Origin of the sequence: Dorea sp. AGR2135 (assembly GCF_000420885.1) — a bacterium.
Taxonomy (GTDB): Bacteria; Bacillota; Clostridia; order Lachnospirales; family Lachnospiraceae; genus Dorea; species Dorea formicigenerans.
Genome location: NZ_ATVU01000017.1, coordinates 1 through 55,201 on the forward strand (window position 1 = coordinate 1; position 55,201 = coordinate 55,201).

The following is a 55,201-nucleotide window of genomic DNA, read 5'->3' on the forward strand; positions in this document are numbered from 1 at the left end:
TTTCTGTGCAGATAGTAATTCTGTATAGACACTTCTCCACCGGTCTGATCTCCGGCTTTTCCTCCGGTGGTGGTGCCCTTCTCATTAATACGTGCACTTCCAATTCTTACTGCCATAATATCACTCCTATCAATAAGAGGACGATTACTCGCCCTCTACTTACACTGCTGTTTATACAACTGATTTACTCCGGTCGCTGCCAATCCACTCGCCATTCCGACCGCAATTGCATTAATCACATCTCCGGCCGGAAAATCCGGCATTGTGTAGAGTCCGGCAATGCCCAGAGCTCCGCCACATATAGCCATGATGACCGGAATCCATTTGTCCGGAATTTTCTCATAAGCCTTACAGCCAAGTCCAATCACGTAGCAGATTGCTACGATTCCTACTACTGTTCCTAATGTTGTGATATCCATACCTAATCCTCCTGATCATGCGCTTGCTTATTTATATGCTTCTCAATCTTGTCTATTGCCTCAGTTACTGGACCATTACACCCCTGCTCCTTAAGTCCTTTCAAGCAAGCGAGAATTCCATAAGTCAGCAAGCATTGTTCTGACTTTACTCTTTCAATTTCTACGTCCTGCTGATTCTGCTTTAAGTACCACTTGTACACCGCAAAAATAGCAGAAAAAATAACCACTACGGCTGTCAAAAGACTTCCGGCCATAATGATTGTGTTTACGTCTACATACACTCTATGTACCTCGATTCTTAAATTTTGCGTAAAATAAAAAGACCTCTAGGGTCTTGCTCTAATTTCCATGTGTTCACCTACTTTTTAGGCTCTGCTTTTCTTGTGCACGATACAGGAAAGTCATAAGGATAGTCGTAAGGATAATCTATTATCTCATTAATATCCACGGAAATAACATATTTTTCTCCAGTATTCACCGTGTTCTTGCTTAACTTCACATTTGTAATTTCAAGCATCAGATTACCTCCACTTCTATCCTTGCCTTTCTCGTCGAATCACCAACCACGTATGTGATTTCCAGCACATAGCACGCCTTGTTCTGTGGCGAGATTTTCACGTCAAGATAATGACCATCTATCTCACACTCTCCGCTCGCTTCCGCTTCCCCGTACCTGAGAAGACTGTAATGGGCGCTTAATATCGTGAATGGTTCATCGTTGGGACTTCTGATCAGAAGTTTTACGTGCTTATCTTCTCATAGAATGAATTTTACCTTATTCACAGCAACACCCCCTTCCATGATGACACGGATACACTGCCTCTACTTGAAAATCATCATTTTGCATGATGGCATCATATTCTTCCGGAACGACTTCGGCAAAATAATCAAACGCGACAAGCTGCGCGCATAGCGTAGTTGGCTCCACAATCAACAGTATCTTTGTACAAAACGCTACGTTTTCCGCATCGTCATAAGCTGTGACTTCAACCACATACATTCCATCTAAATCAAGAGGGACTGTGGTATTCCACAAGTCCCCCTCTGCACGCTCAAAGACAACTTCTTTTCCATCGACCTTACCGATTACTTTCGTAACCATACGGTACCTCCTTAGTCTACCACCTTAACAGAGATAACGAATGTCTTACCGCAATCAACTGGGTTAGGAGTAAGAGTAACTTTCTCAAATACCGGTGCGCCAGTATCAAGAGTAACCTTACGTGTTACAGTTGTAGTCTTGCCAGCCTTATCCGTTGCAACAACAGTAATTGTATTAGAACCATTAACAAGAGTGATTTCCTTGCTGAATGAACCATCAGAATTAACTGCAACGGATGCACCGTTTACTGTAACTGTGACAGGTTTAGATGTAACATCGTCTGTTTTACCAGATACAACCAGAGCTGCATCATTTGTGATAAGTTCATCTGCTGGATTTGTAAGAGTAAGTGTCGGTGGAATTGTATCAATTGTAAATGTGACTGTCTTAGCTGTTGCAGCGTTTCCATCAAAATCAGATGCTTCAATTGAAATAGTATGCGCGCCATCTGCCAATGCTGTTCCTGGAGTGTAGGAACACTCGTAACCACCGGTGACTGCTGTTTTTGTAAATGCAGTTGTAACTTTTGCGCCATCAACTTTGATAACGATTGTATCTGGATTAACCCCAGAGTCATCATCTGTCACCTTAAACCTAATAGCTGGAGTTGCGTTTGTAATATACGCGCCAGCGGTCGGGTATGTGAAAGCAAGTGTTGGTGCGACTTTTTCAAGGACGCGAAGTAACAGATTTGCTCCGAAAGTAGCATCACTTTGATTTATTGTAGTTGAGTTTCCGGCATCATCTGTAGCTATTACAGAGCCCCCATATTTATGACCATCTTGTGAGTAACTGGATTTGCTAGGCACCGGGACTGTTGCTTTATACTCTCCTGTAGATGCATCAAACGTCAGATCATATGTCTGACCATTAAATATATATTGTACTGTTTTTACTGCCATCTACGTTGCCCTCCTACTCTGTCGCTTCTGTAACAAGTTCACCCATTCCAGAATCTTCCAGAATCTCTTTTACCTTATCCTTTAAAAGTCTCGGTACCTGCTTATAAGTTTTCTTTCCTAACATAATCTGCTGTGCCCATAACATTGCCATCATTTCTTTACCTCCATTGTTTTGTAATAATATGAATAAGTTTGTTAATAGAGTTACCATTATTGATATACCAACTCTGACATTTCAAGAATGCATTCCTGGAACATATCAACAGTCTTTTTCAGTCCAGCATTCTCTGATGCTAAAGCCTCCATTTTTTCTGCTGGTGTCTCGCCAACTTTGTAGAGAATCACACCGGTAATTCCAGCCGTATACTTCACGATAGCGTCCATATTGGTGTAATTCTCATACTCCCCCAATGTGGACTCCCGTTCTGTCACGGTCATCTTCTTGGTTTTTGTCTGATCCTGGAACATGTTTTTCAAATTCGCTTCTGTATCAGAAATCGTTTTGATTAGTAGTCCTCCGTCTCCGCGAATTGTTGCAGACTGGACAACCAGTTCCGTTGCGTCATTGAAAATAATCTTCAATTGTTACTCCTTTCCAGGAGGAATACTTAATAAAATAGCAATAGCATAATTGAATCTGGTCATAATGATAATGGATATTATCGCAAATACGCTGATGGCACACTTGAAATGTGGGGAAGTAAACGTTTTGAGGATATAAATATGCAAACTCCAGATAATTGGAATTATTATTCTGGTGGAAAAGTTAATGTTCCCCTCCCAATGGAATCCAAAACCTGGGTTTCAGTTATAGCAACAGCAGCCGGATCATGTGCTCCTTGGATTTCAATTCCATTAAATGGGTTTGGAACAAAGTTATTTCAAGCATGGATATATTCTTCAAGCAAATCTGCAAGCGAAATAATAACGATTTTTTGGCGTTGCTTTGGAACATGGAAATAGTTTGCCTATCGCTGCTTCTGACTAAAATGCTTATGGATATATGTAAACCATTCTGTAATTAATACGAACACTACAGCTTAGCTTTTGTGAAAAATACTGATATAAGTGCCCTTGCCAATTTTCTACCCCTAAAAAGCGTGTATTCGTAGCTTCGTTATCACCGTTATATGTATTTATGCTGAGTCGGGTTAAATAATATGAATTACCAAAAATTTCTCTTAGCTTATCTTTGTCAAATAAGCGTGTATAATCTGTGCCTTGAACTTCTTTGATAATACTGCCAGATACAATTTTTATTTTCCCGTCACACAGGCTACATATCTGATATTCATTATCATTTTCTATGATGTGTATTGTTTTGCTATTTTATTAAGTACTCCTCCTTTCTTGCATTAATAAAGTTACATATATAAAAGCGCATAACAAAAGCACCCGACCATTGCCGAGTGTGAAGTGAGTGTGAATTGTGGTAAAAAAGCTATGCGCTTAAATATTTCTTGTGGTGATATTTCACGCTCTCCTGATCAACGCTGCAGTAGAGCATTGTCGTCTCAGTTTTAGCGTGTCCTGCCATGATAGAAGCTTCCTGTAACGGCATGCCTCTGTTAATGGCATTAGTAATGGACGTACCTCGAAATCTGTGTGGATGAGCCTTTTCGACTCTTGCACGTTCTCCGGTACGTCTTATCATATCTTCTATTCCAGCCTTCGATAGCCGATTGTGTGGACTCTTAAGTCCTACAAATAATGCCGGATTATTATCGGTTCTGCTCTGCAGGTATTCCTGCAGATACATGTTCGTGCGTTCATTTAGGTACACCGTCCTTTCTTTTCCGCCTTTTCCGTATACAATTAAATCCTTGGTGCTCCACCGGATATCATCAATATCAAGACTGGCAAGCTCCGACACTCTGACTGCTGTCGAATACAGAAATTCCATCATAGCCTTGTCCCGGATAGTTGCACAGCTTCTAAGCAACTGCTCACGTTCCGTATCTGTGAATGGACGCTTGACGCGTTTCTCCACCTTGATTGATTCCACCAGTACCATCGGATTTCGCCTTACCCGATCTCTGTCTCTGAGCCACACGAAAAAGCTACTGTATACTGCACGTACTCCCTTTAGCGTACTATTTTTCACTGCCCTGATATTCTTGTAGGCTCTCAAGTAACTTGATATATCCCCGTCTGTTATGTCTGCCACTGCCTTATTGATGTATGATAACAATCTTGTCAGCTCATATCGATACCGATTAACCGTATCAGTACTCTTTCCCTCCAATGCCTTAGACATTAAGTAATCTTCCAGGTCAATCCTCCAGGAATCATCCACACATTGTACCTCTGTCTTTTGTGCGACGTCGCACCCAGCGAATACCATGTGCAGCACATTCTTAAGCTCCCAGAGTTCCTCGTCCTCCAAGACTGGTTGCATTCTCCTTAACACTTCCATGATTCGTTGTTCCATATCAATCTCCTTTTTGCTTATCGTAGCATGCAGGGAATTAATATGGCGCAACAATTCGTTGCTTAATAAAATAGCAAAAGTCCAAAGGTTTTTAAATCCTCTGATAGTGACTTTATATCATTCGTAGCTCCGTTTGACTGTATTGCAATCGTTTCTTTTTCGTGCGCAGGTTGGGGCATGAATGGAGAATTCCTTGAGTTTAAAATCAAAAACGATCAAAGCATATTACAAGAAATGTTCGTTCATACTGGCGCATGCTCTGGAAACAACAATGTATACATCCCATTAAATGCAAAGAGCGGTTTTTCTGGGTTAAAAAAAGGTAGCTCATACAGTTTTTCAAGGCAAAACTTATATAGTTCCTTTGGCATGAGCTGGAACCGTCAGTGGTCTGCGGTGTGCCTGCCGATTTGATTTACTCGTAAATAGCTAACAAAGTGACGGTCGTAGTGCCTCCAAGTCCGTCATAGTAATTCTGATTGACTCTAGCATAGACATATGTCCAATCCGAAGTGGCTTGAATAGCGGTTTTTCCGTAGACCAAGGCATTATTAGAATTAGCTGTTGCTCCACAGATGCAGTCTACAATTTTATTACCTTTTGTCATCAAAGCAGCGATTTCATTTGAGAAATCAACGAGGATATTCGTCTCTGATGGTACGGTTTTACGAAAGCACTTTACTTTCATATTGCTATTTAATTCAGCAATTTCTTTCTTCATAGCATCAATACTTGGGGCGACTTCAAACACTTTTTTGACTTCTGTAATATTAAGTCCATCAATAATAACTTGGTACATTGGCATGTCTGCCACATAATCACCAGCCTGAATATCTCCCTCTGTATATTCGGGAACTACCGGGTTTGATTCCGCCGGTGTTCCCTGGATAACTTTCAAGTCAAGACCTTCTGTTCTATTGTCTTGGTTCTTTTCGTATCTAGCAACAATCAAGTCAATACGCTTCATTCCCTGACTACCATTGATGATAGTAAGAGAGTCATATGTATTTTTCTTGATTGATGCTGTGCACCCTTGATGCATCAACACACCGTCTCTGATTTTAATTTCATTGTTGGAAGATACCTCTGCTGCCAACTGCATTCCAGTCTGCAGTACATAAGATCCTTCTCCCACAACTCCAATATTTACATCTCTATCCTGTTCTGATGTTACATGGGGCTTTCCTGTATATCCTGTAATTATTTCCATTATGTCTCTCCTTCCAGTTTATACACTACTTTTTCTTTCCCGGAGGATATTGTCCATATCTTTCGACCAATCGGTTTCTTCATGCTAATTCCGGTCAGATAATCTTTTCCTCCAACAATATCTCCTAGATCGATATTTCCTTCCAACTTAGTCATGGTCATGTTGTAAGACATACTTGACTTCTTGCTTTCCAGTTCCTTAATTCCATTCTTAATCAGGTCATCTCTTTCTGATCCGCTGCTATCATATATAGCCGCAATTTCCTCTGCTCCCTTAAAATATTGCTGAGTCTGCGAAATTGTACCGTTCTGATCAGCGTATAGATGTATAACCAACCTGTCCTTTAAATCCCCTTTTCCAAGACAAATCAGATGGTTGATTCCGCGCCGGTTATCGTCAGTTATGAAATTCATGTTATTATCATTGGTCAGCTCATACTCTGATGACAGATCGTTGATTGGAACAGCACTCACTTTCACATATCCGGCCATACCAACATCACCTTCTTGGTATCTGATATCCAGTCGATATCCTACTGATTTCAACATCTTAACCAGTCCAGCATGCAAGGTACAATACCGGTCAAATTGATAATTGTTCACTGTAACACCCGTATCTGCAGTAACGCCATAAAAGAGTCCAGGGTACTCAGCTTCAATCTTGGATTTTATGATTGAATTAAGTTCCCCAGATGCTGTTGCGTAATCTTGGCCACTTAATGGCTGTATAATCTTTTTGGTCATCATTCCACGCCAGGTATCTCCTTTTGCACGGATTACATTGGTGCTTGTATCGGTGCTGATTTCTCGGACAATTCCGCCATACTCAGTATCCGGTGAAAATACTCTAGTTCCATATCTAATAGACCCATCCCAATTCCAACGCTTAAGCTCAATCTCAAAATCATTAATACTGTCGGCTTCATCAGCTCCGACTTCGAAATCTATATTTGCACCCTGGACATAGCCGATCTGCCTTCCGTATTGATCTGTTTTGATGAGATCCATTCCGGTACACTCCTTTCTTTGTACACCACAATGTCAAAACCGAATTCTCCGCTCCAACTTATTAAGATATCTCCTGCCGGAATTTCTGCAAATATAGAATTACCGGTTGCTTTCTTGTAGAAAATGTTCTGCTCTGTACCATTAGCAAGTCTTTTTATGATTGTTTTTTTACGCGAATCAATAACAATATACTCATGTGCTTCAAGCGTATCGTATACTTGATAGACCCGCCCGGCAATGGTAATTCTTGGATTCGCACACGGGCCATAGATAGTCATCTGAAAATTGCTACTTCTGTAATGATCTACATACCAATGCTCTGTTCCGGATAATGGTTTTGAATAGTCGTATTGATAATCATATGGATAATCTAAAAAGTTATAAATTCCCCCCTTGTCCGCGCTATCCGGATAGAAGCTCTTAGATTCTTCCTCTGCCCACATAGGATATGGACAGTAGATACCGAGTTCCATGTCTGTCCAGCAGTTCCGGGTAGATGACACTTTGCTGGACATATCCTTAATATAGCAATCAATATAATAGTTTCCAAACCATATGCGCCCTGGAGTAAGATTTACAACGTCATACTCAAAGCAGTTTGTCAACTCGTCCATCTTGGCTTTGCGTTCTTCCAGTGGTCCACGGAATGTTAATGTGATTTGATATGTTTTTGGTTCTTTTTCAAACCCGTATACATCTGCTCCAATTTCCTGATCTGTAGTCATTGGTTTCCATTCATAATCGTGGAAGTAACCGGACGTTGGTCTCATCCGGTCACCCACAAGATTGTATTCTTTTCCATTAGAACATACATATTTGATTTCTATCATTCGAATACAACCCCCATATCTCTTAATGCTCGAATCAGCTCTCGTTCGCTTACATCTCCACTTGGTTTTCCATCTATAATCGCAATAATTGCTCTTAATAATGCAATTAAAGTATCAAGTCGACTTGTTGTCTCGTTTCCTAATGTTCTGGAGCTGTTTGCTGTTCCCTGTAAATCATAATTCAGATTTGTATTTGTAAATGGGCTTGTAGCAATGTCCTGTAATTTAGAAACCGCAGAAGAAATAGAAGGAAGCTCTCCTATAATTCCTTTTGCGAAACCAGTGTCAATCATCTCTCCGACATATATGCCCCAACGAGAAGGAGAATGGATTCCGAAGAACGACAGTACATTATCCTTAAAGCTTCCAAGCACTCCCTTGACAGCTTCCCACAACATATGTCCTGCATTTCTAAGTCCATTCGCAATTCCCTGGATAATATTGTGACCAATAGTCCCCCAATCAACATTTGAAAACGCGCTTCGAATTCCAGAAATAATTTGAGGAATCTGAGCTATAAGGCTCGGGATTGCTCGAATTAATCCAGCCGCCAACTTTCCAATAATCTCAATACCAGACTGCAGAACCTGCGGTAGATTCTGTCCGATTGTTGCCGTCATTTTTGCCACTGCTTGAGCTGCAGCTGTTGCAATCTGTGGAAGATTATTAATAATTCCATTAACTAGATTGAGGATTAGTTTTCCTCCTGCTGCTAATACAAGTGGTAATGCCGACCATATCGCATTTTCAAAATTAGCCATCAGTGTTGCTGCCATCGAAATTAATTGAGGAATATTCTGCAATATTCCATTTACAATATTAGTTACGATTTCAACACCTTGTTGTAATAGCCCTGGAAGATTTGCTTGGATTGCAGTTGTAATCTGTAGCAGCATTCCGTTTGCCATTTCGTATAGCTGTGGCAATGTGGTTTGGACTTGTGTTGCAATCTCTGGCACAAATTGCATTAATGCAGTTGCCAACTGTGGTGTAGCAGTCTGTATAAATGTTACTAACGCCCCCGGAAGTGCAGAAATTACATTCCATACTGCAGGAAGTAAATTCCCAACAAGAAAAGTTGTCATCGTCTCTGCCAGTGCTGACAAAGCTGGTTTTATGTCCATTCCAAGAGCAATTTGACCCATAACATTTTGCGCTGTGGCCTTCATGGAGGCGAAAGAACCGGATATGGTTGTTGCCGCTTCCTTAGCTGTTGTTCCGGTAATATCCAACTGCCCTTGAATTACATGAATAGCCGAATATACATCCGACAAATTGTTGATGTCGTACTTTACACCCGTAATTTTTTGAGCATCAGCAAGCAGGCGCTCCATCTCTGTCTTAGTACCACCATAGCCTAATTTCAAGTTGTCCAACATGGTATAATTTTGTTTTGCAAAACCTTGATAGGCATTCTTGATATCTTCCATGTTGGTTCCCATTTTATTGGCATTATCAGACATGTCAGTCATTGCCATATCGGCTACGTCAGCCGCTTTAGATGTATCATTACTAAGGCTGGACAGGAGGCTTGCTGAGAAGCTTGTGGTTAATTCCATGTAATCATTAGCACTCATTCCAGCTGTTCTGTAAGCATTTGCAGCATTTGCCTTAACCTTATCAGCACTATCCTTAAATAGTGTCTCAATTCCACCAAGGCTTTGCTCAAGATTTGCTCCCTCACTGATTGCTGTTCCTAGCGCTTTTCCAATTGCTGCAGTAGCAATAATTCCTTTTAACTTTCCGACTAATTTACTTCCAAATGAAGCCCCCGCCGGTTCTGCCTCTGGGTCTATTGCCTGTTGAATTTTTCCACTGATTCCCTGTGCAGACGGAATAATCTGCACATATGCTTTTGCAAGTTCTGTAGCCACTACTTCTCACCTCCTGTCAGTCGTCTCCACTCATCGTCGAAATCTTGTCCTGTATCAAACGTTTCGATTACGCTTTCTGTAGTTTTCTTTTCTCCTATCAGCGCCTCTACCAATGATTTTGGACGATTAATCCCTTTTGCACCGTCTGAGCTATTTAACCAGGCGATTGCCCGCGTATTATCAGCAACCAGTGCTAACAATGTTTGATCTGTTGTAAGTTTTGAATCAGATATTCTCATTCCGATTCTTGAATCCGGCCTCAACCCACACGCAAAAATCCCCACCGTTCGTAGCGGTAGGGACTTATAGTCATAAATGCGATATGTTTCTGCAAAATCACAAATCAACGCCTCTTCATCTACGTTGATCATGTGGGCGAGGGCTAAGAGTTTTTTACTTGAGATCCTTTGAATATTTGGATAATTTCTTCAATCATTTTTGAAGCTGGAACTCTTCCATTTTCCTTTCTTACGTGGTCCTTAAGTGCTTCTATTTGTGCATCTCCAAGGAGTTGTCTGGCAGTCCCTGTAATCTTAGAGACATCTCCATTATCAATGTCGCACAGGTTTTCCAATAATTCATAATCATCTAGAGCATCTGGCGGTAAAGTGTACCGAAACCCGCTTTCTGTTGTTCCTGTAATTGCTGCCACTTCATTTTTTTCTGTATTCATCTTACTTCCCTTTCTTTACGATATACTCATAGTGAGTCTGTCCGCTTGAATCTGGTGTAGCCTTGAGTGTTGTCTCATATCCAATAGCTTCGCTGTCTTTATAGACAATATCTGCTACCTCTGTAACTGCTGCCGATGGAATCACAATTCGTTTTAGCGCTTTCTTCAAAATCATGTCAATTACCCAGGCGCACGCTTCCGCCTCGCTATTATTAGCTTTTACTGTGATCCCTTCTTCTAATGTTCCAGTTACATTTTCGTCTCCATATACAGCCTTTAAAACTTCGATATTTGTGATTTCGAGCAACTTATATTTAAAACTGTCTTCTTTGCTTGTTTGCAAATCTAGAACGGTGTCGCCGCCCCACGCCTTCACGTTATCCGTCTCAGGGCTATTAGAATTCGTGATTCCATCTTCTGAACAGTACCCCAGTTCCTTAAACGCTGCATTCAGTTCCGTTTTTGCATCGGTTGGAAGTTCGGTTCCTAATGGTGCTCGATAGATTGCTCCACCAATTTTGGGCTTTCCTGCACTTACATATTCTGTGTTCATCTTATCCCTCCTAATAATGGACGATATCATATACTGCCTGATACCGATATTTTTTTCTGGCAGTATCGGTATAGTTGTAATCTGTATTAAGCTCACATCTGCTGATATCGTCCAATTCGATTATTTTTCCCATTGCTGCTTTTACCCGCTCGTTGAGCGATGCCGCCCCGTACAGGGACGTAGAATAAGACTGGATAGCCAGAGTTGCCCGTTTGATATGGTCTTCTCCTCCAGATCCAGTCTTTTCAATCAATACATATTCATTTCCGAGATTATCCTCTTCTTCCAATCTAACCGGTATCCCTAGACTGGACTGCAGATAATCCTTAACGATTTTTTCCACCATGTTTTCCAACCGCCTTCAATACTCCGTTATTACCATCATCTCCACATACCTTTACAACTGCTCTTGTCTGTGCTACATATGCTTCTGTATCTGATGCACTGGCTATCTTATTCGCATGTTCCACAAGGATTGCCTGCATTTCCGGTGACTGCATTAACTCTCTAACACCAGCACGGTTCAAAACAATCTTCGTCTTACCCATATAATGCCACCTGCCATTTTTGATTCCATTCTAACGGGATATTCTCTTCAATGCCTTGTTGTGGGAACCCAATCACTTGCCAAGACATTCCGAAGAAATCCACCCGGCAATCCTGCCAAGTGTGATTGTCTCCTTTCGGAATTGCAATATTGTATACCGCTTTCTTTCCGGTCAGATTTAATGTATCCAGAATCTCCGTGGTCGATGCCGGAGCTACAAGCACATTCTCAATTGTCACTGGTATCTCTCGGTATAACGGGTGCTCAAATTCATCTTTTCCAATTACTGTCTTCTCATACAGTATTACTGGAATTCCCTTGATCATCGATGCCATAAATATCCATCACCCCAACTCTCTGTCTTCTAAGACCTAGTCTGGATAACTCGGATTTCTTAATGAATAAACCTCCTCCAGGAATCAGATATGTTCCTGTCACTGAATAGCCCAGCGCTGATTGAGACATCTGTGTCATTGGCTCTGTGTCTGTCGATGTCATAAGTGTACGCGCTACCACGTCAACAGTCACAGATTTCGCAACATTCCGCAACGCCTCATTCTGTTCAACCATATTATCCAAATCTTTTCCAACCTTGTTGGCTTCATATCTTAGAGAATCCGAGACAACTGTCAGAAGCTTCTCCGCCTTGCTGTACTCGGATTCCTTAAGTTCACGCCACAGGATAGATATATCTTCTAGTGTAGCGAATGGATCCATTATTCTGTGCCCTCTTGTGCATCGTCTTCGGAATCGCCTTCCGCTTTGTTAGCCTTCTGCTTTTTGGATGGCGTTCTTTTCTCCTCGGATTCTTTGCCGGTAAAAGGTTTCCAGTTTTCGCCGGAAACCTTTGTACTTGTCTCAATAATTGCGCCCGTTTTTGTATTTTTATACTTCATACTATGCCTCCTTAATTCTTGCAAACCATTCTGGCACCAAGATTCCCCATCCCAGATATACTTCTGCACGTATATAGATCTGACCATATCCTTTTAAGTCTTTTCCTGAGTTGTCCGGATCACCATACTGAATAATTTCCATAGGAATTTCCTTTGAATATCCCCATTTAACCGCTCCCTGAAAGTCTCCAATAATACCGTGGTCTTTCGTTGTTCCGCTAGATACAGTTTTGTTGACGCTTGTCGGGGTTCCATTAAATGTTGCAGGTGATGCTCCAAATGCAAATTCCGGATACTGCTTGATTCCATTCGCTTTGACTTTTGCCATCGCTGATCCGAACGTCTTCGAAAGCGCGAGTCCTGTTACATCTCCTTCAGAACCATCTACTACCGCAATCGCATCTTCCAGATTTGCATCCGGTGTTGCTGACGCATAATCTACAGTTTGCGTAACTTTCGCATCAAAATGATTGTCTCCAATTACAGCAGATGCTGTTCCCGTTCTTGGGTTAATACCATGCATAGCTGCAAGGTCAAGTCCTTTCGCTACTTTCTTCGCAAATCCATCATTAAACGCTGTTAAAATATCCAACTGCTCTTCTTCTGTAGCAATCATAAATTCATCAGAGATTCTTGCACCATATTCAAACTTAACCGGTACAATTTTAACTGGTGCGATAGCAATACCGCCTTCGGTTTTCTTTCCATTCTCTGCGACAATATCAATTTCATTGTCCATAGAAAAAGTCATTTCTTTCAATCCATTGAATGGGATCGGTGTCTGACCACATAATGCAGCCAGTGCTGACTTTCCTTTTACTTTTGTAATAAGATCTTTGACCAGCGTAGGGTCAAACATTGTTCCTTTTGATGTTGCCATATTTTTTTATTCTCCTTTCAAACTAGCCAGCATGCCTTTCATTGCTGTCTTTTTGTCATCAATTTTTTGTGGATCTCCTCCTGCAAGTGGAGGAACATCTTTTTTTCTCAAGAATTTTGCCATTGTCTCAGCATCTTTCTTGATTTCCTCTTCATCAGATCCACTTAATCTACCTGCAAGTTCATATGGGATTCCATTTTCATGCGCAATTCTCATCTTGAGAGAACTGGTCTCGTATCCCTTGATCTTGCCCTGTGCCTCTTCAAGCTGTTTCTTGTATCCGAGGTTCTTTTCTCCATCACCGTTGATTTCCTTGTTCAACGCTGCAATCTGCTGTTCAAAACCATCAGATTTTGCTTTTAGAGCATCATAATCTTCTGCTTTTTTCTTGTAACCATCAAAGCCTTCATATTTTGCTTTCACTCCCGCAATGCGCTCTCCGATTACTTTATCAAGCTGCTCCTGTGTTGTAATTGGTGTAAATTCTGCCATTTTGTTACTCCTTTCTCCATTAACCGCTGGGTTGCGTAATATGTAAAAAGGCACCCTAAGGTGTCTCTTAACAACTAACTCTTTGTTTTCTTTTCTTCGTTTTCGTTTCACTGCACGCCCAGTATGCAAGTATGATACTGTCAAGCAACGCAATCTCCATCTCTTCTTTCATTGCCTTGTAGCCAAATCCACCATTAGTTCCTATTGTTCTTTTTTCACAGTTGCTTACTACCTGTACTAATGATGGCTGCCCGGAATGGATAATATTTTTTTGATATAGCCCTTGTTCAAACGAGGCATTCGCGGCAATGATTTCCTTCACTGTCGGAAGGTGTGAATTTTTTAAACCACAATCTTTCATTTCATTTTCCATTAACTGCTGTCCTGATGCTCCATCTATAATCACCTTTCTCGCTTTCCAGTTTTTCAAATATGCTAGTATCCATGTATCACCTGCACGTACTTCACGACAATCGATGCACTCTAAAAATATCTTTCCATCTTTCGTTTTAGACGCAACTCCCATTGCCGCATTCCCATCTTTGCTGTATTTGATTCCTACAAAAAGATCTCCTGTAAGCTCCGGCGGGATATCAGTTTTTAATTCATTCCATTCTGTTGCGCTGATAGCTGATTTCTGATTATAGCGAATCCATAATCCTAATCGCTGGATATTGAAATCGATCGGATCTGAACCAATCTCATCAGTTACAGATCTTTCCGTGAATACTGTTCCAAGAGATGGATTTGTCTCATACCAGGCGTCTATATCTCTTATATCTGTCTGCTCCGGCACGGACCATTCTGCCCACCCAGAGTTAACCGTTTGTCCTTCCAAGGTTGCCTTACGGAATTTTGTAAAAACCGTTCCGGAGCTTACAGGAGTTGGTGGTGTTCCGCAAAATATTGTCTGAGGATTCTTACTATCTGTAACGACATATTTTAACGCGCTCTCCTGATCATCTTGGTACTCTTGTGCCTCATCAATAATCAGTAAATCAAATCCCTCTCCCAGACCACCTTTTGATGTTCTGGTTCGAAATTCGATAATTCCACCTCCAGCAACTTCCAAATGTTCTTTTCCAAATGCCTTATATGAAGAAACGACCTCGATATTTGCTTTCTTTAGCAAATTCGAAAGTCGTTCCCATGCGCTATGTGTAGTTGTTGTTCTATGTGCTGTATGTAGGATTCTTTCGCCTTTCTTTAGCCCATACATCTCCCTTATTGCAACAATTTCATTCTTTCCATTACGCCTTGGGACTGAATACCCGAATTTGGTATGTACCCATAACCCCTCTTCGTTTACGGCCAAAATGTCTGACAGTAGAAGCTCCTGCCACTCCTGTGCAGTTCTTCCTGTCGAATTGTAAATGTCTATTGCTTCAGCTCCATATGTTGAAGAATAAGGCAGCACGACAGATTGCGTCGGGGTCTGCCGCCCCTTCCTTACTTCTCCCATGTAGCCTCCTCAAAAATATAAGCCGTCAGAACAATCTGGCAGCTTATTTAATCTCTATTATATCTTTTATTTCATCTAGCGGAATTCCATAAAATACTTTCCCGGCATCTAGTTCTATTTCTTCTCTTCCAGACGATGTGTCGTATTCTGACACTGTATTGGTGAATATCCCTTTTATACGATTTCCGTCTATATCTGTCACAATAATTTTTTTGTGCAAAAATCTTTTTACTTCATCATATGTCATGTTTTTCACCTCTTTTTGCTCGGGTAATCATATTTCATTTTCAATTTCTTTTATCATTTCATTGAACATCTCTTCAAGTGTATAATCATCGAGATAATATGATTGTCCATCATCAGCCATGTGTGTTTTGGCTTTTTCCTCATTATCTGCGAATTCAATTACGAGACGTTTTTTTTCTATAATATCAATATGTATGGCTACTTGATTCGGTAAAATAAACCAATCTTCATTATTGATTTTACGTTCTTCATATATTTTTCTCAATCTGTTTTCAATATATTCAACGCTTTCTCTCGTCTTAGTCATTTATCTCATCTCCATTCAGATTATAGCGCTTTGTCCCTGTTCTTCCACTTGATGTTTTATAATAGGCTTCTCCATGATGGCTATTGGTTTCAGGATGATATTGTAAATATCCGTCCCCATCATAAGAGACTCGAAATCCACCGCCTTCTTCAAATGGTATGCCTTTTAAGCTCCCTCTTCCTAATGGTTTAACTTCATATCCGGCTTTCTCCAATGCTTTTTTCAATCCTTCCGGTGTATATGCCTGAAACATCTTTGGGTGTTCAGCTATCCTGATTGCTAATTCATTTTTTTCTCTTGCTTTTCTTTTCTCTATTTTATCAGATTCTTTTTCGTATTTCCATTCTTTTGTCCATACATTTTGCTTTTTACCGTCTCCCGGATAATACTCAACAATGCAATCACAATTATCATGTCTCCGAAACACATCTTTAGGAACATCTGGATATACATATGTTCCAGCTACCTGATTACACCATTCGCAACAATGTCCGGAGGATCTCCGTATGATCCTTGGTCTCAATCCAGCTTTTGCATGAAAATCTGCATTTTTTTGAACAGTATCGTCCATTGCTTTCTGAACCAAATTCCGTACAGGTGCATCGAGAATCCATTTCACATCATCAAAATATTCCTCACTTGAAATCCGATTTACAATACCATTTATATTATCCTGTTGGATTTGTGCTCTTATTGTTTTAATTCCAATGCCTGCTGCTTCGTTCATGATCTGCTGTACAATAGCTGCATTATCTGCCGCCATCTCATAAGCTTCCCTCAACGTCGGATCCAATACTCTGGAAGCAATGTTATAATACATCTTTCCATCTGGCAATATATCAGATGATAAGTTGTCCGAATATGATTGCGCTAAGATTTTCCCAATCTCTTGTGCCACCTCGTTTGCTTGGCTGTATGAAGTCTTACCTCTCTGTGCCTGTTTTTTGAAGTTTTTAATGATGCTGCTCTTTTCAATATCATGATAGAATTGTTTCTGTATCTTCTCCAAAAGTCCTGGTGTGATGTCCTCCATAGGCTACACCTCCGGAGTTACTGGCAGATTGCTCATGTTAATTCCAGTTAAATCTCTTAAGTTATCTGCATTGAAATATCCTGGCACTGCCTGGTTAATCTTAATTGCTCCATCTCCAATATTGGACAGCATTGCTGCATCTGGTTCAAACACTGGTTCCCAGATTGGCGTCGTCATATATACCTGATTACGGTAATATTGATAATCATCACGTAGACATACAGCTAGATAGCCAGCATTCAGGAATCCACTGCCAAACGCTCGCTGTGCTTTTCTTGCTGTCAGTCTCAGATTCTCGTGTGATGCCTTGATTGCTTCCTGGCTAGCCGGATTCTCCGTTGCAAATCCTAAGTCATCAAGGGTCAATCCGGTCTCTCCGGCAAACAACGCGGCGAACATTTTAAGTTGATCTAAATGTGGTGCCATAGACTGCTGCTGGAATTGTCCTAAAGTCGGCGAATCTCCCTCCTCGTCTTTATCAAATTGCAATAAGCTCGATACAGTAGCTTTCCACTTATCCATCTGTTCTGCGTCCGGATCCAGACCAACTACATATTTTTGCGGAAATGAATAAAACTCTGCAGTTATCTCAGATCGCTTCAAAGTTCTCATTGCTGATTCTGTAATTGACATACATGCCCGGCTGATTCTAGAATGACCAAATGCTCTCTTTGCATCCGGTCGGAATATGATTGGCACCAGTAGCGGTGCTGGTGCGTTATCATCAAAAATCTGAACAAGTACTCCGTTTCTGTAGATTACTGTCCACCCTTCTACAAAATAAGCCTCTACGGTCACTTTTCCATTGTCATCGCGTTCCAGTACTGCATAGCCTTCCGTGAGCAGATTTGTAATTGGATTGATAATTCCAGTCGCATTTGCTCCATCAATTACCTGTAATCTCGGGAAGTCATCTTCACCTTTTGAGATGTAGATGAAACAACAGGAAGAAATCAATGCCGACAGTACCGCGGAATCATATAATATATCCGGATTATTCATTCGAAATATCCCTGTCATGTCAAAATTGTCATCGCGAAACCCACGGAACACTAGCCTGTCCGCAATCGAATCTACGGCCTTTGCATTCCATCCAAGTACTGCTTGTAACCATTGCAGGCTAGGTGGTGTGGCAATTCCCATGTCCCGTGCTATATTTTTCATTTCATAGAATTTATACCGTCTTAATACTCGGCTTCTCTTTCGATTCAGCTTTTTCCTTAGGTAATCTATGCCCCTGTAATCTGCCATTTATTGCTCCTTTCCACGCCATTTTCTCTCAGCGTGTGTTTTTTTTCGCAGTGACGGTGTGAAGTCCGCGCGCACCCGCGGTGGGGGAGGTATGCCCCCTATCCGTCAAGATTATTTAGGTCTATAATTACTCCAATCAAATGTATGAGGAAGTACCCTGTTTCCAATTGATTCTTCTTGTTTTCCTCCGCCTCTACTGTCTATCAGCTTGTCGCTCTTCTGTCTGTTACAGGTCCAATGTGCAAGCTGCATATTATCTAGGTCAGATGGGTGTCCGCCTTTCGCAATCGGAATAATATGATCTATACATGGTGACAACGGATGCGGATACTTGAGCGAGAAGTCCACAGGCTTGCCACATATTCCACACACAGTCTGGGTTGCATAAATCTTTTTCTTATTCTTTTCAAAGGCTCCGCGGTGGGTGCCATCTTTATCTGGTCTATTTCTCTTCAATTCTACTTTCTCCTTGCATACAAATGGCAGCAATCAATTGACTGCTGCCATCATCGTCTTCTCTTTATTATAAACATCTACTACTTCTTTTTTATCCTGCACAACAAAAGAACAGCCTGTTGCCAAGCCGTTCCTTCTAGGACTGTATACACCTTGTAAGGGGATTGTGAAACCATAATGAAATCTGTTTTTCCACTAAGTTCATTATAACAATAACACATCTAAAATATGAATGTTATGAATCTTTCATGTCTGCATTTATTACCTTGGATACCATTGATTGGGTATATCCTAAACTCTCGCCAGCTTCTTTCTGTGTCATTCCGTCCAGATACACCATTTCAAATATCTCTTTCTTCATGCCGACAGGTAACTGCTCTATGTACTTCTCCACTTCTTCATTCTCCTGCTCCAATCTACCAAGATCTTCCCGCTTCTCTCTGATGCGCTCTTTTAACCTGGTTGCTTCTTTTGGCTCTTCCATTACTACTTTCACATGCTGCTCAATGTAAGGAAATTCATCACCAGACTTCGTAACCTTTCCAGGTACTACCGGAACATTATCCAACTGCTCCACTAATTTGTCGATTGTTTTCTTGATCCCGGCTATTCTTCTTTTGTTGGATTTATATTTTTTCAACTGCTTTCTATCCATCATTATATCCCACCTGTTCCTGAACAGCTCTCATAATCTTTTCTCCGTCCAGATTACAATATGTTCCAATATCATTCCGGAAGAATCGTTCGCAATCAGCTTTACTCCATAATGCCTGCTGGTCATTCGAATGTCTTTTCAATCGTTTTAATGCACTGCGATAATCTTCTACAGCTAACTTCACGATTGCAAATGTCAGCTGGTCATAACTTTCCATGTACGCCAACGGCTTTCACCTCCTCCGCTTTATGCTGCTGTCTCCATTTTATATTTCTGGAACAACTCTGCTTTTTCTGTGTGATACCGAATCAGTTCATTGACTGCTGCCCGCTGTGCCTCTTCTACCTGATGCGAATTATAAACCTTCAGACCAATACACCACTCTTCACCACCTTCAAATAATTTCCATTCCCAGTTAATATAGGCAATGTATGCTATCTTTTTTCCTTCCTCTACCAGATTTATCTGATTCATGTTTTCCCGAATCCATTTCACATCATCGCCTCCATGTCCTCTGCACGTCCTTCCCAAAGGTTTGCCTTTTCCTTGCAGTAGTCTATAATGGTCTCGACTGCTGCCATCTCTACTGGTTCTATATCCAGCTTTCCAAATCCTTCCATGGAATCCAGATAGGCATATCCACTCCCTCCTGTATACCTATAATACAATTTCCAGTTCAAGAATCTCTCGTCCCAAAGTAATATTGCAATTACTTCGTCCTCTTCTTCATCATGTAATTCAAGACGTTCGTCCGATTTAATGGTCCACATTTCTTTCTGAGCCTCCTTGCTTCAATCATCTTATTTTGGTCATCTCTGTGATAATCTGCATAGACCTTCCGACAGTTGTTCTTGTATTTGTTCTTATTTTCTGGAATATTGTTATTCATTACCATCAACTCCTTTCGCTATATGCAATCCATAATGCTATAAAATATAAAATGCTTACAATCGAATCGCACTCTCTATCCCACTGTAGTTCTCCAAACTGCTTATACTCATACACATACCATACTGCTGTAATTGCCAGTGATATAAGTACCGCATAAATGAATATCAAGATGTTCTTTGCACCATGTCTCTATTTCTTCGTTAAGTTTATTTCTCTGCTCGATTTTGTCTACTATTTCTTTTGGAATTTTACTCATAGCTGTCTATCGCCTCCTTATAACTTTCAGCAAGTCTTCCACTCCCTGAATGTATCCTTCGTGGTATTTGTTAACTTCTTTTATTTGCTGATTGCATCTTCTACCAGCTTCACTCTGTAACCTGTTTGCCTGTTCTTCTATTTCGTCATATTCTTTCTTGTCCATTGCAGCCTCCTAAATCTTCGTCAATCTTTCTCCTACTACTGCCTTATCGCACACTTCCACATCACAACCACGTTCCCTACCGGTATGGATACAGTAATCACAACCACCTGCATCACTGTGGCGATACTGGCATGTTCTGCATTTATGACGGTCAGAGTTATCTCCGGTCATATCTGCCTCATCATGCTCTCGCTTCCGTTTTGCATGCATATATACTGTTCCATAAGGAATGCCTGTTCTTTCTGCAATTTCTTTATAGCTCAATCCCTGATCTAGAAACATCCAGATTACTTCCTGTTTTTCTGCCGGAGTCATCTACTTCTCTCCCTTCTGAATCCACTTCAAAAACTCTACAAGCTCAGATTCGCTGTTTGGATATTTTGTGTAGCAATCATGTATTGTCCATTTTGTCTGACCATTTTTCCCACGTGGGACTTTTGGTCCATTAATCAAATGCAGATAGGATACATAGTCTGTATACTTGCTTTCGTATTCTTCAGCAATGAGTCTTGCTCCATTTTCAAAATCATATTTGTAGTAGGTACAGCCGATATGTTCATCTGTGTACCAGACTCCCCAGTCTCTATGATTTCTCAGCCACTCTTTTCTTTGGTCATTGTTTCGGAATATTGGCAGCTCTGGCTGTTCCGGTTCTTCCGGAGGATTCAAGAGCATGTCCAAATCATGAATATATCCGGCCAGTGCTGCAACTAATATCTTCTGCTTCCGGACTCTGATATCATTTTGACTGAATTCTTTTTCAGCCATCTCCAGATACATCCGGGCTTTCAGATTCTCTTCCCTTGCAATATCGATATCGGTTTTCTCAGATACTTCTTCGTACAACTCTGGCTCTGATGGAGCATCAACAATTGCAATACCTTCCGGCTGTTCCACAATGACCGGTTCATTTTCTTCCGAAATCTCCTGATAATCCTCCACAGGCTCTGTTACTTCTTCCATTATGTCCTGAGGAATTTCAATTCCCACATTTTTCTCTTTGGGAATCTCTTCATCATGCTCATGCAATTTCTTGTAATGATTCCAGCAAGCTGCGCATTCTCTCCAGCCTTGCAACTGATCCTCGTCTGAGGTTCCCCAGTTCTCTCTCGGACAACTTGTCTGTCCTGGAGGACAGCTTGACTGTTCTGGTTTGCAATCTGTATTTTCCGATTGTGCGACGTCGCACACTTCCTCACTCGGCTGTTCTTCAATCTTCTGCTGTGCCTCTTCTATTGCGACTACATTCCACATGGACTGTATGGCTGCTGCCAGGTAGAACCAGTCGTAGTCACCCAGATAGTCACAATTTACCGAAAAAACCTGGATATAATCATCAAAGAGATTAATAAATGCTGATTTTTCTCTAATTTCAAAATAATGGGTTCTGCTTCTCCCTTCACAGAATTCCTGTCTGATCAGTATAGGACTTGTAGTCACATCCATAACTCTGTTCTGATAGTTCTCCAGGAACCAATTCTTGCGAAGTTTTATAAATCCTCTTGCAAATGCATTTAAGTATTCCCATACTTCTTCTGTCGGCTTCTGCAGTTCTACTTTTGTCTCTTCTGTCTGCTGTTCTTCTTGCTCCGGCAAAACTTCTGGAAAATCTTCCACGCTCATCTGACCGGGAAGTTGCTCTTCGGGTTCCAGATCCGGTGTTCGAATCTCTCTGATTTCCCGGACTGTCATTTCCGGGGTCACTTCTTCCAACTGCTCACTGTCCAGATATAACATTTCCTGGAGCTGGCTCTTACCGAAATCCTTATAACCGCTATCCAGGAATGGGCTATATCCTCCCTGGGAGAACTTCTCATTCATCTGCATCCAGCGGATTGCTGTAGATCTCTTAATGCCGTACTGGTCTTCGGCAAATTCGTAAACACTTGCATATCCGTCTTTCCGGAAGCCTTCCGACTCTTTGATCTGCCTGAGATAGAATCCGATTCCGATAAAGTTCTGTGTCATGCCCTGCAGCTTGTTCCGGATAATCTCTTTTGCTTCCCGATAATCAATATTCAGATACCACTCTTCCTTTTTCTCAATCTCACTCATTGTTTCCTCCTAGCATCTGTAGCTCCAATGCGTTCATGTCATAATCACGACCGGTATAATTGTTGAATTTTGATTTCTGAGGTTTCCGGCTCTTCGTTTTCTTCTCAGTATCCTCAAAACCTTTCGTTCCCCATGAAGTCGCTTTCTTTACAATGGTCAATTGCTTTCCCGGATCGCTCGTTAATGACACAAGTTCTTCTCTGAGAGCCTCCACCTGTTCCGGAATGATGGATCCATAATTATTTTCACGGACAAGCAGGTACAATTGAAAAGCCTGTTCCACTTCCGGCTGAAACGCTATATATATTTTTTTATTTACTTTACTTTCCTTTATAGGGGGCAAATCATTATCTGTACCCTGCAAATGGTCATTTGTCGGTTGCACATTTGAAAAAAGGCTGACTTTAACTAAGCCTTTGCATTCTTCGGGTTTCAAAAGCCAATATTCACTATATACAGTTTTATTCCGTCGTTCTGACAATACCGTCCAGAAACGCCGTTGGATACCTCTACTGGTAAGCACTCCCCACTCATCAAATAACCTCTTATCAAAGAGATCCACCTGCAAGCAGTAGTCCACAGTTTCTTTCACTGTACCGGAACTGATGCCGCCGCCCATCTTCCTTGCAGTCGTTGCACAGTCGTCATAGCCCCATTCATAGAAATATCCATTTACCTTGTACGCTCTCTGACATAAAAAGAAATATATCCCGAAGCCTTTCCAGCCTTTTGCGTCCAAGAGCTTGTCTATCTTCTTGTCTCCGTCAAATATATCAACCGACCAACCAGCGTAATCTATCCCCTGTTTTGGTCGTCCTGACACTTTTTATTCTCCTTTTCTCCCTGCACTGCCCGTACAGGGAGTTATTCGTGATACAATAAAAACCTAAGGTGCTGTTACCTACGCGATCACAGTAATGTGATGCTCCTTTAATTCTTCTGCAAGTTCAAACTCCAGATATTCCTTAATCTTCTTCATGGTCACATTCTTCCACAGTCCGCCGTCAGCTTCCACCAGCTTGAATGCCGGTCCTCTCTCGCTGTCCTTGATACGGAACACATAAGAACTCTCTGGCTGCTCAATTTCTGCAAATGTGCGGTATGGTCTGAGCTTGACCGGATTCGGCACAATCACATCTGCCAGTTCCACACCTGATTTGATGGTTGTCTTCTGAGATACGCCATCATCGGAATAATTAGCCGTTGTTCCGGATTTGATATTACCGGCGACCTGCATGATCGTAGTCAGGTCTTCTGTCTCCACAAAGTTCGCCTGCAGCTCAATCAGAAAACGCTCCTGGTCATAATAATCATCAAACCGGAATTCATTCACAATTGCGCCTGCTGCCATCAATGACTCTCTGTTCCTCTCGTCAATAAGTCCTGAGAACAGAAGGACCTTTGTTGGACTCACTACATGAAGAATGGAAGATTCTCTTAACTCTTCCGGCTTTCCTTTAATGTAGTCCACTAATGCTGTTAATGTATTTACAGAAAGATAACTTGCCATCGGGAATCTGTGATATCTGGTGAGATCCTTGGTACAATACGTCTCACCATTAATCTCCAATAACTTCGGCTCCATGCTCTCTGCCTTCAGACCTGTAATATACTGTAATGCTTCTTTTAATCCTTCCATCATCTTAAGTCCTCCTTATGCTTCTCTCTTTCTAAGATCTACTACTTTGCTGCCTTTTTCCATGATTTCGCCTGTCTCTGTATCCACGGTCTTACCCTCGACCTTTACAGTTGCTTCAGGCATTTTACTTCCGATTTCTGCCACATCAATTGCTCCGCTCGTCAGATCCTGCTGAACGCCCAGTGCTGTTACAGCTCCAAGCGCCGGTGCGAGTGTTGGCTTCGAATTCACATTAGTCGTGATAAAGTTCCTCTGCTCATTTGGCTTGAACTCAATCGTGACAGTGATCTTTCGCTTGGCTTTCACATCTGTGTTCGGATCAACAACATTTCTCATGACCGCCTCAATATCTCGGTTGATCTGTCTGCTGAGTTCACCGCCCGCAAATGTTTCCAGGTTAAAGTGTCTCATTGCTTAACATACCCCCTGTGTAATTTATTAAAAACTCTGACTTTATATCAGATGTTCTTTACAATCTGTTCTTTCCAAAAGTCTGAATGAACTCCTCCCTGGTTCCATAATGTTCCTCCCAGTACTGCTGTGCCATCTGCTTGAGCTGCAGGTCTAATCCATGATTTGGATTCTCATGAACGCTGTCTTTTTCGTGCTCATGTAGATAGTATGCTATGGGAATTATGAAACCATATTGTTCAGACTTCTTTCTGTATGGTCCGTAAAATATATGGTGCCTGTGACAGCTCGGTGTCCCCGTGAAATAACAATGCGTCATGTCTTTCGTGAACACGCTCCACAGCTTTTTAGCCATTTACGACCACCTCAATGCGGACTGCTGCCATAGAATTTCTTATAATCATTGACTGACCGCCTTTCTGTTCCTATAATGAAATTGGTTGTTTTACCGAGTGCTCCAGCCTTGCCAGGCTTTTGTGAACACTCATTTTTGTATCGCCAAATCAAATATCTGTTCCAATTGGTTCGGCGTGTGAATTGTCGTTCCAGTAGTTACCCAACCGATTAAATAGTGTATTTTGAAAGACCGTGAGCTGAAATTATGTTCTTCCAATGCCTTTTTAATGTTCTCTAGCTCGGACTCAAATTCTTCTTTCGTCAACAACTTCGGGATTTCACGTATTTCCTCCCATTTTATGTATCCGTTAGCTTTTCTCCACTCCTGGTACTCATCCTCAAGATCTGCATCTTCAATCTCTCTGTGAAGTCTTTGGAACTCCTCAAATTCAGTCTGATACCCGACCGTGTCTCTTGACATCATTTCGACCGTATCACACTGATCTGCACATCTTCGGAACAACGCCTCTTTCGCGAAATCATTCATGATTTACACCTCCTCTACTCAATCGAAATACGGCACATAATAACAAAGACTGCTGCCAATGCCAGCATTACATCTGGAATAATCAAACTTTTGATGCAAAGAACATATCGCTCTCTTTCCAACTGGTGAACCCTACGCCTGACTTCCCATGGTGCATCATCTCTCAGTACCATATTTGTTGATTTTCTTTTTCTCAAGCTTGTCCTCCTTTCTACCGCCTAAGCGGTTTTCTCTCGCTTATATCCAAGATGCTCCAGCGCCCGCCGGTTCCATTCGTCTACCAGCCTTTGTCGTTCTTCCTTGGAAAGAGAAGAGATTTCTTTTTCTTCTCCATTAATAACTACAATGTTAAAATGTTTCAATTACACCACCTCTTCTATAAGTTATGTGGTACGGTTTGTACTTGTTGCTATGAGATGCAATCCTTTTCGCACAATTGTGAAAACGCCAAGAAATAATAAAAAAATTAATATCATCATTCCAATGGCATTAGGCAAAATACTTATAGCTTCTATTAATGCTGCTGGCGTAAAAACTAGTATCCAGCCAATTATCTTTCTCAGTTTCATCTACTCACCTTCCTGTTTCTTCATGCCAATGCGAATCGCACAATCCTTTATTTTAACTACTGTTGTTATCAGCGCTTCTCCTATATACTGACTAATCTGCTCCACGGCATCTCTCATGCATTTTCCGCATATCGGACAGTAATTTGCTTGTGCGGGTAATTCCGCAAAACATACTGGACATAACCGCTTCATTTCGTCCACCTCTCTTCTATTGCATCTTTCCTCAATCTCTCCTATACTTTAGTTACAGGCACCGCCATGCCGAGTATTTATGAAAGGAGCGCGTTTTATGGATTTACCAACTTTAATTAATACTATTCTTTGCATTCTATCATTCATTTTGGCAGTAATTTCTATCATAACTGTCGTTATAACACTCCGCCAAAACTCAAAAATGATTGAAAATTCCACCAGACCGTATATTTCTATCTCTTTTCACCCGCTATTTAGTCTCGACTATTTGATACTAAAAAACTTCGGAAATTCCACTGCCAAGATTATTTCACTTGAAACCAACGTGGATTTTCGTATATGCTTTGATGACGATTTTCATTTGCCATTTTCTCATGCTGCTGGCACTTATCTCCATCCTGGTGAACGAATTCTTTCGGCAATCGATGAGGCATATAAATTATGTAAGAAATATGATTTTCTTATATTTGACATAACATATGAAGCATCTGGAAAGCTCTATAAAGAGCATATAGAAATTAATCTGAATTCATATGCTGATCATGCCACTATCCGTCCAACTGTAAACCAGGAAAATGCTCAACAAGTAATAGCAAAAACTTTGCAGGATATCTCTGACATTTTAATGTAATGTAGTTGTGTATGCGATATCCTTCGCAAGCTCCAAAATATCTTTTATGATTTCGCAAGTAAAACAGTTTTCTGGTAACTCATTTTTATGGCCGCTAATGCCTCTTTTGCGGCCGTTTTTCTTTTATCGTTTTCAAGTGTCGTCCCGCTAATGGTATACACTGTTCTTCCAACTTCATTCATCTCTTTCACCTCGCTTTCTCTATTTTAGTTGCATTACATTCAACTTTTATTTTAAAAAAATATCATCTCGTTCTGTTTGAGATAAATTCAAAACATTTGACAACGATACTATTTCCGAAGCCGTGAATTCGCCCACTCCCTTAAGTCGATTGTATAATGTTTCTCTCAAAATACCTGATTTTTCAGCAACTGCTTTTACTGTCATTCCACTATCTGTTATTTTATCCTTTAGCATCTTTATATCCGGCATTTTATCCACTCCTTTCTAGTTGCATTTAATTCAACTACCTCTTTTATATCACTCTGTTGCATTTCTGTCAACCTATTTGCACAAAAATGTTGAATTATTTTCAATCATATGCTATTGTAGGATTATGAAATGAGGTGAATGAATGTTACAACTGTATAAAAATATAAAATCAAGAAGAATTGAATTAAATATGACTCAATCCGATTTGGCTTCTAAAATGGGTTATGCCGATAAAAGTATGATTGCTAAAATCGAGAAAGGCGTCATAGATCTTCCTCAATCTAAAATTATTGCATTTGCAAAAGTTTTAAATACCGCTCCTGGTATATTAATGGGACTTGATGGAACCTCAGTTGATCAATCAAGTTTATCTGAAGGTATCAAAATTAAAATATATGGTCGAGTTGCTGCAGGCATTCCGCTGGAGGCAATTGAAGATGTTATCGACGAAGAAGAGATTCCTGAAGAACTGGCACGGACCGGTGAGTTCTTCGGACTCCGGATCAGCGGTGATTCTATGGAGCCGGATATTCATAACGGAGATACTGTAATTGTAAAAAGACAGGATGATGCGGAATCCGACGAGATTGTAATTGCTCTTGTGAACGGGAATGATGGAGTGTGTAAGAGACTAAAGAAGTATGCAGACAGTATTGCTCTTATCTCATTAAATCCTAATTATGAACCGATGTATTTTAATCAGGAAGAGATTGAAGAAAAGCCCGTGAAGATTATTGGCAAAGTTGTAGAGCTTCGTCGAAAATTTTAAACGTATATAATCGCTTTGGTGTTTATATAAAAACTTATTTAAACTTACTTATTTTCACTCTACTAAAGAAGGAGAAAGATATGGGAATTGGTGATATTTTTAAAACTGGACAATTCAAAAATGAAATTGAAGAACTAAAACAAGAAAATGCACGTTTACAGGGAGAGTTAAATCATGCGCAATCTTTACTCACACCAGAAATGCAAGATGCGCAAAAACTTCATGGACTTATAGACAAGCTCAACTCTCAAAAATCATCTTTGGAAAGCAACATAAAAGATATTGAAGCTGACATTTCGCGCCGTGTATCTAATATTGAGAATCTGGATAACGAGATAAGGAACCGCGAAAAGCAGATTATAGATTTAGACGATGAAATTCTTGTTCAAGAGTTTGGATTGTACCGTCCACATTATAGCTTTGCAAATGCTCTTGACTATAAAGATAAATTGGCTGAGATACGTGCAAAGCAAAAGACCCTTATAAAAAATAAAGATGCTGTAACTGGAAATACAAATTGGCGGGTAAATGATAGCCTCTCTAAAGGACGGAAAATGGTTAATGACACGCAAAAGCTTTTACTTCGGGCATTTAACACCGAATGCGATGATCTTATATCTAACGTAAAATACACCAACTATGATGCATCATTGAACCGAATTTACAAATCCGCAGAGTCTATTTCGAAGCTTGGAACAATTATGGATATTTCCATAAAATCTGCATATTTGAATTTAAAAGTTGAAGAACTTCGATTAGCATTTGAATATCAGCAAAAGAAACAGGAAGAAAAAGAAGCTCAAAAAGCTGCCCGTGCAGAACTTCGCGAAGCCGCCAGACTTCAAAAAGAAATTGAAGCTCAAAGGAAAAAGATTGAGAAAGAACAAACACACTATCAAACAGCTTATGAACATATACTAAGACAATTGGAACAGTCTCCTGAGGACTCCGCTCTTTTGGCTAAGAAATCTGAACTCGAAAACCAGTTACAGGATATCGATAAAGCAATAAAAGATATTGATTACAGAGAAGCAAATCAAAGAGCTGGATATGTATATGTAATATCCAACATCGGAGCATTTGGTCCAGATATTTACAAGATTGGCATGACAAGACGATTGGACCCACAAGATCGCGTTGATGAACTTGGCGATGCATCTGTGCCATTTAACTTTGATGTACATGCTATGATTTTCTCTGATGATGCGCCGGCATTGGAAACAGCTCTACATAAAGCTTTTGAGGACAGAAAACTCAATATGGTTAATACGCGTAGAGAATTCTTCCACGTAACTCTTGATGAAATAAAAGATGTTGTAAAGAAAAACTTTGATAAAACAGTAGAATTTATTGATGTTCCAGATGCAGAACAGTATAGAATAAGTTTGAAGATGCAACAAGAAATGTGTAAATAAAATAGAAATCGCCACCCCGTTGGCATACGTATTGTCCAAGGATAGAAAGGCAGCTATCACACCCTTGTGGTCTTAAAGAGATGCCGGAGTTGTCGCCCGGCTGGACAAATTTCCAATCAAATTGGTTATACTTTAACCATACACTATTATGAAAGGACGTGAATCTTATGCCATTGCCAAAATCAAACACATATACGATTGATGACATCTATGCTCTCCCTGAAGGACAGCGCGCAGAATTAATTGACGGCCAGATCTACGATATGGCTCCACCAAGTCCGATGCATCAGGAACTTGTAATGGAACTTTCTGCTACTCTCAGAGATTACATCAAAAAGAATGGTGGACCATGCAAAGTCTACCCTGCTCCGTTTGCTGTATTTTTAAATGAAGACGACCGCAATTATGTGGAACCAGATATCTCTGTTATTTGTGATTCTTCCAAGGTTGACAACAGGGGATACCAGGGAGCTCCTGACTTCATCATTGAGATTGTTTCTCCAAGCAGTCAGCGCATGGATTATCTGACAAAACTTTTTAAGTATCGTACTGCAGGTGTTCGTGAATATTGGATTGTCAATCCATTGCAACGCACTGTACAGGTATATTCATTTGAAGGTACCGAGGATTCCACCCAGTACTCCTTTGATGATGAAATTACGGTTACAATCTATGGTGACCTTAAGATTTGTGTTGCAGATCTGCTGAAGTAAATACCATTCCGGCAAAATCACCGTAATGGTCAATCTATTCTAAACTACAAAAATAAGCAAGCTATCTTGTCTCTTGGCCGGAGTAAATAACTTGCCTATTACATATAATTTGTAACTATTCCCAGTTGTCTAGTTAGATATATTGTACGTCACCTATACAAATATGTCAATTTTCAACTTGTAAGGAATGCTTACAAGTTCACTATACAAATAGAGAAAGGAACAATTATGGACGATTTTGAAAGTAAATTAACCGAATTACACGATCGAGTTATTGGAAATGCTTTATCTGATGAAGAACGTGCAAATTATAGTGAATCACTTTTTGACTCTATCAAACACGAAACTGAAGCGGGTGAAGAATTTTGGTATGCGCGTGAGCTACAAATCGCCTTAGAATATAAACAATGGCGTAGATTCTGCTCAGTAATTGACAAAGCTAAAGAAGCTTGTCAAAACAGTGGTTACAATGTTTCTGACCATTTTGCCAACGTTGGCAAAATCGTGAAAGCCGGCGCAACTACAAAAGATATTGGTGATATTGAATTATCCCGCTATGCCTGTTACCTAATTGTGCAAAATGGTGATTCTCGCAAAAAGGTGATTGCTCTTGGTCAGACTTATTTTGCAGTTAAAACCAGACAGCAAGAGTTAATTGAAAACTTCGATAATCTTACTGAAGAGAAAAAGAGATTAGCAATCCGTGGTGAAATGATTTCACATAATAAATCTCTTGCTGAAGCTGCAAAAATGGCTGGTATCAGCGACCCAAGAGACTATGCTATTTTTCAAAATAAAGGATACAAGGGATTATATGGCGGATTAGGTGTAAAAGAAATACATGCTCGAAAAGGGTTAAAGAAAAGCCAAAAGATTTTGGATCACATGGGAAGCACCGAATTAGCAGCTAATCTTTTCCGTGCAACACAGACCGATGAAAAACTTCGACGTGATCATATTACCGGGAAAGAAGAGGCTAATCAAACCCATTTTGATGTTGGTCAAAAAGTTCGCCAAACAATCAAAGATCTGGGAGGTACTATGCCTGAAGATCTTCCGACTCCAAAGAAAAGTATTAAGCAGATTGAAAGAGAACAACGAAATTTAAAAGAATAAGTAAAAACCGCTCCTGCGTCAACAGGAACGGCTCAAAGACTAATGCCCCGAAGGATACACCAGTACGTTCAATAATTAGTGTATCATCTTCGGAGCAGTCACGCAAGCGGAACACTTGTTCCTTGCTGGCTGTTATTTTTATACGCAAATTTGTGCGACGTCGCACATATATACTAAGGAAGGTGATATGATGAGTGAATTAAGATATGCCTATGGCTATATCCGCGTATCCACGCACGATCAGGAAGAAATCTCCCCGGATTCTCAGGAGAATCTTCTCCGGGAGTATGCTACCAGGAACAATATTGTAATCCTTAAGATTTTCTCTGACCTTGGAATCTCCGGCCGGAAAGCTGAAAAGCGTCCAGGCTTCCAGGAGATGGTCGGACTTGCAAAGGGTTCTGATCACCCGGTAGATCTGATCCTGGTATGGAAGTTCTCACGATTTGCCCGGAACCAGGAAGAATCCATTGTCTACAAGTCTCTTCTCAAGAAGCAACACAATGTAGAAGTCGTGAGCATCTCCGAACCTCTTTCAAATAATCCTTTCGGTTCTCTGATTGAACGTATCATTGAGTGGATGGATGAATACTACTCTATCCGATTATCTGGTGAAGTATTCCGGGGCATGAAAGAAAATGCAACCCGTGGAGCATACCAGGCACGTCCGCCACTCGGATACAAGGTCGTGGAGCATGGCAAGCCTCCGGTAATTATCCCAGAAGAAGCAGAAATCGTGCGCATGATATTTAACTGGTATGCGAATGAAGGTATCGGATTTTTTGATATTGCAAGACGCTTGAACAATCTTGGGCTTAAGACCTCACAGGGCAAACCATTTGAGCGGAGATCTATTGAGTACATCATTCAGAATCCTTCCTACTGCGGTATGATTCGGTGGAACCGGACAGAAAACAGTACGAACAGAATCAAGGATAAAGATGAATGGATCGTCACAGAAGGACAACAGCCGGCAATTATTACAAAGGAATTATTTGATGCAGCACAGAAACGATTCGAAACAACCTACAGCCCTTCCGGAAAACGTCCCTCTTCTACATATAAACACTGGCTCTCCGGATTACTGAAATGTCCTGCATGTGGACGTACATTGACTGCTGCCACCATGAAACGTGCGAACGGTGAGAAATACTCCTACTTCTCTTGCTATGGATATCATAAAGGAAAATGTGAGAAACCACATGGAATCAGTTCCCTTATCCTGGAGAAAGAGGTCCTTGCCTGCGTCAAGGAATCTCTAAGCTCCGGCAACATTTCTTACACCTTAAAAGAACGTCAGCCGATAGAAGTCTCCAATGAGAAAAATATATTAACCAGTCGTCTGGAAAGTCTTTCCGGAAAAGAAGAACGAATCAAAGCTTCTTACCGTGAGGGAATTGATACTCTTGAGGAATATAAAGCGAATAAAACACTGCTTCAGAAAGAACGCATACACTTGGAAGAACAATTAAAAGAACTGGAAGACAATACTCCAAAAGATACGCCGGATCCTGCTGCCAACATACTGTTAAGGGTGCAGGGCGTCTATGATATCCTAGTCTCCGATTCTTTTACTACAGCACAAAAGAACGAAGCATTAAAACAGATTGTGGACAAAATTGTCTACGACCGAGAACAAGATTCTCTGAAAATCTATTATTTCTTATATCAGTAAAATACCCGCAAACCACTGTAAAATAAGGGCTTGCGGGTTCTTTATACGTTGTAGCAAAAAGGTTGACACAGTGGGGCTCAAAGACCTTAGGTGATCAAGGCTATACTCCTATCCAAATTCTGCGTTACTACTACGGTGATGACATGTATATTAACACTGCCAGTGCAATTTCCGGTATTCCATCGTCCTGGCCGGGTTACGACTTAAGTATCGGTTCCACCGGTGACAAGGTACGCCAGATGCAGGAGCAACTCCTTGTTATATCTGATGCCTATCCAGCAATTCCTAAGATTGATGCAGATGGAATCTTCGGTCCTGCCACTGAAGCTGCTGTACGAAAATTCCAGTTAATCTTCGGTCTTCCAGTGACTGGAATTGTTGATTATAAAACATGGTATAAAATCTCAGAAATATATGTTGGAGTATCTAGAATTGCAGAATTAAATTAGCTTAGATGGCTAAATACATCACCAAAGAATAAATTCAAGAATGCCTCGGCATTCTTGCTGCGAGGTGCGCGTCATGCAATTGCATGACATACTTCTACTGTGCACCTCTGCAATCCTGCCGGAGGCTATATCGAGATGACTTAGGAACTATATTATCTAAATTTTCATGTGATACAGGTATGTTCTCCTGTATCACATGAAACCCTCAAACTGACAGAATAATTACATTTTTTCATGTTTCTTTTTTCCACGTTCATCGTAGTCATCAAGAAAATTGTAAATATCATCATCTTTGTGATATCCAATGACTGTTCTTAAATTTACATTATGAACACTTCGGAAAATATTCTTTTCAATCAGATTGCTTTCTTCTCTGAACTGCGCGATTAGTTCTTTCATTTCATCACGTTTGGAACCACGTCCTCCGCCACAGGTTGCACAATTTTCTGTAAACCTGCATGCACACTGGATAAAATTTAATTGATTATAATCTCGCCATCCAATAATATCCGCCTCTTTAATCAGATACATTGGTCGAATCAACTCCATACCTTCAAAGTTCGTACTATGAAGTTTAGGCATCATTGTCTCAATCTTCCCACTGTATAGCATTCCCATCAGAATCGTCTCAATCACATCATCATAATGGTGTCCTAATGCAATCTTATTACATCCAAGCTCCTTCGCATGTGAATAAAGATAACCTCTGCGCATTCTTGCACAGAGATAACACGGATTTTTGTCAATGTCTGCTACAGTATCAAAAATATTGCTTTCAAATACTGTTAACGGAATTCCAAGGACTTTTGCATTATCCTGAATAATCTTCCAGTTATCTGCATTATATCCTGGATTCATTACAAGAAAGACGAGCTCAAAATTTGCTTTTCCATGTTTTCTAAGCTCTTGAAAAAGTTTCGCCATAAGCATAGAATCTTTTCCACCAGAAATACAGACAGCAATCTTATCTCCGTCTTTTACAAGTTCATACTCCCGAATTGCCTTCGTAAATTTGCACCAGACAGATTTACGGAACTTTTTAATAATACTTTTTTCAATATCCTTCTGTTTTTCAGCCATGACTGTCTCATTTTCCACAAAACGTCCAAGCATCATACGTAGAAAAGAACGATATCCACCTTCAATATTGTACGCCTCATATCCTGCTTCTTCCAGCATATTTACTGTATAAGCACTCCACTCCCCAGTGTGGCAAAGTACATATACTGGTTTATCTCTCGGAATCTCATCTCTTCGATTGTCCACTTCCTGCATCGGAATATTGATTGCACCTTCAACGGTTCCTCTACAGTAAGCATCCTCCGGACGGATATCCAAAATTGTGACCTGATTTATATCTTTCTTCTCTACATCTTCTATAGTAATCGTCTTCATTTTCCCTTATGTCCTCTTATCTACGCAATATTTTCTCCATCACAGGATACACAAGCACTGCCCCATTTCTCACAGTCCACTTTTCATGGCGGATTGTACGGTACCCTCTCTTTTCAAACATAATTACTGCAGGCAACGTAGCCTCCAGACGTACCGACTCATATTCTCTGGCAATCACATCTTCCAACCGCTGCATAATCAGACTGCCAACGCCATGTCTCTGATAATCTTTCCTCACAAAGACCCGAGTAATATGGTTGCCCTCAAAACTGCCGGCACCAATCACACACTCCCCATCCTGAAGGATATAAATGCGTTCCTCTTCAAGATCACGTTCCAAATTCTCCCAGCAATGCTGCTGGCTAAAGAACCTTACCACTTCCTCCGGATAGTACTTTGGATAAACTTCTTGAATCGTATTTTGAACAAGATCATAGAATTCCTCCATATCATCAATTGTCGCTTTTGTATACTCCAATTCAACACCTCATACACAATTTCAATTTGGGACAAGTTATTTTTCAGTTGGGGACGGGGGTTTTTCAAAAAAACCCCGTCCCCAACTACAATTAAAAGAAAATTCTGGCAATATCGTTATACATCACTACTACCATCAAAATCATTAGAAGTGCCATGCCTGCCAGATGCACGTAGCCTTCTTTCTCCGGTGGAATCCGTTTCCTACGGATCGCCTCTATGAGTAAAAATACCAGTCGTCCTCCGTCCAATGCCGGTAATGGTAATAAATTCATGACCCCTAAGTTTGCCGATAGCAGAATTCCAATATTAAGGAATTGTGCTATTACAATAAATACACCATATGACTTGCTTTCATTATAAGTTGTATCTACCATATTTACGATTCCCACTGGACCGGATAATTGTTTGACGCCTACGTTTCCTGTCACCAGTTGTTTTAGACTTTCAAATGTAGTACATATCCAGAATTTAACTTCGTACGCACCATATTGAACAGATGTCCATGCATTTGCTTTTGTATTTCCACCTCCACTGATTCCGATACGATAATATCCAAGTTCGTCATCCATCTTCGGTACTAATGTCGCTGTATGTTTTTCTCCGTCATGGAGATACGTTACTTTCACAGTCTCTCCTTGATGGAATTGATTATAATAAGTAATCTCACGGAAAATATTAATCTTCTTTCCACCCATCCGAACAATGGTGTCTCCCTCTTGTATGCCGGCCTCTGCCGCAGAATATCCTTCTTCTACACTCGAGATAACTGGTTTATCATATCCGACCATTGCTGTCAAAATTACAGCGAGAACAAATGCCATAATAAAGTTAAAAATCGGTCCCGCTGCAATGACTGAAATTCTTGCCCATACAGATTTTTTATTGAAGTTTCCAGGTGACTCTGTCTCTTCATCGTCTTCGCCCATTGCACAAAATCCACCGATTGGCAACAAATGTACAGCGTAAACTGTCCCTTTGTATTCTTTTGAAAATAATGTCGGACCCATGCCAATAGCAAATTCCTGTACATCAATGCCGTTTAACTTTGCAAGTGTAAAATGTCCAAGTTCATGAAAGAACACAATAAAACTAAAAATTAAGATTGCAAATATAATACCCAAATCTAACGATTACCTCCTGCTTTTGATTCGTGCGTAAGTTTCAGCTTCTGTCTCCAGAATCTGGTCAAGTGTCGGATTCTCAATATTCTTATGTGCTCTCATACAATCCTCTATAATCTCTATAATCTCCAGATATTTAATCTCCCTGTTCAAAAATTGTCCGACTGCCATTTCATTTGCCGCATTGAATACAGTTGGAAGCGATCCCCCTGTTCTTCCCGCTTCATAAGCCAGTGCCAGTCCGTAAAATGTATCCATATCCGGCTTTTCAAAATCCAGTTTTCCCATGCGCCAGAAATCCAGCCTGTCTCCCGGCAAATACCTGCGCTTAGGATAATAAAGTGCATATTGAATTGGAAGTTTCATATCTGGTGTACCAAGTTGTGCAATAATTGCGCCATCTTCATATTCCACCATAGAATGAATGACACTCTGCGGTTGTACAACGACTTGTACTTTATCCACCTCCACTCCAAAAAGCCATTTTGCTTCAATGACTTCCAGACCTTTATTGACCATAGTTGAAGAATCAATCGTAATTTTCCGTCCCATTGCCCAATTCGGATGCTTTAGCGCATCTTCTACCTGAATATTCAAAAGGTCTTCCTGTTTTTTCCCGCGGAACGGTCCACCAGAAGCTGTCAATAAAATCTTATGGATCGAATTCATCTTATTGCCTTGAAGTGACTGGAAAATGGCACTGTGCTCACTATCCACCGGAAGAATGGAAACCCCCATTTCTTTTGCCAGTGGCATAATGATATGTCCCGCAGTTACCAATGTCTCTTTATTTGCGAGAGCGATATCTTTTCCTGCTTTAATTGCCTCAACCGTCGGGCGGATTCCAATCATACCAACAACAGCTGTCAACAGTATCTCCACTTCTTCCATAACTGATACTTCAATCAGTCCGTCCATACCAGTTACGATTTTTACATCCAGATCCTGTACTTTTATTTTTAATTCTGCTGCTTTTTTCTCATCCCAGACAGCTACAAGTTTTGGCTGAAATTCCCTGATCTGCTCTTCCAGAAGCGAAATATTACTTCCTGCTGCCAGACCAAGTACCTCGATATCTCCATTTTCTCTTACGACTTCCAGTGTCTGTGTTCCAATGGAACCTGTAGAACCCAGAATTGCTATTTTCTTCATATTACCACCTTTTAATATATCATATGATTTCTCGTTACAAATTCCCCGCCAGCGCCATGGTCAGATAATAAATAATCGGAGCTGTAAATATTACACTGTCGAACCGGTCCAGAATTCCACCATGTCCCGGGATCAATTTCCCGTAATCCTTAATCTCATGATTTCTTTTAATTGCAGAAGCAGCCAGATCTCCAACCTGTGAAATCATTCCACCGACTCCGCAAATGATTGCGTATTCCAGAACTCCTGCCTGTGCTCCTGCCCACTGATTCACAGCTAATGCAAATAACACTCCTAGAAGCGCAGCCCCCAGTACGCCACCAATACCACCTTCTACAGATTTCTTTGGGCTGAGTTTTGGTGCCATCTTGTGCTTTCCAAGAAGCATACCGGCACAATACGCACAAGTGTCACAGCCCCAGGAACTTAAGAAAATCAACCATACAACTATGTCCCCATCTTCCAGCATGCGTGTCTGATAAATGTAGGACAACATTACTGCTACATAAAACACTCCAAAAAATACAGTCATCACCTGTTCAGATCTGTAATTTGGAAATGTAAATACATATACCGCCATAACTAATACTAAAAACACAATCGTAAAAAGTGTCATATACTGAAGATTCCCAGTATAGAGCAGTACATAATAGGCCACTGTTGCCAGATATCCTGCAAATCCTAAAAGTTTATTCTGAACTTCTATCACTTTATATAATTCTGTCAATCCAATCAGGCTGACAACCGCAAGCAGACCCAAAAGAACATTTCCTCCAGTTCCGACTGTTGCGATCAGCACAATCACCAGTATAATTCCACTTATGAGCCTTGTCTTAAACATCTTATTCCTCCTTCACGCCGCCATAGCGTCTGTCCCTGCGATTATACTGTTCAATTGCCTTCTCCAATTCCTGCTTGGAAAAATCCGGCCATGGAACATCGGTAAAATAAAACTCTGTATAAGCAAGCTGCCACAAAAGATAATTGGACAATCTCTGCTCTCCACTTGTGCGAATCAGAAGGTCAGGATCTGGAATATCGTGTGTATCCAGATACCTTTCTATACATGCCTCATTCACTTCTTCCGGCATAAGTTTTCCTTCTTTTACATCTTCAGCCAACGTGCGTACCGCTCTTGTGATTTCATCACGGCTTCCATAATTGATTGCAATCTGAAAATTCAATCCACCATTATTTTTCGTTGCCTCTTCAAGCTCCAGAATTCTCTTCTGAATATCTTCATCCAATTTTGTAATATCTCCGATTACACGGACTTTCATATCATTTTTCGCTGCTGTCTTAAGACAGGTTTTCATGTAATTGCGAAGCAGCTTCATCAGAGCATTTACTTCTTCTTTTGGACGATTCCAGTTCTCAGTAGAAAAAGCATATACGGTCAGATATTTTATTCCCATGCACCATGCTTCTTCACAAATCTTCTCTACATTCTTACTTCCCTGTGCATGCCCATAATTACGCGGCATTCCTTTTGCCTTTGCCCAGCGTCCGTTACCATCCAGAATAATCGCAACATGCTGTGGTATATTCATAATATTATCCTCCTGCTGACTAAAATTATCTCACACATTTCAAATCTGACACAAATATATTTCAACATTCAAGAATGTCTCGACATTCTTCTGTGAAATTTTTTTCTTATCAACATTAAATCTTATCAACATTAAATGAGGACAGACCCCTCCTGCATATCTGCCGGGGCTGCCCTCTTCTTTTCATTCCAGACTATACAGTCATAACTTCTTTTGATTTTACTTCAACAGCACGGTCAATCTCTTTAACATACTTATCCGTCATCTTCTGAAGTTCATCTTCCAGATTCTTGATCTCGTCTTCAGAAACATCAGAACCTTTCAGCTTCTTAAATGCATCATTTCCATCACGACGGATGTTACGAATTGCAACTTTCGCCGCCTCGCCTTTTTTCTTAACATCTTTTACAAGCTCTTTACGTCGTTCTTCTGTAAGTTCCGGAAAGATCAGTCTTACAGCAGTTCCGTCATTTGTCGGATTGATACCAAGATCAGAAACCATGATTGCTTTCTCGATAACTTTGAGCATGCTCTTCTCCCATGGCTGAATCTGAATCATTCTCGGTTCCGGAACAGATACGTTCGCTACCTGTTGGATTGGTGTTGGTGTTCCATAATAATCTACCATAATTCTGTTCAGCACATTCGGATTGGCACGTCCTGCACGAATCGTTCCCATCTCACTGTCCAGACTATCCATTGTCTTCTGCATCTTTGTATCATATACTTTTAATTTCTCATTCATATTGCTATATCCTCCTTATTATACCGTCACTTTTGTTCCTGTAAATGTTCCACTCATTGTCTCTACAATGCTGTTCGGCTCATTCAGTCCGAATACAAGCATCGGCATCTTATTCTCAAGGCACATAATAGAAGCCGTCAAATCTACCGCCATCAGCTTTTTGTCAATAATCTCCTGAATACTAATTTCGTTATATTTCTTTGCCTGTGGATTTACCTTTGGATCGCTGTCATAGATTCCATCGATTGCCTTTGCCAGAAGCATTGCATCTGCTTCAATCTCAATAGCACGAAGTACAGCACCTGTATCTGTAGAAAAATACGGGTGCCCGGTTCCTCCTGCAAAAAAAACAACCTTTCCCTGATTCAATGCTTCCACAGCTTTATCTTTTGAAAATAATGTAGTAAATGCACCGCATACGAACGGGGTAAATACTTCTGTCTCCATTCCTGCAAAACGGAAAATATCAGATACGTAAATACAGTTCATAACTGTTGCAAGCATTCCAATCTGATCTGCCTTTACACGGTCAATTGTCTCGCTGGTTCTTCCTCTCCAGAAATTACCTCCACCTGTTACAATTGCTACCTGAACACCGTCATCAACAAGCTGTTTTACCTGCTTTGCAACTCCAATACATGTTGCCTCGTCAAATCCTGTCTTTTTCTCCCCGGCGAGAGCTTCCCCGCTGAGCTTTAACAATACTCTTTTCATAGTTCATTACTCCTTGCGCTACATTTCATACAGTTCATTTTTATATCAGCCGGGAGATGACTCCCACCTCTATAGGGTGAGAAACAAGCTGGTATCAGTGGTAGGAGTCAATCCCCCAGCTGATATAGCCTCCGGCAGGATTGCGGAGGTGCGCAGTAGAAGTATGTCATGCAAGCGCATGACGCGCGCCTCGCAGCAAGAATGCCGAGGCATTCTTGAACTGTATGATCTGTTTCGATCATTTCTGTCATCTGGCACTTTACTCACAGGCAGACAACATCTTTGTATATTATATCATAAGCATCTGTAAAAAGGAATATCCTAGTGATTATTGATTTAGAAATTGATTTTCTACCATATCCCAGATTTCATCTCTTCCTTGCTTAGTCTGAGAAGAAAATGGAATGATCGTTGTCCCTGGAATCAATTTCAGCCCTTCTCTTAGCACTTTCATCTGCTTCTGCACCTGACTTCTTTTAATCTTGTCGAGTTTCGTTGCTATAATGATTGGATGAAATCCCTGATCAACAATCCACTGATACATTATTCTGTCATTTTCAGATGGTGCATGCCTGATATCAATCAGCAGGAATACTGCTTTCAATTGTGCAGAACTATGAAGATAACGTTCAATCAACTGTCCCCATTTAATTTTTTCCTGTTCAGACACTTTTGCGTATCCATAACCCGGAAGGTCAACAAGATACATTTCATCATTAATACTATAATAATTAATCGTCTGTGTCTTACCCGGAGTCGCTGAAATTCTTGCATAAGATTTCCGGTTCATCAACGCATTAATCAGCGATGATTTTCCTACATTTGATTTTCCCGCAAATGCGATCTCCGGTTTTGTATTCTTTGGCAGAACACTTGTAATTCCACATACTGTTTCAAGATTTACATTTTTAATGACCATCTTATCCCTCCTGTTCTTTAGAAAGTGCATAATCAAGCACTTCATCCATATGAGATACACTGACTATCTTAAGACCCTTTGTGATCTCTGAAGACATTTCTTCAATATCCCCCTCATTTTCTTTAGGAATCAGAATCATCCGGATCCCGGCATTTTTTGCTGCCAAAAGTTTTTCTTTTAATCCACCGATTGGAAGCACCCTTCCTCTTAGTGTAATCTCACCGGTCATAGCCACATCCGCACGTACCTTTCTTCCTGTCGCAGCTGAGAATATCGCCGTTGCCATTGTAATACCTGCAGACGGTCCATCTTTTGGTACTGCTCCTTCCGGAATATGGATATGTATATCATGTTCTTTAAAAAATTTCTCATCAATACCATGTTCTTTGCTGACAGAACGTATATAACTGATCCCGGCTCTTGCAGATTCTTTCATTACATCGCCAAGCTGACCAGTCAGAAGGATCTCACCCTCCCCCGGCATCACATTAACCTCAATCTGAAGTGTATCCCCTCCGACACTGGTCCATGCAAGTCCTCGGACAATTCCGACTTCATCCTGTTCATTTGCCTTCTGGAACTGGTAAATCTCTTTGCCTAGATAATGCTCCAGATTACGTTCTGTAACTTTAATACATTTCTTATTATCTTCTAGAATCTCTCTGGCTGACTTTCTGCAGATGCCTCCAATTTTCCTTTCCAATTGACGAACTCCCGCTTCCCTTGTATACACGGTCGCAATTTTTTGAAGTGCTTTCTTACTGATTGAAAGTTGTTCCTCTGAAAGTCCATGACTTTTTAACTGCTTTGGAATCAAATGTCTCTGGGCAATATGAATTTTCTCATTTTCTGTATAACTGTTGATCTCGATTACTTCCATACGGTCAAGAAGTGGTCTTGGAATTGTTTGTAATGTATTAGCTGTCGTAACAAACAGTACTTCCGACAAATCGATTGGAACTTCCAGATAATGATCACGGAACTTGTCATTCTGTTCACTGTCCAGTACTTCCAGAAGTGCAGAAAATGTATCTCCTTTATAGTCATTACTAACTTTATCAATTTCGTCTAAAAGCATCAGTGGATTCTTTACTTTTGCATTTCGAAGTGCTGTCGCAATTCTTCCAGGCATTGCGCCTACGTAAGTCTTGCGATGTCCCCGGATCTCAGCCTCATCACGCACACCACCAAGAGAAATGCGGACATAAGGTCTTCCAAGCGCTTCTGCAAGTGATCTTGCAATAGAGGTCTTACCGGTTCCCGGGGGACCTGCAAGGCAAAGAATCGGAGTCTGTCCTTTACTTGTGAGGATTCTAACTGCCAGAAATTCCAGTATACGATCTTTTACCTTTTCCAGACCATAATGTTCTTCATCAAGCTTTTCTTTCGCAGCTTTGATATCAAGATTCTCCTCACATCTCTTATTCCACGGCATCTCAAGCATCGTTTCAATATAAGTTCTTACAACACCAGACTCTGCCGGGCTTGCCATCTGGCTTTTAAATCTTTTGATTTCTTTTGCTAATTTTTCTTTCACTTCACAAGATGCATCTAAATCTTTCACTGCCTGTTCGAATTCCTCCGCATCTGTCTGAAGTGTATCTTCCCCTAGTTCCTCACGAATCAGTTTCATCTCTTCTCTTAAGATATATTCTCTCTGATTCTTATCTACACGCTCTTTTACCTTTTTCTGAAGTTCCTCTTTCACACTGAGTACGCGCATCTCATTGACCACACGAAGAGAAATGTCTTCATATCTCTGAAGAATATCCTGCTCTTCCAGAACTTTTTGGGTATCTTCATAATCCATTGGAAGATTGGCAGCAATTGTATCGACCATGACGCGCAGCGATTTTATCTCTTCGATCATCATGGCGAGTTCTTTTGCAAGCTTTGGATTTTTTGACATATAATCCCTGAACAGTTCACGAAGTCCACGTACCATTCCTTCTTCATTGATTGGATTTTCCAACAGTTCCCGGTCTTCCGGTTTGCAGAAATCCGGCAATATTTTTACCGCGGCCTGAACATAAGGTTCTTCAGATTCAATCCAGGAAAGACCTGCACGCTGCTCTCCCAATACTAGAACACGTTTCATATTTCCCGGAAGCTTTACAATCTGTTTTACAGTTGCAACACAGCCAATTCTGTAAAGATCTGACTCCTTTGGCTCTTCCACTTCAACTTCCTTCTGCATTACAAGAAATATTTTCTGATCTTTTTTCATGGCCTGTGTGATTGCCTGCACAGATTTTTCACGGCTCACATCAAAATGTGTCACCTGCTCTGGCAGCACTGCAAGTCCACGAAGTGCCACCATCGGCAGACTCATCAACTCATTTTCCATACTGTTTACTCCTATAATTCAAAAATGAGACGGGAACAATTTTACTCGTACCCGCCTCTTTCATTATGCGCTTTGTGTATTCACAGAAGTGTGTTCACACTCTGGTTTTGCTTTTCCCGTCACCACGTCACCGGTGATCCGGCACGTTTTCAGTGTCTCATCGGACGGTGCGCGATACATAATATCCATCATTGTGTTTTCCATGATTGCCCGAAGTCCTCTGGCTCCGGTCTTTCTTTTCAATGATATATCTGCAATCTCGTTTAATGCAGAATCGTCAAATACTAATTTCACTCCATCTAGTTCCAAAAGTTTTTGATACTGCTTTACGATTGCATTCTTTGGCTCTGTCAAGATACGGATCAAAGCATCATGATCCAGCATCTCAAGAGATACTGTAACTGGTACACGCCCTACCAGTTCCGGAATCAATCCAAATTTCACAAGATCCTGTGGCAGCACCTGAGCTAACAATTTATCTACATCATCTTCATGCTTCTCTGCAATTTCTGCATTAAATCCGATAGATTTCTGATCAATACGTTTCTCAATAATCTTATCAATTCCTTCAAATGCACCGCCACAGATAAATAAAATATTCGTTGTATCTATCTGTATCAATTCCTGATGTGGATGCTTTCTTCCACCCTGTGGAGGAACATTTGCAACCGTGCCTTCTACAATCTTAAGAAGTGCCTGCTGAACACCTTCTCCAGATACATCTCTTGTAATTGACGGGTTCTCAGATTTTCTTGTAATCTTATCGATCTCATCAAGATAGATAATACCATACTCTGCACGTTCAATATCATAATCTGCAGCCTGAATCAGTTTTAGAAGAATATTTTCCACATCTTCTCCTACATATCCTGCCTCAGTAAGAGCTGTTGCATCAGCTATTGCAAATGGAACATTCAGAATTTTTGCAAGTGACTGGGCAAGAAGTGTCTTACCACACCCTGTCGGACCCAGCATCAGTATATTACTCTTATTCAATTCGACGCCGAGATCTCTCTGTGCCATAATACGCTTGTAGTGATTATATACAGCAACAGAAAGAACCTTTTTTGCCTCATCCTGTCCAATCACATAATCATCAAGAAATTCCTTGATCTCTTCCGGTTTCAAAAGATTGATATCTGAAAACGGAGTCCAGGAATCATTCTCATCATATGCCATCTCTTCTTCTATAATCTCAGAGCATACTTCCACACATTCATCACAGATATAAGTATCATTCGGTCCTGCAATCAATTTTTTCACCTGAGCCTGTGACTTATTACAAAATGAACACCTTATCTGATCATCATTTCTTCCCAATATTCTACACCTCATTAAAGAATAGGGAACATATCTGTTCCCTATCGTCTTGTAATTACTTCATCGATTAATCCAAATGCTTTGGCTTCCTCAGCGGACATAAAATTATCTCTGTCAGTCTCTCTGCTAATGACCTCCAGCGGCTGTCCTGTATTCTCTGCAAGAATCCGGTTCAATCTCTCACGAGTCTTCAGGATATGCTCTGCTGCAATCTGAATTTCAGTTGCCTGACCCTGAGCTCCTCCAGATGGCTGATGAATCATAATCTCGGAATTTGGAAGGGCAAGTCTCTTTCCTTTTGTACCTCCGGCCAGAAGGAATGATCCCATGCTTGCTGCCATACCGATACAGATTGTCTCAATATCACATTTGATATACTGCATAGTATCATAAATTGCCAGACCTGCAGATACAGATCCGCCCGGACTGTTAATGTACAGATGAATATCCTTTTCCGGATCCTCTGCTTCCAGGAAAAGAAGCTGCGCGATTGCTACACTCGCTGATGCATCTGTAACTTCTTCTCCAAAAAATATAATTCTGTCCTTTAATAATCTTGAATAGATATCATAGGAACGCTCTCCTCTGCTTGTCTGTTCAATGACATAAGGTACTAAACTCATACATATGCCTCCCTGTTATATTTCAGTGACTTATTATTTCTCTACAGCGTTCTCAACAAGGAAATCAATTGCTTCCTGAACAGCCATATCGTCTTTCATCTGCTGTTTCTCAGCCTCTCCTACAAGATCTTTAAGTTTTTCAACTTCCATATCGTAAGACTTAGCCATCTCAGCTAACTTCTCATCAATCTTCTCGTCAGAAATCTCAATATTCTCAGCTTTTGCAATTGCCTCGAGAACAAGACGTGTCTTAATGTTCTTCTCTGCTGATGGAAGCATCTGCTCCATCATCTTGTCTGCTGTCATTCCTGTGAACTGTGCATACTGCTCCATTGTCAGTCCCTGTGACATCAGATTCTGAGCAAAATTATCCATCTGCTGGCGCGCCTGTGTCTTGATCATAAGTTCAGGAATCTCCATTGTTGCATTCTCGATAGCTTTTGCGATTACCTGATCTTCTTTTTTTGCTTTTCCTTCTTTAGCTTTTTCTTCTTTAATCTTAGCTTTTACATCAGCCTTGTACTCATCTAATGTATCAAACTCAGATACTTCTGCTGCGAATTCATCATCAATCTCCGGAAGCTCTTTCTCTTTGATCTCATGTACTGTACATTTGAATACAGCATCTTTTCCCTGAAGGTTCTCTGCGTGATACTCCTCCGGGAATGTAACTTTAACTTCTACTTCTTTCTCTGCCTCTACTCCGATAAGCTGATCCTCGAATCCTGGAATAAATGTTCCGGAACCAATTGTAAGAGAATAGTTCTCTCCTTTTCCGCCCTCGAATGCTTCTCCGTCAACAAATCCTTCAAAATCAAGAACAACTTCATCTCCGTCTTTAACCGGACGTCCTTCTACTGCAACTGTTCTTGCGTTCTTTCCAGCCTCTTCCTGAATCTTAGCGTCAACTTCTTTCTGTGTTACGCGTGTAGATACTTTATCTACCTCAAGTCCTTTGTACTCTCCAAGAGTAACCTCCGGTCTTGTAGCAACAAGTGCTGTGAAGATGAACGGTTTTCCTTTCTCGATCTGTGTAATATCAATCTCCGGCTGAGATACAATCTGAAGATCACACTCATCGTAAGCCTCTGAGTAAGCCTGTGGAATCAGAGCATTCGCTGCATCTTCATAGAATACATCTGCTCCATACATCTTCTCAACCATCTGACGCGGAACTTTTCCTTTACGGAATCCTGGCATACTGATTTTATTTTTCTGTTTCTTGTATGCGTTCTGAAGTGCTTTTTCTAATTCATCAGCAGAAACTTCGATTGTGAGTTTCGCCATATTTTTTTCTAATTTTTCTACCTGTAAACTCATCTACCCTTTTCCTCCTATTTCTATCCCCCTTGCATGGGCAATCCGCAAAAGGGCATATTACATTGCATTCACTCAAGAAGTATATCACAAACATTTCCAAATATCCAGTTCGATTTTACGGATATTGCGTTTTTTTATAAGGTTTTCATAAATTATCTCTGATATACAATAGAATCTGCAATTTCTACTGCTTTTTCCTCGCTGATAAGCACTTCGATCAGTTTCAGTGCAAAATCAATTGCAGTTCCAACTCCCTGACTTGTAATGATATTTTCGTCAGTTGCTACTGGTGCTCCGGTCAGATATGCATCTTCAATCTCACTTTCCATGTCTGGATAGCAAGTCGCTCTCTTTCCTTTTAAAAGTCCCATATCTGCGAGAATTGTCGGTGCCGCACAAATTGCTGCCACATATCTTCCGTCGTCATATGCTTCTTGAACTGCCTTTCTGACATTCTCATCTTCTTTCAGATTTGTTGTTCCCGGCATTCCACCCGGAAGCACGATCATATCGGATTCTTTAAAATCAATCTCTGTGATCAGATCCTCTGTCTGCACAGGTATTCCATGTGCTCCGCGCACTGTATAATCATCTGTAATTGACACTGTATCCACATACACTTTTGCTCTTCGAAGCAGATCTACTACCGTCAGAGCCTCAATCTCTTCAAATCCATCTGCTAATAATACAGTTACTTTTTTCATACTAAATTTCATAACGGATCTCTCCTTTTCTTATTTTTCTTGACTCATTTTCTTAATAGTAACACTGTTTACTTTTTGTGTAAACTGAATTATGATTATGCCATGGAGGTATTATAATATGGAAATAGAACGCAAATATCTTATTGATACTCTTCCGGAAGATTATCAGGATTATCCCTGTCGTCACATCGAACAGGCCTATCTGAACACGGATCCGGTTATTCGTATCCGGAAGGACAATAATAAACATGAACTCACTTATAAATCAAAAGGTCTCATGGCAAGAGAAGAATATAATCTGCCACTTGATGAAGCTTCATATCAGCATCTGCTCACAAAGATTGACGGACGTCTCATCAGAAAAAAACGTTATATGATTCCACTCAATGATTCTCTAACTATTGAATTAGATATCTTTGAAGACGATTTGGCTCCACTGCTTCTGGCTGAAGTAGAATTTCCAGATGAAGCTTCGGCACTCTCTTTCACACCACCAGAATGGTTTGGAACAGATGTTACATTCTCCAGCGAATATCACAACAGTACTCTTAGTTTAAAATAGTCTGATTATATTGTTAATTTTATTTAAAAGCAACATATTGTTGCTTTTTCTTATTTTGCCACATTTCGGCGCATATTCTTTTATTTATTGAACAAATTGTTATGATGTAAACATATTTTTGATTCAATGGAGGAAACATCAATGGCCAATATCCAATTGACCGAGAATCTTCGTATTCTGCGTGAGCGAAGTAATCTTAAGCAGGATGAATTTAGCAGATATCTGAATATTTCTCGTCAGACATATTCCAATTACGAGCGTGGCACACGCACCCCTGATCTGGAATTACTCAAATCAATTGCTGACTTTTATCATATTACCATTGATGAACTTTTATTCTGTAACGGCTACAAGATTCCTCTGTATTCCATGCAGCCCGATAGAATTTCCGAGGGCGAAATTCCGTATATTAAATGCAAAAAATCCGATAATATCATCTATCTCTCCGATGAAGAGCTAAAGCTTTTACTTCTTTTTCGTGCTGCTTCTGACGAAGTGAGACAGATTATTACCGGCTTTCTTGCAAATTCAAATAATCGGGAAGAATAACAGATTGGGAAGAGATCTCATCTGTTATTCTTCCATGACAAATTCATCATGTACTGCATTCATAGCTTTATCAATATCTTTCTCAGCTACGAGTACTGTAATACGAATTTCTGATGTTGAAATCATGTTGATATTGACTCTGGAATTGTACAGCGCCTCGAACATTCTGGATGCAACTCCCGGATTGCTCATCATTCCTGCTCCTACAACAGATAATTTTGCCACATCTTTGTTGTATGTAATATCCTTAATCGTAAGTCTTTCTTTATTCTTATCCAAAACTTCTAACGCATGTTCAAGATCATCCGAAGCAACAGTAAAGGAAATATCTTTTGTCCCCTCGCGTCCTACAGACTGTAAAATAATATCTACATTAATGTTATTGGCTGCCAATGTATCAAATACACTAAAAGCTGTCCCTGGTTTGTCTTCTACTCCGATTACAGAGATTCTTGCTGTATTTTTATCTGCTGCAACTCCTGTTACTAACAGTTTTTCCATTCCTGTTCCCTCCCCTACTACGGTTCCTTCTGTCTGATTGAGACTAGATCTGACTACCAGCTCTACATTGTATTTTTTTGCCATCTCGACTGAACGGTTGTGAAGTACTTTCGCTCCAAGGCTCGCCAGCTCCAGCATCTCATCATAAGTAATAAAATCTAATTTTTTTGCATTCTTTACAATTCTCGGATCAGCTGTAAAGACTCCATCAACATCTGTATAAATCTCACATTTGTCTGCATGAAGTACCGCAGCAAGCGCAACTGCAGTTGTGTCTGAACCACCTCGTCCAAGTGTTGTAATATCGTCATACTTATTCACACCCTGGAATCCTGTTACGATCACAATCTTTCTGGAATCCAGTTCATGTCTGATACGCTTAGTATCTACACGTTTAAATCTTGCATTTCCATAACGTGATGTTGCATGCATCGCAACCTGGAATGCATTTAGAGATACCGCTGGCACATCCAGTGCCTGCATAGCCATAGCCATCAATGATACTGACACTTGTTCGCCTGTTGTCAAAAGCATATCTAACTCACGCTTCTTTGCATCTGGGTTGATGGAATTTGCAAGTTCAATCAGCTCATCTGTTGTATCTCCCATCGCAGAAAGCACGACTACCACATCATGCCCTGCTTTATAGTCTTCAATGCAGCGTCTTGCCACATTAAATATTCGTTCTTTATTGGCAACAGAAGTCCCGCCAAATTTTTTAACGATCAGCATAGTTTCTCCCTTTCCCTAATCTTCAATACGGATCATATGAAGAATCTGGTCTTCATAACTCTTCGCTCTTGTATCATAATCACCTTCCATCATGATCGGAGTCACAAATCCAAACTCTCCGTCCAGACCGTCAACCTTCACGATTTCAACATCCCCAAAGGAATAACGGATATCTTCAATCTTCTCCTCCACGTTCCCTTTCATACGGATAAAGAATCGTCTCTTCATGGAAGATTTATCTTCCAGACGGAGTTTCTCTTCTTTCCACATAGTCATCACATTGCGGTTCAGGTTCTTGGCCGCTTCCACTACATCGGATACAACAGCACTTGCCGTTGGAAGTTTTCCTGCCCCGCTTCCATAGAACATCGCATCTCCCAAGACATTTCCATGAACGAAAATTGCATTGAAAACACCATTTACATTGTAAAGCGGGTGATCCGGATAAAGCATGCAAGGTGCGACCATCGCGCCAAGTCTTCCGGCATGTGTCTTGCTGGAAGCCAAAAGCTTGATTGTAGTTCCCATAGCCTTTGCATATCTCATATCTTCTACTGTAATCTTTGTAATTCCTTCACAGTAAATATCTTCAAAATCTACCTGCTGACCGGAAATCAGAGATGACAAAATTGCAATCTTTCTGCAGGCATCGTATCCTTCTACATCTGCCTCCGGATTTCGCTCTGCATATCCGTTATCCTGTGCTTCCTTTAATACAGAAGCATAATCTGCTCCTTCATAGAACATCTTCGTCAACATATAATTCGTCGTGCCATTGAGGATTCCGGTAATTTCTTCAATCTCATCTGCTGTCAGTGAAGAATTAAGCGGACGGATAATCGGAATACCACCGCCTACACTCGCCTCAAACAGAAAATTTATGTTCTTTTCTTTTGCAATAGAAAGCAATTCTGCACCGTGCTTTGCCACAAGTGCCTTATTGGAAGTTACGACACATTTTCCGGCAAGAAGGCTTCTTTTCACAAAGGTATACGCTGGCTCGATTCCTCCCATGACTTCCACAACGATCTGGATCTCATCATCAGAGATAATTGTCTCAAAATCATGAATTACTTTTTCCTGTATCGGATCTTCTGGAAAATCCCTGATGTCCAACACATATTTTACATTCAGTGCATCCCCGATTCTCTGGGCAATGCGCTCACCATTGGTATCAATAACTTCCACAACACCTGAACCAACTGTACCATACCCCATCACTGCTATATTTATCATACCGTTCCTCCCTTTTCACCGCCTGATACATATTTTAAATAGGCGTTTATAAACATATCAAGATCTCCGTCAAGAACCGCCGTAACATTGCCATTTTCCACATTCGTTCTGTGGTCTTTTACCAACGTGTATGGCTGCATAACATAGGACCTTATCTGATTACCGAATCCGATGTCTTTTACTTCTCCCCGGATATCTGATACTTTTTCTGCCTGTTCCTGCTCCTGCAGCAGCTTTAATTTTGCCTTCAACATCTGCATAGCTTTTTCTTTATTATGATGCTGTGATCTTTCATTCTGGCATTGAACTACAATTCCTGTCGGCAAATGCGTGATTCGGATTGCAGAAGATGTCTTATTGACATGTTGTCCACCAGCCCCGCTTGCACGATAGGTATCAATTTTCAGATCATCATCTAAAATATCAATATCAATGTCTTCTTCAATATCCGGCACCACATCGCAGGAAGCAAAAGAAGTCTGTCTTTTTCCCGCTGAATTAAATGGCGAAATTCTTACAAGCCGATGTACACCTTTTTCTGATTTCAGATAGCCATAGGCATTGTCTCCAACTACTTCAAATGTAATATTTTTTATTCCGGTAATATCTCCATCCAGATAGTCCAGTACCTGAACCGAAAATCCTTTTGTCTGAAACCACCTGGTATACATACGGTACAGCATGTTCACCCAGTCACATGCCTCCGTTCCGCCTGTTCCGGCATGTAATGTCATAATCGCATTGCAGGAATCATATTCTCCAGATAACAATGTCTCAATTCTGAGTTTTTCAAAATCTTCCTCAAAATGAGCAATATCCTTTTCAATTTCCTTCACCATCGAGCGGTCTTCCTCTTCATCAACCATCTCAATCAGTGTACAGATATCATCATACTCCGAATATAATGCATGGATCACTTTCAAATGTTCCTGAAGATCTTTTAATTCTTTCATGATTTTTTGTGATTCTTCCGGCGCATCCCAGAATCCCGGTTCTTCTATCTTACGTTCCAGTTCCTCAACCCTGTTCTCTTTGCCGGAAATGTCAAAGTGAATCCCTCATTTCGGCAAGAGGTTCTTCATAGGAGTTCATAATTCCCTTATACTGTTCTAATTCAATCACACTGCCTCACCTCTTTCTTTTTTATGTTTTTAACTTACTGCATAACGACATCTCTCCCGTCACTTTTCGCAACGGGAGATTCATCCCTTTTTCGATCTGTCTGTTATTTATTTCTTCCACAGCACTGTTTGTACTTCTTACCACTTCCACATGGGCAAGGGTCATTTGGATAGATTTTCTTGCTTTCCCGCTTCTTCGGCTCACGAAGAGCTGTGTCATCTTTATTGGTTCCAGTTACTTTTGCGACCTGCTCGCGCTCAGCTTTCTGCTCGATTCTTACATGCATCAAAGTTCTGACTGTTGTCTCTGTAATTGCCTGAGTCATCTCGCCGAACATATCATATCCAAGCATCTTATACTCAATCTTCGGATCACGGTTACCGTAAGCCTGAAGACCGATTCCCTGACGGAGCTGATCCATATCGTCAATATGATCCATCCATTTTGCATCAATAACTTTTAAAAGCACGACACGTTCCAGCTCACGGATATGCTCTGGCTCCGGAAACTCTGCTTCTTTTGCTTCATATGCTTTTGCTGCGCGCTCTTTTAACAGATGCTTCAGCTCTTTCTGTCCCATGCCTTTGACATCATCCGGTGTCACCGGTGCCATCGGAATGACCGCTCCTATTACACGGTTCAATTCAATCAGATCCCAGTCCTCATAGTCCTGATCGACTGAAACTTCAGCATCTACAGTATTCTCAATGTAATCGTTAATCATATGGAAGATGGAATCACGCATATTCTCGCCATCCAGCACACGTCTTCTCTCTTCGTAGATGATTTCTCTCTGCTCATTCATAACCTGGTCGTACTCTAACAGATTCTTACGAATTGCAAAGTTATTGCTCTCAATCTTCTGCTGAGCTTTCTCAATCGCACTGGAAAGCATCTTATGCTCGATCTGCTCACCTTCTTCTACTCCAAGCGTCTCAAACACCTGCATCAGTCTCTCAGAACCGAACAGTCTCATTAGGTCATCTTCCAGAGAAATGTAGAATCTAGATTCTCCCGGATCTCCCTGACGTCCGGAACGGCCACGTAACTGGTTATCAATACGTCTGGATTCGTGACGCTCAGTACCGATGATCTTTAATCCACCGGCTTCTCTTGACTCATCATCCAGCTTGATATCTGTACCACGACCGGCCATATTCGTTGCGATTGTGACAGCATCGTGAATACCTGCCTGCGCCACGATCTCAGCCTCCAGTTCATGATACTTAGCATTCAATACATTATGCTTAATTCCTCTTCGTTTGAGCATGCCGCTTAAAAGTTCAGAAGTCTCAATTGTAATTGTACCAACAAGCACTGGCTGATGATTTGAATGTGCTTTCTCAATTTCATCACATACTGCTTTGAATTTTTCCTTCTTTGTCTTGTATACGGCATCTTCCAAGTCTTTTCTCGCAACCGGACGATTGGTTGGAATCTCAATTACATCCATTCCATAAATCTCACGGAACTCCTTCTCCTCAGTAAGAGCCGTACCTGTCATACCGGCTTTCTTCTCAAATTTGTTAAACAAGTTCTGGAAAGTAATGGTTGCCAGTGTCTTACTTTCTCTCTTAACCTTCACATGCTCTTTTGCTTCGATTGCCTGATGAAGTCCGTCAGAATAACGGCGTCCCGGCATAATACGTCCGGTAAACTCGTCAACGATGAGTACTTCATCGTCTTTTACAACATAATCCTGGTCACGGAACATCAGATTATGTGCACGCAGTGCAAGGATAATATTATGCTGGATTTCCAGGTTTTCCGGATCAGCCAGGTTCTCAATATGAAAGAACTTTTCAACTTTCTTTACCCCATCTTCTGTCAGGTTGATATTCTTCTCTTTTTCATTAACGATAAAATCACCAGTCTCTTCAATATCCTCGCCCATAATGGCATTCATCTTACTGAATTCACCACTCGCCTCGCCTTTTTCCAACTGACGCGCAAGAATATCGCATGCTTCATATAGCTTGGTAGATTTATCACTCTGACCGGAAATGATCAGTGGTGTTCTCGCCTCATCAATCAATACGGAATCGACCTCATCGATGATAGCATATTTCAGTCCACGCTGAACGAGCTGCTCTTTATAAATAACCATGTTATCTCTCAGATAATCAAATCCGAGTTCGTTGTTCGTTACATAAGTAATATCGCAATTGTATGCAGCACGTCTCTCATCATTATCCATGCTATTCAATACAACTCCGACAGTCAGTCCCAGGAACTCATGAACCTGTCCCATCCACTCAGCATCACGCTTTGCCAGATAGTCGTTGACTGTTACAATATGCACCCCCTCACCGGTCAATGCATTCAAATAAGCCGGAAGTGTAGAAACCAGTGTCTTACCTTCACCAGTCTTCATCTCAGAAATACGTCCCTGATGAAGAATAATTCCTCCGATCAACTGTACTCTGTAATGCTTCATGCCAAGTGTACGTCCTGCCGCCTCACGCACAACTGCAAACGCCTCTGGCAGAATATCATCCAGTGTCTCTGTGTCTTTCAGACGGCTCTTAAATTCCTGTGTCTTATTCTTAAGCTCCTCGTCGGAAAGCTGCTCCATCTGCGGCCCCAACGCTTCAATCTCATCTACAATGGGATAGATACGCT

76 protein-coding genes and 2 pseudogenes (1 of these 78 cut by a window edge) are annotated in these 55,201 nt (G+C 40.8%); 11 read left to right on the forward strand and 67 right to left on the reverse strand.

Annotation, left to right across the window (positions count from 1 at the left end):
* The 8 genes and pseudogenes from G593_RS21760 to G593_RS0111150 all read right to left on the reverse strand — a co-directional run.
* Positions 1–116 (reverse strand): annotated as a pseudogene (locus G593_RS21760) (hypothetical protein); the annotation flags it as partial.
* Between the two features lie 39 nt (positions 117–155).
* The gene (locus G593_RS0111120; protein WP_029731714.1) at positions 156–419 is read right to left on the reverse strand and encodes a phage holin family protein; all 264 of its coding nucleotides are present in this window, start codon (positions 417–419) and stop codon (positions 156–158) included.
* Positions 420–421: 2 nt separating this feature from the next.
* Positions 422–700: a hypothetical protein gene (locus G593_RS0111125; protein ID WP_005342157.1), complete on the reverse strand. Its 279-nt coding sequence runs from the start codon at positions 698–700 to the stop codon at positions 422–424.
* Between the two features lie 77 nt (positions 701–777).
* Positions 778–936, reverse strand: a complete 159-nt coding sequence (locus G593_RS20520) for a hypothetical protein (RefSeq protein WP_005331384.1) — start codon at positions 934–936, stop codon at positions 778–780.
* 258 nt (positions 937–1,194) lie between these two features.
* Complete coding sequence (locus G593_RS0111135) at positions 1,195–1,521, reverse strand: PF13754 domain-containing protein (protein ID WP_029731715.1); 327 nt, start codon at positions 1,519–1,521, stop codon at positions 1,195–1,197.
* A gap of 11 nt (positions 1,522–1,532) precedes the next feature.
* Positions 1,533–2,423: an Ig-like domain-containing protein gene (locus G593_RS0111140; protein WP_029731716.1), complete on the reverse strand. Its 891-nt coding sequence runs from the start codon at positions 2,421–2,423 to the stop codon at positions 1,533–1,535.
* 13 nt (positions 2,424–2,436) lie between these two features.
* Positions 2,437–2,577, reverse strand: coding sequence for a CD1375 family protein (locus G593_RS19050; RefSeq protein ID WP_233420457.1), 141 nt, complete (start codon positions 2,575–2,577; stop codon positions 2,437–2,439).
* A 56-nt stretch (positions 2,578–2,633) separates the two neighbouring features.
* Positions 2,634–3,005 (reverse strand): hypothetical protein, encoded by a 372-nt coding sequence (locus G593_RS0111150; RefSeq protein ID WP_029731717.1) that lies wholly within the window; start codon positions 3,003–3,005, stop codon positions 2,634–2,636.
* A 108-nt stretch (positions 3,006–3,113) separates the two neighbouring features.
* On the opposite strand from G593_RS0111150, the gene G593_RS0111155 reads away from it, so the two are divergent.
* Complete coding sequence (locus G593_RS0111155; RefSeq protein ID WP_005332047.1) at positions 3,114–3,386, forward strand: hypothetical protein; 273 nt, start codon at positions 3,114–3,116, stop codon at positions 3,384–3,386.
* 478 nt (positions 3,387–3,864) lie between these two features.
* Here the strand turns inward: G593_RS0111155 and G593_RS0111160 are convergent, their stop codons facing one another.
* Positions 3,865–4,854, reverse strand: a complete 990-nt coding sequence (locus G593_RS0111160; RefSeq protein WP_029731719.1) for a tyrosine-type recombinase/integrase — start codon at positions 4,852–4,854, stop codon at positions 3,865–3,867.
* 114 nt (positions 4,855–4,968) lie between these two features.
* Between G593_RS0111160 and G593_RS21765 the strand changes: the two genes are divergently transcribed.
* Entirely contained in the window at positions 4,969–5,268 is a 300-nt protein-coding gene (locus tag G593_RS21765; RefSeq protein ID WP_442852373.1) for a hypothetical protein, read from the forward strand.
* Position 5,269: 1 nt separating this feature from the next.
* On the opposite strand, the gene G593_RS19055 is transcribed toward G593_RS21765, so the two are convergent.
* From G593_RS19055 to G593_RS0111360, 38 genes are all read right to left on the reverse strand, one after another.
* Positions 5,270–6,064 carry a hypothetical protein gene (locus tag G593_RS19055; RefSeq protein ID WP_049946480.1) on the reverse strand — a complete coding sequence of 265 codons (795 nt, stop codon included), beginning with the start codon at positions 6,062–6,064 and terminating at the stop codon, positions 5,270–5,272.
* Positions 6,064–7,071, reverse strand: coding sequence for a Gp37-like protein (locus G593_RS0111180; protein ID WP_021840586.1), 1,008 nt, complete (start codon positions 7,069–7,071; stop codon positions 6,064–6,066). Before G593_RS0111180 ends, G593_RS19055 begins: the two co-directional genes overlap by 1 nt.
* Entirely contained in the window at positions 7,008–7,901 is an 894-nt protein-coding gene (locus tag G593_RS0111185; protein WP_029731724.1) for a hypothetical protein, read from the reverse strand. The genes G593_RS0111180 and G593_RS0111185 overlap by 64 nt, the downstream gene beginning before the upstream one ends.
* A complete protein-coding gene (locus tag G593_RS0111190; protein ID WP_029731725.1) occupies positions 7,898–9,775 on the reverse strand; it encodes a phage tail protein in 1,878 nt (625 codons plus the stop codon). Before G593_RS0111190 ends, G593_RS0111185 begins: the two co-directional genes overlap by 4 nt.
* On the reverse strand, positions 9,775–10,014 hold the full coding sequence (locus tag G593_RS0111195; RefSeq protein ID WP_226851377.1) for a DUF5361 domain-containing protein: 240 nt from the start codon (positions 10,012–10,014) through the stop codon (positions 9,775–9,777). Before G593_RS0111195 ends, G593_RS0111190 begins: the two co-directional genes overlap by 1 nt.
* Positions 10,015–10,157: 143 nt before the next feature.
* The gene (locus G593_RS0111200; protein WP_021840583.1) at positions 10,158–10,448 is read right to left on the reverse strand and encodes a hypothetical protein; all 291 of its coding nucleotides are present in this window, start codon (positions 10,446–10,448) and stop codon (positions 10,158–10,160) included.
* A 1-nt stretch (position 10,449) separates the two neighbouring features.
* Entirely contained in the window at positions 10,450–11,001 is a 552-nt protein-coding gene (locus G593_RS0111205; protein ID WP_029731729.1) for a phage tail tube protein, read from the reverse strand.
* A gap of 10 nt (positions 11,002–11,011) precedes the next feature.
* Positions 11,012–11,347: a hypothetical protein gene (locus G593_RS0111210; protein ID WP_021840581.1), complete on the reverse strand. Its 336-nt coding sequence runs from the start codon at positions 11,345–11,347 to the stop codon at positions 11,012–11,014.
* Positions 11,328–11,549, reverse strand: coding sequence for a hypothetical protein (locus tag G593_RS0111215; protein WP_021840580.1), 222 nt, complete (start codon positions 11,547–11,549; stop codon positions 11,328–11,330). Before G593_RS0111215 ends, G593_RS0111210 begins: the two co-directional genes overlap by 20 nt.
* Positions 11,542–11,883, reverse strand: coding sequence for a hypothetical protein (locus tag G593_RS0111220; protein WP_021840579.1), 342 nt, complete (start codon positions 11,881–11,883; stop codon positions 11,542–11,544). The genes G593_RS0111215 and G593_RS0111220 overlap by 8 nt, the downstream gene beginning before the upstream one ends.
* Positions 11,843–12,265 (reverse strand): phage Gp19/Gp15/Gp42 family protein, encoded by a 423-nt coding sequence (locus G593_RS0111225; RefSeq protein ID WP_021840578.1) that lies wholly within the window; start codon positions 12,263–12,265, stop codon positions 11,843–11,845. Before G593_RS0111225 ends, G593_RS0111220 begins: the two co-directional genes overlap by 41 nt.
* A complete protein-coding gene (locus tag G593_RS0111230) occupies positions 12,265–12,444 on the reverse strand; it encodes a hypothetical protein (protein WP_029731730.1) in 180 nt (59 codons plus the stop codon). Before G593_RS0111230 ends, G593_RS0111225 begins: the two co-directional genes overlap by 1 nt.
* A 1-nt stretch (position 12,445) precedes the next feature.
* Entirely contained in the window at positions 12,446–13,324 is an 879-nt protein-coding gene (locus G593_RS0111235) for a hypothetical protein (protein WP_021840576.1), read from the reverse strand.
* Between the two features lie 6 nt (positions 13,325–13,330).
* Positions 13,331–13,816 carry a DUF4355 domain-containing protein gene (locus tag G593_RS0111240; RefSeq protein WP_021840575.1) on the reverse strand — a complete coding sequence of 162 codons (486 nt, stop codon included), beginning with the start codon at positions 13,814–13,816 and terminating at the stop codon, positions 13,331–13,333.
* 67 nt (positions 13,817–13,883) lie between these two features.
* The gene (locus G593_RS0111245) at positions 13,884–15,278 is read right to left on the reverse strand and encodes a terminase large subunit (protein WP_029731731.1); all 1,395 of its coding nucleotides are present in this window, start codon (positions 15,276–15,278) and stop codon (positions 13,884–13,886) included.
* A 43-nt stretch (positions 15,279–15,321) separates the two neighbouring features.
* Positions 15,322–15,525: a hypothetical protein gene (locus tag G593_RS0111250; RefSeq protein ID WP_029731733.1), complete on the reverse strand. Its 204-nt coding sequence runs from the start codon at positions 15,523–15,525 to the stop codon at positions 15,322–15,324.
* Positions 15,526–15,552: 27 nt separating this feature from the next.
* Entirely contained in the window at positions 15,553–15,831 is a 279-nt protein-coding gene (locus G593_RS0111255) for a hypothetical protein (RefSeq protein WP_021840572.1), read from the reverse strand.
* The gene (locus G593_RS20835; RefSeq protein ID WP_049946481.1) at positions 15,824–16,864 is read right to left on the reverse strand and encodes a VG15 protein; all 1,041 of its coding nucleotides are present in this window, start codon (positions 16,862–16,864) and stop codon (positions 15,824–15,826) included. Before G593_RS20835 ends, G593_RS0111255 begins: the two co-directional genes overlap by 8 nt.
* Before the next feature lie 3 nt (positions 16,865–16,867).
* Positions 16,868–18,115, reverse strand: coding sequence for a phage portal protein (locus G593_RS0111265; protein WP_029731735.1), 1,248 nt, complete (start codon positions 18,113–18,115; stop codon positions 16,868–16,870).
* Between the two features lie 111 nt (positions 18,116–18,226).
* The gene (locus G593_RS0111270) at positions 18,227–18,571 is read right to left on the reverse strand and encodes an HNH endonuclease (protein WP_021840569.1); all 345 of its coding nucleotides are present in this window, start codon (positions 18,569–18,571) and stop codon (positions 18,227–18,229) included.
* Positions 18,572–18,806: 235 nt separating this feature from the next.
* Entirely contained in the window at positions 18,807–19,229 is a 423-nt protein-coding gene (locus G593_RS0111280) for a sigma factor-like helix-turn-helix DNA-binding protein (RefSeq protein ID WP_029731737.1), read from the reverse strand.
* On the reverse strand, positions 19,219–19,452 hold the full coding sequence (locus G593_RS0111285; protein ID WP_049946482.1) for a hypothetical protein: 234 nt from the start codon (positions 19,450–19,452) through the stop codon (positions 19,219–19,221). The genes G593_RS0111280 and G593_RS0111285 overlap by 11 nt, the downstream gene beginning before the upstream one ends.
* A gap of 20 nt (positions 19,453–19,472) precedes the next feature.
* Positions 19,473–19,721: a hypothetical protein gene (locus G593_RS0111290; RefSeq protein ID WP_029731739.1), complete on the reverse strand. Its 249-nt coding sequence runs from the start codon at positions 19,719–19,721 to the stop codon at positions 19,473–19,475.
* A complete protein-coding gene (locus G593_RS0111295; RefSeq protein WP_029731741.1) occupies positions 19,718–19,996 on the reverse strand; it encodes a hypothetical protein in 279 nt (92 codons plus the stop codon). The genes G593_RS0111290 and G593_RS0111295 overlap by 4 nt, the downstream gene beginning before the upstream one ends.
* On the reverse strand, positions 19,936–20,115 hold the full coding sequence (locus G593_RS20525; protein WP_196801968.1) for a hypothetical protein: 180 nt from the start codon (positions 20,113–20,115) through the stop codon (positions 19,936–19,938). The genes G593_RS0111295 and G593_RS20525 overlap by 61 nt, the downstream gene beginning before the upstream one ends.
* 108 nt (positions 20,116–20,223) lie before the next feature.
* Positions 20,224–20,373 (reverse strand): hypothetical protein, encoded by a 150-nt coding sequence (locus G593_RS20155; RefSeq protein ID WP_155961798.1) that lies wholly within the window; start codon positions 20,371–20,373, stop codon positions 20,224–20,226.
* 6 nt (positions 20,374–20,379) lie between these two features.
* The gene (locus G593_RS20160) at positions 20,380–20,538 is read right to left on the reverse strand and encodes a hypothetical protein (RefSeq protein ID WP_155961800.1); all 159 of its coding nucleotides are present in this window, start codon (positions 20,536–20,538) and stop codon (positions 20,380–20,382) included.
* A gap of 9 nt (positions 20,539–20,547) precedes the next feature.
* Positions 20,548–20,853, reverse strand: coding sequence for an RNA polymerase sigma factor (locus tag G593_RS0111310; RefSeq protein WP_029731742.1), 306 nt, complete (start codon positions 20,851–20,853; stop codon positions 20,548–20,550).
* Complete coding sequence (locus G593_RS19060; protein ID WP_049946483.1) at positions 20,854–22,593, reverse strand: hypothetical protein; 1,740 nt, start codon at positions 22,591–22,593, stop codon at positions 20,854–20,856.
* Positions 22,586–23,416 (reverse strand): DUF4373 domain-containing protein, encoded by an 831-nt coding sequence (locus tag G593_RS0111320; protein WP_049946484.1) that lies wholly within the window; start codon positions 23,414–23,416, stop codon positions 22,586–22,588. Before G593_RS0111320 ends, G593_RS19060 begins: the two co-directional genes overlap by 8 nt.
* A 78-nt stretch (positions 23,417–23,494) precedes the next feature.
* Positions 23,495–24,235 carry a hypothetical protein gene (locus G593_RS0111325; RefSeq protein ID WP_081646538.1) on the reverse strand — a complete coding sequence of 247 codons (741 nt, stop codon included), beginning with the start codon at positions 24,233–24,235 and terminating at the stop codon, positions 23,495–23,497.
* A gap of 12 nt (positions 24,236–24,247) precedes the next feature.
* Entirely contained in the window at positions 24,248–24,643 is a 396-nt protein-coding gene (locus G593_RS0111330; protein ID WP_029731746.1) for a hypothetical protein, read from the reverse strand.
* A 58-nt stretch (positions 24,644–24,701) separates the two neighbouring features.
* Entirely contained in the window at positions 24,702–24,998 is a 297-nt protein-coding gene (locus G593_RS0111335; RefSeq protein WP_029731747.1) for a hypothetical protein, read from the reverse strand.
* Positions 24,999–25,127: 129 nt separating this feature from the next.
* Positions 25,128–25,526, reverse strand: coding sequence for a hypothetical protein (locus G593_RS0111340; protein WP_029731748.1), 399 nt, complete (start codon positions 25,524–25,526; stop codon positions 25,128–25,130).
* A gap of 14 nt (positions 25,527–25,540) precedes the next feature.
* Entirely contained in the window at positions 25,541–25,723 is a 183-nt protein-coding gene (locus G593_RS0111345; protein WP_029731749.1) for a hypothetical protein, read from the reverse strand.
* A gap of 21 nt (positions 25,724–25,744) precedes the next feature.
* A complete protein-coding gene (locus tag G593_RS20165) occupies positions 25,745–25,888 on the reverse strand; it encodes a hypothetical protein (RefSeq protein ID WP_155961802.1) in 144 nt (47 codons plus the stop codon).
* Positions 25,889–25,909: 21 nt separating this feature from the next.
* Positions 25,910–26,095 carry a hypothetical protein gene (locus G593_RS0111355; RefSeq protein ID WP_029731750.1) on the reverse strand — a complete coding sequence of 62 codons (186 nt, stop codon included), beginning with the start codon at positions 26,093–26,095 and terminating at the stop codon, positions 25,910–25,912.
* Positions 26,096–26,287 carry a hypothetical protein gene (locus tag G593_RS0111360; RefSeq protein WP_029731751.1) on the reverse strand — a complete coding sequence of 64 codons (192 nt, stop codon included), beginning with the start codon at positions 26,285–26,287 and terminating at the stop codon, positions 26,096–26,098.
* Positions 26,288–26,384: 97 nt separating this feature from the next.
* Between G593_RS0111360 and G593_RS19065 the strand changes: the two genes are divergently transcribed.
* Positions 26,385–26,918 carry a hypothetical protein gene (locus tag G593_RS19065; RefSeq protein WP_029731752.1) on the forward strand — a complete coding sequence of 178 codons (534 nt, stop codon included), beginning with the start codon at positions 26,385–26,387 and terminating at the stop codon, positions 26,916–26,918.
* 44 nt (positions 26,919–26,962) lie between these two features.
* Here the strand turns inward: G593_RS19065 and G593_RS20170 are convergent, their stop codons facing one another.
* Together G593_RS20170 and G593_RS0111375 are read right to left on the reverse strand one after the other, a co-directional pair.
* A complete protein-coding gene (locus tag G593_RS20170; protein ID WP_155961804.1) occupies positions 26,963–27,109 on the reverse strand; it encodes a hypothetical protein in 147 nt (48 codons plus the stop codon).
* Positions 27,110–27,146: 37 nt separating this feature from the next.
* Positions 27,147–27,350: a helix-turn-helix domain-containing protein gene (locus tag G593_RS0111375; RefSeq protein ID WP_021840551.1), complete on the reverse strand. Its 204-nt coding sequence runs from the start codon at positions 27,348–27,350 to the stop codon at positions 27,147–27,149.
* A gap of 142 nt (positions 27,351–27,492) precedes the next feature.
* Here G593_RS0111375 and G593_RS0111380 point away from each other — a divergent pair, with 142 nt between their 5' ends.
* The 6 genes and pseudogenes from G593_RS0111380 to G593_RS0111405 form a co-directional block, all read left to right on the forward strand.
* Positions 27,493–28,119, forward strand: a complete 627-nt coding sequence (locus tag G593_RS0111380) for a helix-turn-helix domain-containing protein (protein ID WP_029731753.1) — start codon at positions 27,493–27,495, stop codon at positions 28,117–28,119.
* Between the two features lie 80 nt (positions 28,120–28,199).
* The gene (locus G593_RS0111385) at positions 28,200–29,534 is read left to right on the forward strand and encodes a DUF4041 domain-containing protein (protein ID WP_029731754.1); all 1,335 of its coding nucleotides are present in this window, start codon (positions 28,200–28,202) and stop codon (positions 29,532–29,534) included.
* Positions 29,535–29,701: 167 nt separating this feature from the next.
* Entirely contained in the window at positions 29,702–30,247 is a 546-nt protein-coding gene (locus G593_RS0111390; protein WP_029731755.1) for a Uma2 family endonuclease, read from the forward strand.
* Between the two features lie 228 nt (positions 30,248–30,475).
* Positions 30,476–31,363: a DNA damage-inducible protein D gene (gene dinD / locus G593_RS0111395; RefSeq protein ID WP_029731756.1), complete on the forward strand. Its 888-nt coding sequence runs from the start codon at positions 30,476–30,478 to the stop codon at positions 31,361–31,363.
* Positions 31,364–31,550: 187 nt separating this feature from the next.
* On the forward strand, positions 31,551–33,038 hold the full coding sequence (locus G593_RS0111400) for a recombinase family protein (RefSeq protein ID WP_029731757.1): 1,488 nt from the start codon (positions 31,551–31,553) through the stop codon (positions 33,036–33,038).
* Between the two features lie 62 nt (positions 33,039–33,100).
* Positions 33,101–33,487: pseudogene (locus tag G593_RS0111405) on the forward strand (peptidoglycan-binding protein); the annotation flags it as partial.
* Positions 33,488–33,709: 222 nt separating this feature from the next.
* Here G593_RS0111405 and G593_RS0111410 read toward each other — a convergent pair.
* The 14 genes from G593_RS0111410 to G593_RS0111480 all read right to left on the reverse strand — a co-directional run bounded on the left by G593_RS0111410 (position 33,710) and on the right by G593_RS0111480 (position 47,889).
* Complete coding sequence (locus G593_RS0111410; protein WP_029731759.1) at positions 33,710–34,882, reverse strand: ATP-binding protein; 1,173 nt, start codon at positions 34,880–34,882, stop codon at positions 33,710–33,712.
* Positions 34,883–34,898: 16 nt separating this feature from the next.
* Complete coding sequence (locus G593_RS0111415; protein WP_005331292.1) at positions 34,899–35,360, reverse strand: GNAT family N-acetyltransferase; 462 nt, start codon at positions 35,358–35,360, stop codon at positions 34,899–34,901.
* Positions 35,361–35,451: 91 nt separating this feature from the next.
* Complete coding sequence (rseP, locus tag G593_RS0111420; protein WP_029731760.1) at positions 35,452–36,483, reverse strand: RIP metalloprotease RseP; 1,032 nt, start codon at positions 36,481–36,483, stop codon at positions 35,452–35,454.
* A gap of 9 nt (positions 36,484–36,492) precedes the next feature.
* Positions 36,493–37,635: a 1-deoxy-D-xylulose-5-phosphate reductoisomerase gene (locus tag G593_RS0111425; RefSeq protein WP_005331296.1), complete on the reverse strand. Its 1,143-nt coding sequence runs from the start codon at positions 37,633–37,635 to the stop codon at positions 36,493–36,495.
* Positions 37,636–37,669: 34 nt separating this feature from the next.
* On the reverse strand, positions 37,670–38,476 hold the full coding sequence (locus tag G593_RS0111430; RefSeq protein WP_029731761.1) for a phosphatidate cytidylyltransferase: 807 nt from the start codon (positions 38,474–38,476) through the stop codon (positions 37,670–37,672).
* A gap of 1 nt (position 38,477) precedes the next feature.
* On the reverse strand, positions 38,478–39,188 hold the full coding sequence (locus G593_RS0111435; protein ID WP_288165522.1) for an isoprenyl transferase: 711 nt from the start codon (positions 39,186–39,188) through the stop codon (positions 38,478–38,480).
* 190 nt (positions 39,189–39,378) lie between these two features.
* Entirely contained in the window at positions 39,379–39,930 is a 552-nt protein-coding gene (gene frr, locus G593_RS0111445; protein ID WP_005339772.1) for a ribosome recycling factor, read from the reverse strand.
* 18 nt (positions 39,931–39,948) lie between these two features.
* The gene (gene pyrH, locus G593_RS0111450; protein ID WP_005331308.1) at positions 39,949–40,644 is read right to left on the reverse strand and encodes a UMP kinase; all 696 of its coding nucleotides are present in this window, start codon (positions 40,642–40,644) and stop codon (positions 39,949–39,951) included.
* A 328-nt stretch (positions 40,645–40,972) separates the two neighbouring features.
* The gene (yihA, locus tag G593_RS0111455; protein ID WP_005339770.1) at positions 40,973–41,563 is read right to left on the reverse strand and encodes a ribosome biogenesis GTP-binding protein YihA/YsxC; all 591 of its coding nucleotides are present in this window, start codon (positions 41,561–41,563) and stop codon (positions 40,973–40,975) included.
* Position 41,564: 1 nt separating this feature from the next.
* On the reverse strand, positions 41,565–43,910 hold the full coding sequence (gene lon, locus G593_RS0111460; protein WP_029731762.1) for an endopeptidase La: 2,346 nt from the start codon (positions 43,908–43,910) through the stop codon (positions 41,565–41,567).
* A gap of 63 nt (positions 43,911–43,973) precedes the next feature.
* Positions 43,974–45,245 (reverse strand): ATP-dependent Clp protease ATP-binding subunit ClpX, encoded by a 1,272-nt coding sequence (clpX, locus tag G593_RS0111465; RefSeq protein ID WP_005331326.1) that lies wholly within the window; start codon positions 45,243–45,245, stop codon positions 43,974–43,976.
* Positions 45,246–45,271: 26 nt separating this feature from the next.
* On the reverse strand, positions 45,272–45,853 hold the full coding sequence (gene clpP / locus G593_RS0111470; protein WP_005331327.1) for an ATP-dependent Clp endopeptidase proteolytic subunit ClpP: 582 nt from the start codon (positions 45,851–45,853) through the stop codon (positions 45,272–45,274).
* Between the two features lie 33 nt (positions 45,854–45,886).
* On the reverse strand, positions 45,887–47,173 hold the full coding sequence (gene tig, locus G593_RS0111475; protein WP_029731764.1) for a trigger factor: 1,287 nt from the start codon (positions 47,171–47,173) through the stop codon (positions 45,887–45,889).
* A gap of 152 nt (positions 47,174–47,325) precedes the next feature.
* Positions 47,326–47,889: a DJ-1 family glyoxalase III gene (locus G593_RS0111480; RefSeq protein WP_005331330.1), complete on the reverse strand. Its 564-nt coding sequence runs from the start codon at positions 47,887–47,889 to the stop codon at positions 47,326–47,328.
* A 106-nt stretch (positions 47,890–47,995) separates the two neighbouring features.
* On the opposite strand from G593_RS0111480, the gene G593_RS0111485 reads away from it, so the two are divergent.
* Positions 47,996–48,439 (forward strand): CYTH domain-containing protein, encoded by a 444-nt coding sequence (locus G593_RS0111485; RefSeq protein ID WP_029731766.1) that lies wholly within the window; start codon positions 47,996–47,998, stop codon positions 48,437–48,439.
* Between the two features lie 141 nt (positions 48,440–48,580).
* Positions 48,581–48,988: a helix-turn-helix domain-containing protein gene (locus tag G593_RS0111490; RefSeq protein WP_029731767.1), complete on the forward strand. Its 408-nt coding sequence runs from the start codon at positions 48,581–48,583 to the stop codon at positions 48,986–48,988.
* A gap of 24 nt (positions 48,989–49,012) precedes the next feature.
* Here G593_RS0111490 and G593_RS0111495 read toward each other — a convergent pair whose 3' ends face one another.
* From G593_RS0111495 to secA, 4 genes are all read right to left on the reverse strand, one after another.
* Positions 49,013–50,221: an aspartate kinase gene (locus tag G593_RS0111495; protein ID WP_005339755.1), complete on the reverse strand. Its 1,209-nt coding sequence runs from the start codon at positions 50,219–50,221 to the stop codon at positions 49,013–49,015.
* Positions 50,222–50,236: 15 nt separating this feature from the next.
* Entirely contained in the window at positions 50,237–51,457 is a 1,221-nt protein-coding gene (locus G593_RS0111500) for a homoserine dehydrogenase (RefSeq protein ID WP_022279713.1), read from the reverse strand.
* Positions 51,454–52,579, reverse strand: a protein-coding gene (gene prfB / locus G593_RS0111505) for a peptide chain release factor 2 (protein ID WP_105308843.1) whose coding sequence is annotated in 2 segments (ribosomal slippage) — positions 51,454–52,503 and positions 52,505–52,579 — 1,125 coding nt in all. Because the reading frame shifts where the segments join, the coding sequence is not laid out codon by codon here. Before prfB ends, G593_RS0111500 begins: the two co-directional genes overlap by 4 nt.
* 103 nt (positions 52,580–52,682) lie before the next feature.
* Positions 52,683–55,201 carry the 3' portion of a preprotein translocase subunit SecA gene (gene secA / locus G593_RS0111510; RefSeq protein ID WP_005339750.1) on the reverse strand. It continues 49 nt past the right edge of the window, so 2,519 of the gene's 2,568 nt are visible here — the last part of the coding sequence; the start codon falls outside the window, past its right edge — the gene reads right to left on this strand; the stop codon is at positions 52,683–52,685.

Coding starts and splice junctions, on each gene's coding strand:
- G593_RS0111330 (WP_029731746.1), bottom strand. CDS start 24,643: ATGAGACACTTTAACCTGGAAACATTTGCGGGCGGTGAACTCAGCAGA.
- G593_RS20160 (WP_155961800.1), bottom strand. CDS start 20,538: ATGGACAAGAAAGAATATGACGAAATAGAAGAACAGGCAAACAGGTTA.
- G593_RS0111195 (WP_226851377.1), bottom strand. CDS start 10,014: ATGAGAATATCTGATTCAAAACTTACAACAGATCAAACATTGTTAGCA.
- G593_RS0111425 (WP_005331296.1), bottom strand. CDS start 37,635: ATGAAGAAAATAGCAATTCTGGGTTCTACAGGTTCCATTGGAACACAG.
- G593_RS0111325 (WP_081646538.1), bottom strand. CDS start 24,235: ATGATGGAAGGATTAAAAGAAGCATTACAGTATATTACAGGTCTGAAG.
- G593_RS0111265 (WP_029731735.1), bottom strand. CDS start 18,115: ATGGCAGATTACAGGGGCATAGATTACCTAAGGAAAAAGCTGAATCGA.
- G593_RS0111390 (WP_029731755.1), top strand. CDS start 29,702: ATGCCATTGCCAAAATCAAACACATATACGATTGATGACATCTATGCT.
- G593_RS0111375 (WP_021840551.1), bottom strand. CDS start 27,350: ATGCCGGATATAAAGATGCTAAAGGATAAAATAACAGATAGTGGAATG.
- G593_RS0111155 (WP_005332047.1), top strand. CDS start 3,114: ATGTGGGGAAGTAAACGTTTTGAGGATATAAATATGCAAACTCCAGAT.
- G593_RS0111210 (WP_021840581.1), bottom strand. CDS start 11,347: ATGGTGGAAAAAATCGTTAAGGATTATCTGCAGTCCAGTCTAGGGATA.
- G593_RS0111360 (WP_029731751.1), bottom strand. CDS start 26,287: ATGAAGCGGTTATGTCCAGTATGTTTTGCGGAATTACCCGCACAAGCA.
- lon (WP_029731762.1), bottom strand. CDS start 43,910: ATGGAAAATGAGTTGATGAGTCTGCCGATGGTGGCACTTCGTGGACTT.
- G593_RS0111335 (WP_029731747.1), bottom strand. CDS start 24,998: ATGGCTAAAAAGCTGTGGAGCGTGTTCACGAAAGACATGACGCATTGT.
- G593_RS0111160 (WP_029731719.1), bottom strand. CDS start 4,854: ATGGAACAACGAATCATGGAAGTGTTAAGGAGAATGCAACCAGTCTTG.
- G593_RS0111340 (WP_029731748.1), bottom strand. CDS start 25,526: ATGAATGATTTCGCGAAAGAGGCGTTGTTCCGAAGATGTGCAGATCAG.
- G593_RS20835 (WP_049946481.1), bottom strand. CDS start 16,864: ATGGAGGACATCACACCAGGACTTTTGGAGAAGATACAGAAACAATTC.
- G593_RS0111235 (WP_021840576.1), bottom strand. CDS start 13,324: ATGGCAACATCAAAAGGAACAATGTTTGACCCTACGCTGGTCAAAGAT.
- G593_RS0111485 (WP_029731766.1), top strand. CDS start 47,996: ATGGAAATAGAACGCAAATATCTTATTGATACTCTTCCGGAAGATTAT.
- G593_RS0111245 (WP_029731731.1), bottom strand. CDS start 15,278: ATGGGAGAAGTAAGGAAGGGGCGGCAGACCCCGACGCAATCTGTCGTG.
- G593_RS0111480 (WP_005331330.1), bottom strand. CDS start 47,889: ATGAAATTTAGTATGAAAAAAGTAACTGTATTATTAGCAGATGGATTT.
- G593_RS19065 (WP_029731752.1), top strand. CDS start 26,385: ATGGATTTACCAACTTTAATTAATACTATTCTTTGCATTCTATCATTC.
- G593_RS0111220 (WP_021840579.1), bottom strand. CDS start 11,883: ATGGCATCGATGATCAAGGGAATTCCAGTAATACTGTATGAGAAGACA.
- G593_RS19055 (WP_049946480.1), bottom strand. CDS start 6,064: ATGGAAATAATTACAGGATATACAGGAAAGCCCCATGTAACATCAGAA.
- G593_RS19060 (WP_049946483.1), bottom strand. CDS start 22,593: ATGAGTGAGATTGAGAAAAAGGAAGAGTGGTATCTGAATATTGATTAT.
- G593_RS0111135 (WP_029731715.1), bottom strand. CDS start 1,521: ATGGTTACGAAAGTAATCGGTAAGGTCGATGGAAAAGAAGTTGTCTTT.
- G593_RS0111250 (WP_029731733.1), bottom strand. CDS start 15,525: ATGACATATGATGAAGTAAAAAGATTTTTGCACAAAAAAATTATTGTG.
- G593_RS0111430 (WP_029731761.1), bottom strand. CDS start 38,476: ATGTTTAAGACAAGGCTCATAAGTGGAATTATACTGGTGATTGTGCTG.
- pyrH (WP_005331308.1), bottom strand. CDS start 40,644: ATGAAAAGAGTATTGTTAAAGCTCAGCGGGGAAGCTCTCGCCGGGGAG.
- G593_RS0111310 (WP_029731742.1), bottom strand. CDS start 20,853: ATGACTCCGGCAGAAAAACAGGAAGTAATCTGGATGTTTCTAGATCAG.
- yihA (WP_005339770.1), bottom strand. CDS start 41,563: ATGGTCATTAAAAATGTAAATCTTGAAACAGTATGTGGAATTACAAGT.
- G593_RS0111200 (WP_021840583.1), bottom strand. CDS start 10,448: ATGAATACAGAAAAAAATGAAGTGGCAGCAATTACAGGAACAACAGAA.
- G593_RS0111355 (WP_029731750.1), bottom strand. CDS start 26,095: ATGAAACTGAGAAAGATAATTGGCTGGATACTAGTTTTTACGCCAGCA.
- G593_RS0111295 (WP_029731741.1), bottom strand. CDS start 19,996: ATGTGGACCATTAAATCGGACGAACGTCTTGAATTACATGATGAAGAA.
- G593_RS20155 (WP_155961798.1), bottom strand. CDS start 20,373: ATGAGTAAAATTCCAAAAGAAATAGTAGACAAAATCGAGCAGAGAAAT.
- G593_RS0111240 (WP_021840575.1), bottom strand. CDS start 13,816: ATGGCAGAATTTACACCAATTACAACACAGGAGCAGCTTGATAAAGTA.
- G593_RS0111255 (WP_021840572.1), bottom strand. CDS start 15,831: ATGACTAAGACGAGAGAAAGCGTTGAATATATTGAAAACAGATTGAGA.
- G593_RS0111230 (WP_029731730.1), bottom strand. CDS start 12,444: ATGAAGTATAAAAATACAAAAACGGGCGCAATTATTGAGACAAGTACA.
- G593_RS0111185 (WP_029731724.1), bottom strand. CDS start 7,901: ATGATAGAAATCAAATATGTATGTTCTAATGGAAAAGAATACAATCTT.
- tig (WP_029731764.1), bottom strand. CDS start 47,173: ATGAGTTTACAGGTAGAAAAATTAGAAAAAAATATGGCGAAACTCACA.
- G593_RS0111500 (WP_022279713.1), bottom strand. CDS start 51,457: ATGATAAATATAGCAGTGATGGGGTATGGTACAGTTGGTTCAGGTGTT.
- G593_RS0111225 (WP_021840578.1), bottom strand. CDS start 12,265: ATGGATCCATTCGCTACACTAGAAGATATATCTATCCTGTGGCGTGAA.
- G593_RS0111380 (WP_029731753.1), top strand. CDS start 27,493: ATGTTACAACTGTATAAAAATATAAAATCAAGAAGAATTGAATTAAAT.
- G593_RS0111180 (WP_021840586.1), bottom strand. CDS start 7,071: ATGGATCTCATCAAAACAGATCAATACGGAAGGCAGATCGGCTATGTC.
- G593_RS0111205 (WP_029731729.1), bottom strand. CDS start 11,001: ATGAACACAGAATATGTAAGTGCAGGAAAGCCCAAAATTGGTGGAGCA.
- G593_RS0111400 (WP_029731757.1), top strand. CDS start 31,551: ATGATGAGTGAATTAAGATATGCCTATGGCTATATCCGCGTATCCACG.
- frr (WP_005339772.1), bottom strand. CDS start 39,930: ATGAATGAGAAATTAAAAGTATATGATACAAAGATGCAGAAGACAATG.
- dinD (WP_029731756.1), top strand. CDS start 30,476: ATGGACGATTTTGAAAGTAAATTAACCGAATTACACGATCGAGTTATT.
- G593_RS19050 (WP_233420457.1), bottom strand. CDS start 2,577: ATGATGGCAATGTTATGGGCACAGCAGATTATGTTAGGAAAGAAAACT.
- G593_RS0111495 (WP_005339755.1), bottom strand. CDS start 50,221: ATGCTGATCGTTAAAAAATTTGGCGGGACTTCTGTTGCCAATAAAGAA.
- G593_RS20525 (WP_196801968.1), bottom strand. CDS start 20,115: ATGAATAACAATATTCCAGAAAATAAGAACAAATACAAGAACAACTGT.
- G593_RS0111490 (WP_029731767.1), top strand. CDS start 48,581: ATGGCCAATATCCAATTGACCGAGAATCTTCGTATTCTGCGTGAGCGA.
- G593_RS0111120 (WP_029731714.1), bottom strand. CDS start 419: ATGGATATCACAACATTAGGAACAGTAGTAGGAATCGTAGCAATCTGC.
- G593_RS0111280 (WP_029731737.1), bottom strand. CDS start 19,229: ATGATGGATAGAAAGCAGTTGAAAAAATATAAATCCAACAAAAGAAGA.
- clpP (WP_005331327.1), bottom strand. CDS start 45,853: ATGAGTTTAGTACCTTATGTCATTGAACAGACAAGCAGAGGAGAGCGT.
- G593_RS0111385 (WP_029731754.1), top strand. CDS start 28,200: ATGGGAATTGGTGATATTTTTAAAACTGGACAATTCAAAAATGAAATT.
- clpX (WP_005331326.1), bottom strand. CDS start 45,245: ATGAGGTGTAGAATATTGGGAAGAAATGATGATCAGATAAGGTGTTCA.
- G593_RS0111215 (WP_021840580.1), bottom strand. CDS start 11,549: ATGGGTAAGACGAAGATTGTTTTGAACCGTGCTGGTGTTAGAGAGTTA.
- G593_RS20520 (WP_005331384.1), bottom strand. CDS start 936: ATGCTTGAAATTACAAATGTGAAGTTAAGCAAGAACACGGTGAATACT.
- G593_RS0111410 (WP_029731759.1), bottom strand. CDS start 34,882: ATGAAGACGATTACTATAGAAGATGTAGAGAAGAAAGATATAAATCAG.
- G593_RS0111140 (WP_029731716.1), bottom strand. CDS start 2,423: ATGGCAGTAAAAACAGTACAATATATATTTAATGGTCAGACATATGAT.